Here is a 57,101-nt window from a genome sequence, read left to right on the forward strand (position 1 = left end):
GGGCCGCGGGGAAGGACGGGCCGGGCTGGCAGTCCGTGGCCTTCATCCTGGGGTTCGCCGTGCTCCACTTCGGCGTCTACCGGGTGACGCGGCCCTGGGCGATGCGGCTGTTGGATCAGCGTCGTGAAATCGTGCTCCGGGCGGTGACGCGCGAGTAACCGCCCGGAAGCGTGTGGCGTCACTCAGTACGTGACGCCGAACTTCGCGGCCTGCGTCTTCACGCTCTTCATCACGTTGGCGTCGAAGGCGTCCTCCTTGGTGGGGGCGTTCTTCGTGAGCCACTGGTCGCGCTCGGTGGCGAGCTTCGCGACCTTCTCCTCCAGCACCTTGCGCTCGTCGGCCAGCTGCTTCACCTTCGCGGCCTGCGCCTCCTTCTTGAGGCCCTTGAGCTCCTGGGGCAGCTCGTCGTCCTTGAGGGTGGCGAGCGCGGCCGGCTTCTCCAGCAGGTCCACGCCGCCCGCGACGGCCGCGGGCGCGCTGCTCACCGCCCCGGCGCTGGCGGCGCTCTTGCCCACACCCCGGCTCTCCTTCATGAAGCTGATGCGGTCCGCGACGGCCTCCGCGGCCATGCCCTTGGTCGCCTCCGCGCGGGCGCGGTTCACGGCCTGGGCCTCCGCGCGTCCGCCGTACAGCGTCTTGGACGCCAGCTCCGCGTTCACGCGAGACAGCTCCGCGTCAAAGGGCGTGGCCACCGCCACCATCCCGCCCGCCGCGTCGATGGAGTCGAAGGTGCCGTCCGTCAGCTTCGCCACGTAGCGCCAGGACTCCTCGGTGGTGGGGTCCGCGCCGCAGCGCACCGTGTTCACCACGATGTGGCGCTCCTTCGCGCGCTTGGACCAGAGCTTGAAGTCCCAGGCGGCCTCGCGCTGGGCGGGGGGCGCGTCGCCCACCAGGAAGATGACCTTCATCACCTCGCGGTCCTGGCTCCACTTGAGCAGCGACACGGCCTCGCCCAGGCCGCGCCCCACGTGCTCGGGGAAGTCCCCGCCCCCGTTCGCCTCCAGCTTGCGCAGCTCCGCGAACATGGAGTCCATGTCGTCGCTCAGGTCGAAGCGCTTCGTCACGTACGCGTCCCCCTGGTCCCGGTACGCCACGAGCGCCACCTTCAGGTGCGGCGTGGGCTTGCCCTTCGCGATGCGCGACGCGATGGAGAAGATCTTCTGCTTGGCGCCCTCCAGCAGGCCGCCCATCGACCCCGTCGTATCCAGCACGAACGCCACTTCGATTTCAGGCCGAGGGCCCTGCGGCTGGGCCTGCGCGTCCTGCCCCTGGGCCTGAGCCTGCGTGCCCTGCCCCGTGGGCGTCTGGGGGCCGGTGGCCGGCGTGTCCGTGGGCTTCGTGGGCGCCCCCTTCACGAAGGGCTTCTCCGAAGCGGCGGGCTTCTGTGTGGACGACGGCGTGCGGACGGGCGTGACGGCCCAGGCGGAGGTGGCGGACAGACCGGTGGCGAGCGCGGCCGTCAGGACGGCCCGCGAGAGGGGCTTCAGGTTCATGGGTGGGCTCCGGATGACGGGCTTGCGCGGCGGGCACATCCGCGCCGCCTGCTCCTGTAACGGACAGGCCCGCCGGAAGTTCTACGCCCCCGGTTGCACCCCTCCGGAACGGGCGTTACGCCCCGGGTCCGTGCGCGTCTTCCACATCGGCCGGTACCTGGTCCCCCTGCCCGACGGGCACCGCTTCCCCATGGAGAAGTACCGACTGCTGCGCGAAATCCTGCTCGAGCGCGGCATCCTTCCCCCCGCCGCCTTCCACGAGGCCCCTCGCGCGGAGCGCGATGAACTGGAGCGCGTCCACACCCCGCGCTACCTGGACGCCTTCTTCGGCGGCACCCTCACCGGCGCGGAGCTGCGCCGGCTGGGCTTCCCCTGGTCCCTGAGGCTCGTGGACAACGCGCGCGCGTCCGTGGGCGGAACCCTGGCCGCCGCCCGCGCCGCATTGGAGGACGGCTTCGGCGCGAACCTGGCCGGCGGCACGCACCACGCCTTCCCGGACCACGGGGAGGGCTTCTGTGTCTTCAACGACATCGCCGTGGCCATCCGCGTGCTCCAGGCCGAAGGGGCCATCCGCCGCGCGGTGGTGGTGGACCTGGACGTGCACCAGGGCAACGGCACCGCGGCCACCTTCGCGGGCGACCCGTCCGTCTTCACCTTCTCCATGCACGGCGAGCACAACTTCCCCTTCCGCAAGCACTCCTCCCACCTGGACCTGGGGCTGGAGGACGGCGTGGGGGACGCGGAGTACCTGGCCGCGCTCGACGCGCACCTGCCCCACGTCCTGGAGTCCGCCCACGCCGACCTGCTCTTCTTCCAGGCCGGCGTGGATCCGCTGGAGGAGGACACCCTGGGCCGGCTTTCGCTCACCCACGCGGGGCTGCGCGAGCGCGACCTGCGCGTCATGCGCGCGGCGAAGGAACGCGGACTCCCCGTGGTGCTCACGCTGGGCGGCGGCTACGCGCGGCCGCTGGCGCCGTCGCTGGAGGCCCACGTCGGGACTTATCTCGCCGCCTGTTCGTTGTTCCGCTGACGCCCGTCTTCCCCGGGGACGCTTGCGGGCCCGTTCGCCCCGGCCCCATGCTCAACCCCGCTTCACCACCCCTGGAGCCCTCCCATGCCGCGTTCCCTCCCCCGTCTCGCCGTCCTCGCCTGCGCGCTGGCCCTGGGCTGTGGCGGCAACACGCCCTACTACCACCTGGATTGGGGAGGCCAGGACACCGTCACCACCGCGCCCGGCGACTCCGTCCCCTATGACCTCGCCATCCAGCGCATCGCGGACAACCTGGGCGAGGTGCGCGTGCGCGCGGCGATCGCTCCCGAGGGCGTCACCTTCGGCCCGGACTTCTCCCTCCCGGAGGGAGAGACCCTCGCCAGAACCACCGCCACCATCACGGTGGCCCCCAGCGTCACGAGCTACGGCGTGAACGCGCTGCAGCTCGTCGCGGAGGACCCGGCCAACAACGTCACTGCCCGGGGCAACATCTCCCTGATCATCCTGGAGCCCCCCGAGCCCAACGAGGACTTCTCCATCGCCGTGGAGCCCCGGCAGGTGAACGTGGCGCCCGGCCAGTCCGCCCAGGTGACGGTGACGGTGACACGCGCGGAGGGCTTCACCGGCGCGCTCACCATCACGCTGGATACCCCCGGCACGACGCGGCTCGGCTCCGACCCCGTCACCCTGGCCCCGGGCGAGACGACCGCGCAGGTGCGCGTCACCACGGACCGCTCCCTCTCCGTGCTGCCCTACGTGGTGAAGTTCGTGGCCACCGACGAGACCGGGCGCACAGCCAAGACAGGCTTCACCTTCAACCTGAACTTCACCTGAGCAGGCCCCGCGCCGCCCGGTGTCAGGCGCGGGGTACCGGTGGCGTCTTCGCGGCGCTAACTTGAGGACCTCCATGACGCCGCCGACCACACCCATCGCACCCGCTCGACGCCAGGCCGCCCGGGAGGCCCTCGCCCTGGATGACGAGGCCCTGCTGAAGGTCTGCGACGTGGAGTTCTTCATCGCCTCCGGACCCGGCGGCCAGCACCGCAACACCACCGCCAGCGGCGTGCGCCTCAGCCACCCGCCCACGGAGCTGTCCGTCACCGCCACCGAGCGCCGCAGCCAGTCCCAGAACAAGGACGCCGCCATGCGCCGCCTGCGCGCCGGCCTGCAGGCCCTCACCTTCGTCCCCAAGGTCCGCAAGGCCACCCGCCCCACCCTGGGCTCCAAGCGCCGGCGCCTGGAGGACAAGAAGCGCACCTCCGAGAAGAAGGCCGGCCGGGGCGGCAAGCTCGCGGATTAGGCGACCAGGCCTCCGCCGCTACGCACGACGTGCGGACCTCGCAAGCTTTGCGTAGCCGCTGACCTCGCCCACCCACAGCCACACGGTTTCTTTCCAAAGCTCCCCTCGCACGGGAGTCCCCCACGCCGGGGCACACGGTGTGCACAAGCCGAGGGTGACCCCCGACCCCGAGGGGGTCAGTCGGTCCCCAACCCCCGGTGAACCCTTGGCCTCCATCTCCCCCAGAATTTCCGCGGCGCGGCGAATCCTGCTGGGCCTGGCGCTGCTGACGGCGCTGCCGGCGTCCGCGACGGACATCGTCACCTTCAGCCAGGGCGCGCTCATCATTCCGGAGCAGGCCACCTTCCAGCAGGGCTGTGGAAGCCTGTCGGCCTACGGCCTGGTGTGGCGCCTGCTGCAGTCCAACGAGGCGGGCGGATTCAACGCCAACCACCCGGTGACGGTGTACCTGGCCATCGACGACACGAAGCGGTCCCCCAACCGCTGCGTGCCCACCAACAAGCACCTGCCGCCCCTGCCGCACAACGGCCAGTGGAACGACCCCAGTTGGAATGACGGCTGCGACTTCCACATCTCCCGCGCGGACGCGGCGCCCGTCGTGCCGGTGCCGCCCCTGCAGGCGCTGCCCTCGAGCGGCCTGTTCCCCGAAGCGAACATCGACAACTTCACCACCAGCACGAACCAGGCGCGGCCGAACTTCACGGCCACGACGCTCAACACCGCCAGCGGCTTCCGCGACGTCCAGTACATGGGCGGCGCGTTCATCATCGACGCGAAGGACGCGAAGAACGCGCTCGACTTCCTGAACTCCTCCGCCGGGGCGGACGCGCCGAACAAGTTCCGCACGACGTGCAACTGCAACACGTTCAGCAACGGCAGCGGCTGCTTCTACGTGCGCATGCACCAGGCCACCATCGAGTTCAACGCGCCCATTGGCCGGCGGTTGAACCGCGTGCCTCCGAAGATCGCCCTGCTGGACCTGGACGACGACAACGCGACGGACAAGTCATTCGTGAAGGGCGGCATGCTGGACGACTACCTGCGCAACGCGGGCCTGGACTTCAACGGCGCGGGCGGCTGCCCGCAGGGCACCACCAGCGGCTGCAGCCTCAACGGCGGACGGCCCGGCCTCATCTACGACGCGCTCCACGCCAACGCGGACCTCATCTCCACCACGGCGTTCCCCAACGGCCTGCTCAACGCCGTGGACCCCGCCACCCAGCGCCCGCGCTACCGCGTGTTCTGGGCGCCGCACTGGCAGATTGGCGACAGCACCCGCGCCGAGTACCGCTCCAACGGCGACGGCGCCGGAAACCAGGCGGAGAACGTCCTCAACAACATCGCCTACTTCACCAACCAGCGCGGCAACGGCCTGTTCGCCGAGTGCACCAGCATCTGGTCCTACGAGCACACCGACAAGGTGGGCGGAGGGCTGGTGCCTTCCACGCGCTTCCAGGGCGAAGACCTCTTCGAGAAGAACAAGCTCGGCGGCAGCGGCAAGAACTGGGACGGCCGCAACTGCACGGACCCGGACTACATGAACGAGTCCTCGCCCCGGCCCGCCTGCATCCTCTACCCCAACCCGGGCGACCCCTTCTCCCAGTTGGGTGACTTCCGCTTCAACAACGTGGCGGGCGAGACGGAGAACTACCGGACGACCTTCAAGAACGGCGTGCGGCGGCTGGCGGTGAGCTGGGTGAACTACGCCACGGGCAACCAGTACGACAACCCCACGCACGTGGCGGCGCACACCCTTCGCGGCAACGACTTCTTCTCCTTCAACCAGAAGGACAATGATCCGCAGAAGGCGACCATCGTCTATCTGGCGGGCCATGACTTCAAGGACAGCGTCGCGGGCACGCGCATCGTGCTCAACACGCTGCTCAACCTGGGAAGCGAACCGCTGCAGAGCGAGCGCACCGTGTCCGCGCCCGTCGCGCTGGACGACACCAACGGCAGCGACACCAACGGCTCGCGCGCCCTGCTGTTCAAGACGTCCTACAACGCCGTGACGGGCTACCCGCCCGGCGCGGACACGTACACGCCCGCGCAGGGCTCGCACTGGGTGTTCCCCTACTACCCGGGCACGCTGCGCGCGCACTCGCTCATTGGCGGGGATGCGCTGTCCACGGGGGAGAACTCGCTGTCGGACGGCACCCTGTGGAACGCGGACGCGCGCATGCCCGCGCCCGGCGACCGCAACCTCTTCACCTACTTCGGCGGCGAGGTGACGGTGAACCCGTCGCTGGGCTCCGGCCGCACCGCGCCGCACGGGGTGATGCAGGTGGGCTGGCAGCCGGAGGAGGTCTCCGGCACGCGCATCAACCGCAGCTACGGCTCGGCCCCCAATACCGGCTGCGTGGACGTGCTGAAGCTCGGCCGCGCCACGACGCGTGACGGCAGCTTCCGCTACGACTTCGTGAAGGGCCCGGACGGCGTCTGCGACCTGCAGCAGGCGACGCAGTACTCACCGCAGCTGGGCGGGGCGGACTTCGGCGTCACCAACGAGCTCATCAACAAGACGCAGCTGTACGTGGACTTCAACGCGGTGGCGATGATGCTCCAGCGGGTGCGCGGCTACTGCTATGCCACGGAGTCCGGCCGCGACGGCGCCAGCGAGACGCCCATCCTCGAGCCCTCCATCACCCAGTGCAACAACGACGACGCGGACAACAAGGCGCACCTGGGCGGCTTCATCCACTCGTCGCCCGTGGTGGTGACGGCCAGCCCCCACATCCCGGACACCAATGCCGCCCGGCCCACGGTGGCCTACGCGGCGGGCCTGGACGGCCAGGTGCACGCCTTCTACGTCTCCGGCGGCGCGCGCTATGACGGCCCCGCGCAGAGCCTGAACTTCCCCAACCCGGACGCCAGCGCTCGCTTCAAGACGGACTTCGCCCAGCGCTTCCGCACCGGCACCACGCCCCCGCCGGGCACGGAGCTCTGGAGCTTCCTGCCGGCCACGCAGCTGGCGGGCCTGCGCAACAACACCGCGCGGGTGAACAGCGCGCCCGCCGTCTTCGACGTGTTCGCGGACTTCGTGGGCACCGGCCGCCGCGAGTGGCACACCGTGCTCGTCGCCAACGTGGGCCAGACGGGGCGCGACCTGTTCGCGCTGGACGTCACCAACCCGCTCAAGCCCGTGCTGCTGTGGCACCTGGTGGGCAGCCACTACGCCACCGCCAGCGCGCCGAACTCCGCGGTGACGCTGGCGGACAAGGGCCAGGGCGGCCTGGACTGGACGTACACCTGGGACGAGGACTCGAGCCTCTTCCTCCTGCCGCCGCGCGCGGACCCGGGCCGTCAGCCGAGCGGCCTCTATGACTACAGCGGCCTGGGCGGCTCGCGAGGGCTGTCCGTGGGCGTGGGCCGGCTGGGCATGGAGCCCGTGTACGCCGTCTTCGTCGCCTCCAGCAGCTCCGGCGCGCTGCCGGTGGCGGGCTCTCCCGGCTCTCCCGCCAAGGGCGTGCAGGTGTTCGCCATCGACGTGGCCACCGGCCAGAAGCTGTGGCAGTGGCAGCAGGCCTATACCAGCAGCGTGGACAACAGCGCGCCCGCCGCGCCCACCGTGTCGCAGGACTCGAGCGGCGCCGCGCGCCTCTACGTGGGTGACATGGAGGGCCGGCTCTGGGAGCTGGACGCGTCCACCGGAATGAACGTCAACGTGGCGCGCACGGGCCCCGTGTGCACGGAGGCCACGCCCTGCAAGTACTCGGCGATGAACATCGGCGGGCTGCCCGTCACCAGCCAGCCCATCAGCACCAACGTGGGCCTGGCGCGCATTCCGCTCGACGCGGCGAACACCTCCGCCTTCGGCCAGTTCAAGGGCAAGGTGGTGGCCCTGGTGGGCACCGCCGGCATGGACTGGGTGCCGGACACGGTGGGAGGCCGCTTCCACGCGCTGCTGCTGGACGCGGAGCTCCGGCTGCCCCTGGGCATGGACGGCAAGCGGCTGGACGGCTCGCTCATCAACGCGAACCTGGCCAACACGGAGGCGAACACCTACGGCGTGCTCCAGGAGCCCGCGCCCTTCCCGCTCATCTTCCCCGCGCCCGAGCACGTCTACGGCAACATCACCATCGCCGGGCGCACCGCCTACTTCAGCACCGCGGAGGAGTCCGTGAACGACCCCATGCTGCTGAGCGCGTCCGTCGGCGGCCACACCTACAGCATCGACCTGGGCAACACGGCGGCCACGCAGGCGGGCATCCAGCCCATGAGCGGCGCGACGCTGGCCAACTACGGCGGCGTGGCCGTCTACCACCGCGACAGCGGCGGCGGGTCCACGGACTACGTGGTGGGCGCGGAGGTGAGCGCCCTGCGCGTCACGCGCATCGACAACGCGACCAGCACCGGCGCCTCCAGCCCCAACGCCAAGGACTCCGTGGCCGGCAACAACGGCGTGCTCTACCAGCTGCTCAACTGGAGCCAGAGGTTCCTCGAATGAGAGCCCTTCCCTCTTCCACCGCCCGGCGCGGCAGCGGCCTGCTGGAGGTGCTCATCGCCATGTGCGTCCTGGCGCTGGCCGCCGTGGGCGCGGTGATGGGCATGGTGGCCGCCACCCGCGACGTGAAGGACGGCCAGGTGCTCCAGGGCCGGCGCATGCTGCTGGAGGCGCGCGTGCAGCGGCTGTGGCTCGCGTCCAAGATGGACCTGGCGAACCAGGCCGTCCCCCGGCCCGCCCTCTTCCCGCCGGACGTGGCCCTGGCCACGTTGCCCTGGGTGCTGGACCCCAGCGTGCCTCAGACGGGCGACATCGGCACGGGCGCGTACTTCCGCGTGCGCCCCACGGGTCAGGTGGAGCCCGCGCTGGACGTGCCCGCCGGCACGCCCTGCACCACCGCCACCCCGGACACGGTGCTGCCCCGCGACGTCTACTGCCGCGAGGTCCTGGTGACGAAGGGGCTGCCCCTGGACCTGCCGCCCGCGGCCCAGGCGATGGTGCCCGCCGGGGCGCTGCCCTTCACCTTCTGGACGCGCGCGTACCGCAAGGGCGACAGCCTGGAGCGCGCCATCGTGCACAGCGAGGTCTTCGTCCAATGAGGATCCGGTCGAGGTTCCAGACGCAGGCACGCGGCATGACGCTGTTGGAGACGATGGTGGCCGCGGCGCTCACCACCATCATCCTGGCGGCGGCCACGGCCCTGCTCCTCGCGGGCGGGCGCGTGGTGCACAACACGGAGCACGTGGCGGACAGCCACGACCACGCGCGGCTCGCGGGAGAGACGCTGCTGTCGGCGGTGCGCCAGGCCGGCGCGGGCATGTCCGAGGGCCTCTGGGTGGTCTCCAGCGGGATGCCCCAGCGCATCAACCCCGTCTTCGGCGGTGACGGCGCGGGCGCGGGCGTGCTCGCCGCCACCACGACGGGCAACGTGCCTGGCGCGGACGGCAGCGACGACCTGTGGCTGGTGGTGCCGGACCGCAACTACCTGGGCCGCGACTGCGCGCCGGGCGCGGCGATGACGGTGGTGAAGCCGGGCACCGGCGCGCTGGAGGTCAACTGCATGGGCACGTTCGCCGGCACCGCGCCCGCCAACCCCATGCTGGTGGCCAGCAACATGAAGAGCGCCGCGCTGCTCACCCAGACCTCGGTGATGAGCACCCCGCCCACGGCCACGGTGAACTACCTGGAGCTCGGCGTGCCGGGCTTCTCCAACGCGCCCCACAAGGGCGGCTTCCAGAAGGGCGACCTGGTGTACCCCGTGCGGCTGTTGCACTTCTTCATCGGGACGAACGCGAGCAACGGCCGCAAGGCGCTGATGCGCGCGGAGGGCATCCCCGACAGCGACGTGTCGGGGCGCCCCTTCGTGGACATGGCCGACCCGGTGGTGGTGCAGGACTTCGTGGAGGACTTCCAGGTGGCGTTCGGCATCGACGCCACCAACACGGGCGACCCCTCCCGCTACGACTTCCAGAACGGCCTCAAGCCCGAGTACACGCCGGGCCTGCGCTCGGTGCGCATCAGCGTGGTGGCCACCGGCCGCTCGCCCCGGCGCGACACGCAGAGCAAGTCCGTCCTGTCCGAGGACCTGCCCATCGCGGTGGAGAACCACACCCCGGCCGCGGCCCCCGCGGACGGCTACTTCCGCAGCCTCTTCTCGCGCCGGGCGGAGCTGCCCAACCTGGCCGCCGCCAGCCTGTGAATCCGTCCTCCGTGAGGCCCTCCGCCATGTCCCCACGCGCTTCGTCCCGCTCCACCCGCGGCGCCACGCTGCTGCTCGTCGTGCTGCTCGTCACCGTGCTCCTGGGCCTGGTGGCGGGCGTGATGGCCTACGCCAGCAGCGAGCGCACGCGCGCCGTGACGTCCAGCCGCGCGGGCCAGCGTCAGGGCTGCGCGGAGAGCGGCCTGCAGCTGGCGCGCGGCTACTTCGGCCGCAACTACGCCCAGTGGAACACCTTCCTGAGCACGCCGGGCGCCTACGACCCCATCGCCTCGCCCACCAACACCGCGCCCGCCAACCCGCGCACCGCCGCCGGCCGCGCGGCCATCAAGACGGTCAACCCCGCGCTGTTCGCGGACCTGGACGGCGACGGCAAGGACGACGTGTACCTCTACATCCGGGACAACGAGGACGAGTTCAAGCCGCTCGCCCCGGAGTGGAACCGCGACAATGATCAACAGGTGGTGGTGGGCGCCATCTGCATCAGCGAGACGATGATTCCGCGACGGGGTAACAGCAACCAGTTGGACCCCAACGCGCTCGCCGTGGAGGGCATCCTCCAGTACAACGGCGGCGGCCACGCCTACACGGCGCAGACGGCGGGCGGCACGGGCTCCGGCAACCTCAACCGTTGAGCCGTCCGCCGGGCGTGAGAAGCTTCCGCCCATGCCCACGCTCGAAGACGCCATCGCCCTGGCGGTGGCCGCGCACCAGGGTCAGCGCGACAAGGCAGGACAGCCCTACATCCTCCACCCCATGCGGGTGATGCTGCGTCTGTCATCCGACGCGGAGCGCACCGTGGCCATCCTCCACGACGTGGTGGAGGACACGCCGTACACGCTGGAGCGCCTGCGCGGCCTGGGCTACCCGGAGGACGTGCTGTCCGCGCTGGACTGCCTGACGAAGCGCGAGGGCGAAAGCTACGAGGCCTTCATCGAACGGCTGCGTCCCCACCCCCTGGCCCGCCGCGTGAAGCTGGCGGACCTGGAGGACAACATGGACGTGCGCCGGCTGAAGGACGTGACGCCCAAGGACGCCGAGCGCCTGTCGCGCTACGTGGCCGCCTGGACGCGCCTGCGCGCGGAGTAGCCCCAGGAAAGACGACGGCCCGGCGGCCCTCCCATGAAGCGAGGGCGGCCGGGCCGCGAATCCAGCGTGACGGAGCCTGCCCTTACGCCTTGGCGAGCTGGCGCAGCACGTACTGGAGGATGCCGCCGTTGCGGTAGTAGTCGAGCTCGTTGGGCGTGTCGATGCGGCACACCGCCGTGAACTCGATGGGGCCCTTCTCACCAATGGCCTTCACGGTGAGCTTCTTCTGCGGCGCGAGGCCGTCCGCGACGCCGGTGATTTCGAACGTCTCGTGGCCGGTGAGGCCCAGCGACTGCGCGTCCTGGCCCGCCTCGAACTGCAGGGGCAGCACGCCCATGCCCACGAGGTTGGAGCGGTGGATGCGCTCGAAGCTCTTGGCGATGACGGCCTTCACGCCCAACAGCTGCGTGCCCTTGGCCGCCCAGTCGCGGCTGGAGCCGGTGCCGTACTCGGCGCCCGCCAGCACCACCAGGGGCGTGCCGTCCGCCTGGTACTTCATGGACGCGTCGTAGATGCTCATCCGCTCACGCGTGGGGATGTGCACCGTGACGCCGCCCTCCACGCCGGGGACGAGCAGGTTCTTCAGGCGGATGTTGGCGAAGGTGCCGCGCACCATCACCTCGTGGTTGCCGCGGCGCGCGCCGTAGGAGTTGAAGTCCTTGGGCTCCACGCCCTCCGCCATGAGGTACTTCGCCGCGGGGCTCGTCTTGGCGATGTTGCCCGCCGGGGAGATGTGGTCCGTCGTGACGGAGTCACCCAGGAGCGCCAGCACGCGCGCGCCCTTGATGTCCTGCACCGCCTTGGGCTCCTTCGGGAGGTTCTCGAAGAAGGGCGGCTTGCGCACGTAGGTGGACTTGTCATCCCACTTGAACGTGGAGCCCTTGCTCACCTGGAGCTGCTGCCAGAGCGTGTCGCCCTCCATGGCGTTCGCGTACTGGCTGCGGAACTGCTCCGGCTTCACGGCCGTGCGGATGGTCTCCTTGATCTCCTCGTTGGACGGCCAGATGTCCTTGAGGAACACCGGGCGGCCGTTGGGGTCGGTGCCCAGCGGCTCGTTGTCCAGGTCGCGGCCCACTTCACCGGCCAGCGCGTACGCCACCACGAGCGGGGGGCTCGCCAGGTAGTTCATGCGCACGTGCGGGTTGATGCGGCCCTCGAAGTTGCGGTTACCGGACAGCACCGCCGCCACCACCAGGTCGCCCTCCACCACGGCGTTGGACACGGCCTCCGGCAGCGGGCCGGAGTTGCCGATGCAGGTGGTGCAGCCGTAGCCCACGACGTGGAAGCCCACGGCCTCCAGGTAGGGCAGCAGGCCCGCGTCGCGCAGGTACTCGGTCACCACGCGGCTGCCCGGGGCCAGGGACGTCTTCACCCAGGGCTGCGGCTTGAGGCCCTTCTCCACGGCCTTCCTCGCCAGGATGCCCGCGGCCACCAGCACCGCCGGGTTGGACGTGTTGGTGCAGGAGGTGATGGACGCGATGACCACCGCGCCATGGCCCACCTGGTAGCTCTGCTTGCCCGCCTTCACGGTGACGGACTGGGCCAGCCGCTCCGGGGCCACCGGGGCCGCGGGGGCCTTGGCGCCCTTGGGGCCCTCGTCGTCCTCGCCCTTGCTCTTGCCGGCGGACAGCATCTCCACGAGCGACGCCTCGTACCCGGCCTTCATGTCCTTCAGGGGCACGCGGTCCTGCGGACGCTTGGGGCCCGCCAGGCTGGGCACCACGGCGGCCAGGTCCAGCGCCAGCGTGTCGCTGAAGAGGGGCTCCTCGGCGCCGGCCTTGAACCACAGGCCCTGCTCCTTCGCGTACGCCTCCGTCAGCGCCACCACGTCATCCGGGCGGCCGGTGAAGCGCAGGTAGTTGCAGCTCTCCTCGTCCACCGGGAAGAAGCCGATGGTGGCGCCGTACTCCGGGGCCATGTTCGCGATGGTGGCGCGGTCCGGCAGCGACAGGTTCTTCAGACCCTCGCCGTAGAACTCCACGAACTTGCCGACCACGCCCTTCTTGCGAAGCATCTGCGTGACGGTGAGCACCAGGTCCGTGGCCGTGGCGCCCGCGGGCAGCTTGCCGGTGAGCTTGAAGCCCACCACCTGCGGGATCAGCATCGTGATGGGCTGGCCCAGCAGCGCCGCCTCCGCCTCGATGCCGCCCACGCCCCAGCCCACCACGCCCAGGCCGTTGATCATCGTGGTGTGGCTGTCCGTGCCCACCAGCGTGTCCGGGTACACGGTGCTGCCCTGACGGAACGTCACCTGCGCCAGGAACTCCAGGTTCACCTGGTGGCAGATGCCGATGTCCGGCGGCACCACGCCAAAGCCCTTGAACGCGCTCTGGCCCCAGCGCAGGAAGGCGTAGCGCTCGCGGTTGCGCTCGAACTCCAGCTCCGCGTTCTCCTTGAAGGCCGCGGTGGTGGCGAACGAATCAATCTGCACCGAGTGGTCGATGACCAGGTCCGCCGGGTTGCGCGGGTTGATCTTCGCCGGGTCACCGCCCATGGCGGCGAGCGCCTCGCGCATGGCGGCCATGTCCACGACGGCGGGCACGCCGGTGAAGTCCTGGAGCAGCACGCGCGCGGGGTGGAAGGAGATTTCGGTCTCCGGGGCCGCCTTGGGGTCCCAGGCGAGCATCTTCTCGATGTGCTCGCGCTTGACGACGCGGCCGTCCTCGTTGCGCAGCAGGTTCTCCAGCAGGACCTTCAGCGAGAACGGGAGGCGGTTGACCGCCGGGTGCGCCTTCGCCAGCGTGGCCAGGCTGAAATAGTCGTAGGTCGCCGAGCCCACCTTGAGCTGGGCCTTGGTGCCGAAACTGTCCGTCATGTGCGTTGCCGTCCTTCCGTGCCGGAATGACGCAACTTCTAGGCGTGTCCCCCCCGGCATGCAAAGGGTTCCTGCACTGCGTTGAAGACGGTGGACGGTTGGTTGGGACCCCGGGCTTACAGACCCGCTCAGAGCACCTTGCGGAAGAAGTACAGCACCCGCTCCACGGCCTTCTGCCAGAGGGGACGGCGGCGGAAGACGGCCAGGTCCACCTCGCGGCAGTTGCCACAATCCAGACGGAAGGAGTCCTCCAGGTCGCGCCCCAGCCGGGGGTCCGCGAAGACGGCATTGACCTCGTGGTTGAAGGCCAGCGACAGCCGCTCCAGGTTGAACGATCCGATGGTGCCCCACACCCCGTCCACCACGGCGGTCTTGGCGTGCAACACGCCCCGGCGCCACTCGAAGATGCGGATGCCGGCGTCCATCAGCGGCTCGTAGAAGGCGCGCGTCGCATGCTCGAGGAACGGGTGGTCGCTCTTGCCCCCATTGAGCAGCAGGCTCACCTCCACGCCCCGCTTCGCCGCGTCCTTGAGCGCGGCCACCATGCGCCGGTCCGGCACGAAGTAGCCCGCGGCGATGAGCACGCTCTGCCGCGCGCGCTGGATGGCGTGCAGGTACGCGCGGTGGATGCTGCGGCGGCTGGACAACACCGCCAGCCCCACGTCGCCCTTCCGGGGCCGGGCCTCCAGCGCGTGGGCCCCGCCGCGGATCCGCCGTCGCAGCCGGCTCAGGCGGTCGCGGAACATCATCCGCCACGTGGCCAGGAAGCGCCGCTCCAGCTCATGCACCGCGGGGCCTTCAATGCGCAGCACGTCGTCGCGCCAGGCCACGCCCTGCCCCTCCGGGGCCCAGTGCGCCGCGATGTTCACCCCGCCCGTGAAGGCCACCGTGCCGTCCACCACGAGAATCTTCCGGTGGTCCCGGCGCAGCAGGTGGCGCAGCCCACGCTGGAGGCTGAAGGGTTTGAAGGCCCGCACGTCCACGCCGCGCTGGCGCAGGCCTTCGAAGAAGCTCCTGCGGCTGGTCCATGAGCCCACCGCGTCGTAGAGGACCTTCACGTGCACGCCGCGCTCGGCGGCCTCCGCCAGCGCCTGGCCGAAGAGCTCGCCCACCGCGTCGGTGACGAACATGTACGTCTCCAGGCGGATGGAGCGGCGCGCCCGGCGGATGGCCTCCAGCATCTCCGGATAGGCCTCCACGCCGTCGCGCAGGAGCCGGCACGCATTGCCCTGGAGGGTGGTGTGGTGCTGCGGCAGGTAGTACCGGGCGAGCAGGCGCCGGGACACCCCGGCGCTCCACACCGGGCCGTGCTCCGGCACCGGTCCCGGCGAGCGCGTCGCTGGAACCAACCCTTCCGTTCGCCCGTCCTCCCCCGCCAGCTCACGCATCACCCCATTCAGGGTGGGAACGGAGGGAGGGACCGGCAACCCGGACGGGCCCCGCCCGCCTTCCTGGCGGGGTTGCACCGTCCGTTAGACGACGGCTTTAGCTACAGGCCGAACTCGACGCGCTTGTTCTCCGCGCGCGTGGCGCACGGCTGGTCGTACTCGGGGAAGTACTCGCGCATGTGATCCAACGTGAAGGCGGCCTGCTTGAAGTGGCCCTGGTTGTAGTAGCCCTCCACCTCCAGCAGCAGCTTGGAGCAGGTGCGGTCCAGCTCCAGCTGGGCGCGCCTCATGGCTTCCTGGGCCTCGTCGTACAGGTCCGGCTTCGGGTCCGGGTGGGCCTCCAGCATCAGCCACGCCTCGCGGAAGGACTTCCAGGCCTCGTAGCGGTTGCGCGCGCCGATGTCCGGCGTCTGGAAGTTCTTTTCGCCCTTCTTGAAGAGATCCCTGGCGTTCGCGATGAGCTGCTGCGTGGTCAGCTGCTCCGGCAGCAGCGCGCGCTCCACCCAGACGTTCCACACGCGCCAGGTGTCCTCGCCCGGCGGGTTGCGGGTGTTGTCGAAGATGATGCGGTTGGGCTCGCCCTTACGCAGCTGCTGAGGCGGGATCATCATCTCCAGCGAGCGCTCCTGGCTGGCCAGCGTGTCCGGGGGCACCTTGCCCACGTCCACGCCGTTGACGCTCACCACCACCTCGTCCTTGGAGATGCCCTGGGCCTGGTAGTGGAGGATGACCACCGCGCGCGTCGCGGCGACGAACTCCCACTCGAAGACCTTCATGTCCGGCCGGTTCCAGGTGACGCCGTCACCCAGGCCGAACGAGTCGTTGATGGGCTGGTTGGACAGGCGCACGGGCTCCTCGCCCTTCGGCATCTTGTCGTCCACGCCATTCGCCAGCCAGACGACGAGGGCGAAGAGGCCCAGCACCACCACGCCGCCACCGGCCATCACGCCCGCGCGGACCTTGGAGTTCGCCTCCGCCCAGAACAGGCGCAGGTTGGCCATCAGACCCGGCGTCTCACGCCGGATGCGGGCGCGCTCGGCCGCGGACAGGCCACCACCGCCGCCGCTGGCGCCACCGGCGCGGGGCGTGCGGGCCACCGCGCGGGAGGACTGGGAGCCGGTGCGGCGCGCGGGCGGGGGCGCGGGAGCGGGCTTTTCAATGGCCGCCGGAGCGTCCTCTTCCGGAGGCGGCTCCTGCGGGATGGCGCGCTGGGCGTTGGAGGTGGGCCGGCGGATGGCGCGCATGTTCATGCGCGTGGACTCCGCGCGGATGCCCTGCAGGTCCTCCTCGTCCGCGCCTTCCGGCACGAGCGCCGCGCCCTTCTTGTTGCGCGACTTGCGCACGGAGTCGATGGAGACGATGCGCGTGCTGTTGGCGCCGTCCTCCGCGGGCTTCTCGTCCTCGCCGGTGGGCGCGTCCTCCGCGGCGATCGCGAAGAGGAACGTCACCGGGCCCAGCGTCAGCGTGTCGCCGTCCGCCAGGGTCCGCTTCTGCACTGCGGCGCCGTTGACGACCGTGCCGTTGGCGCTCTTCTGGTCCTCCACGGCGTAGCCGTCACTGTCCTTGAAGATGCGGCAGTGGCGGCGGGAGATACCAGGGTCGTACAGCACCACGTCGCACTCGGAGGTGCGCCCGATGAGCACGGAGTCCTGGTCGAAGACGAACTCCTTGCCGGCGTCTTTTCCCTCGGAGATCGTCAGTTGGAAGGCCATGTCGTCCTAGGAGCCTATCGAGGCATGTACGGCTCGGGCAACGGCGGCGCGCGCGCTCGCCGGCTCCAGCACTTCCGCCTCTCCACCGAAGGATAGCACCCACTGCGTGAGCCAGCGCTCACTGTCTCCGGCCACCCGCACCTCCACCCCTCCGTCAGCGAGCGGGCGAGCGTCCTGGCCGAAGCGCTCCTTCACGTAGGGTGCCGCCGTGGGGGTGAAGCGCACCCGGACGGAGGCCTCGCTGGCGCCGCGCGCCGGGTTGGGCACGTCCGCGCGGGCGTCCGGCGGGGGCTGGAAGGCGGTGGTGGTGACGGCCAGGTCCTCCATGCGATCCAACCGGAACAGGCGCGCGTCCTGACGGGTGTGGCAGAAGCCTTGGAGGTACCACTGGCCCCGGTGGCTGAGCAGCTCGTAGGGGCGCACCCGGCGCGGCTCCGGCGGGCGGCCGGGGCTGGCGTAGCCGAACGTCACCTCCAGCCGCTCCAGGATGGCCCGGGTGAGCGGCCCCAGCGCTGGGGGCGCGTCCGCGGAGGCGTCGATCTTCCGGTACATGTCCCGGAAGCGCTCGCGGGCGGCGGGCGGGATGATGCCCTCCAGCTTGGTGAGGGCGCTCTGGAGCGCGTCGCCGGTGGCCGGTCGCAGCAGCTCCGCCGCGGCGGCCAGGGCCGCGGCCTCGCCCGCGGTCAGCCGGGGCGGCGCGAACAGGCGCTGATCCAGGTCCACGTAGACGCGGTCGTTGTCCACGTAGATGTCGATGTAGTCGTCCGGGTTGAAGGGCGGCCGGCCCACGCAGGTGAGCAGGTCCAGCTCCTCCAGCAGATCCTCGCGGCTGATGTTGAGGGCCTTGGCCAGGGCCTCCACCGTGACGCCGGGGTGCTTGGAGACGTAGGGGACGAGGAACAGCAGGCGGCGCAGCCGCTCGTGGACGTTGCTCATGCGCTCACCCGCTGACCTTCCACCGGCGCGTGCTTCGCCAGGATGTTCGCGGCCATCCGCTCCAGGCGCTCGCGCGCCTCCGGAGGCCCCTCCACGCGGCAGTCCTGCCCCAGCGACAGGACGAAGCGCGTCAGCCCGTCCAGGAACGTCACCGGGAAGCGGGCCCGCACCACGCCCTCCGACACCGGCTCCAGCGCCGCGCCCGGGAACAGCGAGCCCGCGCGCGAGGCCTGCGGCCCGGTGAGCTGGAGCGTCACCTCCAGCGGTTCATGGAAGCGGTACTGCCAGGGGAAGTACGCCACGTGGGCGTCCAGCGAGAAGTCCGCCGGCACCTCGAAGTCCGGCGTGCGCGGCCGGGCGGTGTTCACCTTCAGCTCGCGGATGCGGTGGACATGGAAGGTGCGCAGGCCCTGGCGCAGGTGGCAGTAGCCCACCAGCGTCCACACGCCGCGCCTGAGCGCCAGGCCGTACGGGTCCACGCGCCGCTCCGTGACGCCGTCCTTGCGGGGGCTGCCGTAGGTCAGCTGCACCCACTTGTGGGTGGAGCACGCATCCCAGAGCTGCTCCAGGCGGGCGGAGACCTCCTTCTCCTGGCCCTGCTGGCCGGTGCCCAGCTCCATGCGCACGCGCGGGGTGGGCAGGGATTCGCCAGCGAAGAAGCCGATTTTTCGCAGCGCGTGCGCCAGGTCGTCGCGGCCGGGGAACGCGCCGGACGCCAGCGCGGCGGAACCGGCGGCGTAGAGCACGGCCAGCTCCTCCTTCGTGAGGTCCGCCTCCGGCAGGTAGTAGACGTTGCGGTCGACGAGGTAGCCGTCGCGCCGCTCGTCGTCGCCCTGCACGTAGCTCAGCGGGAAGCCCAGCTCGACGAGCTCCGCCTTGTCGCGTTCGAATTTGCGCTCCGCGGCGTCATCCGAACCGCCGTAGTCCGCGGGGAAGTGCTCACGCAGCTCGGCCCACGAGATGGGTTCCCGCGCGTCGAGCAGCAGTGCCACGAGATCAAGGATGCGTTCCGTGCGGTCCATTCAGGTGATCGGTGACCATGGCGGACAGGACCCGGGAGATCAAGAGACCGGGGACTTCCGGGGTGGGAGAAGGGGGCAGGACGTGAAACGAACAGAAAAGGAACAGCGGAGGGGGCTGGCTCCGTCCAAGGGGGGATAGCCGCCCCAACCTGAACAGGCAAGCAGGTACTGCCATGTACCCCTCGTTTCGTCCGCAAGCCAGCAGACAACCCCGGGCGTGGGGCTCGCACTCGGGGCGCGTCTGGGTTATTCCTTGGATATTGTCGATTTGGGTGAGAAGCGACAGCGGGCCTCCTGGAGGCTTTGCTGGCTGCCGTGGGGCCGACGCGGCGGACCGAAGCTTTGACGAGGGCTCGACCATGGACCGCACCTCCCTGCTGAAGAAGTGGCTTCCCGGGCTGGCGCTGGTGCTGCTGGCCTTCGTCTCCACGCCGGCGCACGCCCGCAACGAACCGCTCTACTTCGCGCTGGAGGTCCGGCGCGACGGCCGGCTGATCGCCCAGCCCAAGCTGCTGGGCGAGGCGGGCCGCACCCTTCGCGCCGAGCGCCGCCGTCCGGGCGCGACGGTGGCGGACTACCGGCTGGTGCTCACGCCCAAGGGCGAGGGCGACTCGTTCCAGCTCCAGGTGGACCTGTCCCTGCCGGAAGGGGAAGGCCACTCGCAGCTCGCTCTGCTGCACGGCCAGGAGCGCAAGCTCCAGCTGGGCCGGGTGCCGGGGGAGCTGGAGGTGTCGCTGCTCCTGATGAAGGTGGACTCCCCTGAGTTCCGCGCGCTGATGCGGCTGACGGAGCCGGCGACCGGCACGGTGAAGTCCGTCTCCAGCTCCATCTAGGCGCACGTTGCGCGGACCGCGGCTACAGCACCGCCAGGTCGTCGCGGTGCACCGCCTCATCCAGGTAGCGGTAGCCCAGCACCGCCTCGATGTCCGCGCTGCGCCGCCCGGCGATGCGCCTGAGCTCGTTGGCGTCGTAGGTGGACAGGCCCCGGGCGAACACCGTCCCGGCCGCGTCCGTCAGGTCCACCGGGTCTCCCCGGCCGAAGTCCCCCTCCACGTCCGTCACGCCGCTGGGCAGCAGGCTGCGCTTGCCGGTGAGGATGGCCTCCTTCGCGCCCGCGTCCACCACCAGCCGGCCCCGGGGCCTCAGGGCGTGGGCGATCCACGCGGTGCGCGCGCTGCGGCGTCCGGCGGGCTCGAAGAGCGTGCCCACGGCCTCGCCCTGGAGCACGCCGCGCAGGCGGCCCGGCACCGCGCCGGAGGTGATGACGCAGGGGATGCCCAGCTCCGCGGCGCGGGCGGCGGCGCGCACCTTGGACGCCATGCCGCCGGTGCCCACCGCGCTGGTGGCGTCGCCGGCCAGGGCCAGCACGTCCGCGGTGACGCGCGGCACGGCGGGCATCAGGCGGGCTTCGGCGTCCCTGCGCGGGTCGGCGGTGTAGAGCCCCTCCACGTCCGACAGGAGGACCAGCGCGTCCGCCTCCACCACGCCGGCCACCAGGCTCGCCAGCGTGTCGTTGTCGCCGAACTTCAGCTCGTCCACGGACACGGTGTCATTCTCGTTGATGACCGGCACCACGCCCGCGGCCAGCAGGCGATCCAGCGTGTGCTTCACGTTGAGGTAGCGGCGGCGCTCCTGCACGTCCTCGTGGGTGAGCAGCACCTGGGCCACCGTCCGGGCCGCGTGGCCGAAGGCCTCCTCGTACGCCTGCATCAGGCGGCTCTGCCCCACCGCCGCGCACGCCTGCTTGCCGGGGATGTCCCGGGGGCGAGCGGGCAGCCCCAGCCGCTCCATGCCCAGCGCGATGGCGCCGCTGGACACCACCACCAGCTCCCGGCCCCCGGCGGCCCACAGCAGGTCCTGCCCCAGCGCGTCGAAGTGGGCACGGTTGAAGCGGCCCGTGGCGCTCGTCAGCGCGTTGGTCCCAATCTTCACCACCACGCGGCGGGCCCCGCGCAAGGCGTTGCGTGCGGAATCAGTCACGGGAGGCAGCGTAGGCTGGAACGGGAAAGGACGCGCGTGGCCGGTTGTTCACCAGGCGGCGCGGCACACCGGCTGAGGGCCTTTGTCATGAAACGCGGGTGGCCCCAGTCCATCCAATGCCTTGAATGCGGCGCGGGTCGTTCGATGTCCGCGCCAGGAGAAACGGTTTGAAGGAAATCTACGGCAACACCCTGGGCCTGAAGTCGAGCGAGCAGCAGCGGCTGCGCAACACCTTCCGCCGCCGTGTGGATCCGCGCGAAATCGTGTCCGCGGAGCTTGCCCGCCACCTCACCGAGCTGTCGCACGAGCTCAACCGTCAGGTGGGCGTCCTCATCAACCGCAAGGGCGACATCGAGCACGTCGTGGTGGGCAACGCGCACAAGCTGGAGCTGCCGGACATCGGCCGTGCGCGCGCGGGCCAGATTCGTCTGCGTGGCCTGCGGCTGGTGCACACGCACCTGAAGAGCGAGCCCCTGACGAAGGACGACCTCACGGACCTGGCGCTCTTGCGCCTGGACTGCGTGGCGGCCGTGGGCGTGGGCAACGAAGGCCTGCCCGGCGTGCTGCACTGGGCCTACCTGGTGCCGGAGAACGGCGCGGGTGAGTTCTGGCACGTGTCCACCCTGCCCTCCGTGCACGTTGAACAGCCGGACCTGCTGTCCACGCTGGACGCGCTGGAGGAGGAGTTCAACCGCAAGGCGGCCGCGCGCACGGTGTCCGGGAAGGAGCGCGCCATCCTGGTGGCGGTGTGCCTGGACGGCAACCGCGCGCGTGCGGAGTCGTCCCTGGCGGAGCTGAAGGAGCTGGCGCGCACCGCGGGCGTGGAGGTGGTGGACAGCGTGCTCCAGATGAAGCGCGAAGCGGATCCGCGTTACCTCATCGGCCGGGGCAAGCTGGAGGACCTGAACCTGCGCTCCATGCAGTCCATGGTGGACCTGCTCATCCTCGACAAGGACCTCACCCCGTCGCAGGGCCGCCACATCGGGGACGCGACGAGCCTGAAAATCCTGGACCGCACGCAGCTCATCCTGGACATCTTCGCGCAGCGCGCGCAGACGGCCGAGGGCAAGCTGCAGGTGGAGCTGGCGCAGCTGAAGTACCGGCTGCCCCGGCTGGTGCAGGGGGATGACTCGCTCAGCCGCCTCATGGGCGGTGGCGTGGGCGGCCGCGGTCCGGGTGAGACGAAGCTCGAAATCGACCGTCGCCGCGTGCGCGAGCGGATCACCAACCTGGAGCGCCGCATCGACGTCATCAGCCGCGAGCGCAGCGTCCGCCGGGCGCAGCGCAACCGGCGCGAGGTGCCGGTCATCTCCATCGTGGGCTACACCAACGCGGGCAAGTCCACGCTGCTCAACGCCATCACCAACGCGGAGGTGCTGGCGGAGGACAAGCTGTTCGCCACGCTGGACCCCACGAGCCGGCGCTTGCGCTTCCCGCAGGAGCGCGAGGTCATCATCACCGACACGGTGGGCTTCATCCGGGACCTGCCCAAGGACCTGGTGGCGGCCTTCCGCGCCACGCTGGAGGAGCTGTACGACGCAAGCCTCCTCTTGCACGTGGTGGACGCGAGCGACCCGGCGCGCGACGACCAGGTGGAGGCGGTGGAGAAGATCCTCGCCTCGCTGGGCCTGATGGAGAAGCCGCGCCTGATGGTGTGGAACAAGGCGGACCAGCTGTCCGAGGACGAGGTGGAGTCGCTCTTGCGCTCCCGGGGCGGCGTGGCCATCAGCGCGGTGAAGCGCGAGGGCCTGGCGACGCTCCTGGCCAAGGCGGACACCACCCTGTTCGCCGAGGGTGCGTCCGAGTCCATCGGCGTCGTCTGACGGTGGGCGGGTTGTCGGCGCGGGGGCCCTCCCCGTAGAGTCGGGGGGCCTTGGCTCCCGCGCTGAAACTGCTCATCCCTCTGTTGACGGCCCAAATCGAAGGCCTGCCCGGACAGGACTCCGGGCCGGGCTACGACCGGCCCGTCTCGTCCATCTCCACCGGCTACATCGAGCTGCTGGAGAAGAACAGCCACATCGTCTACCCGGTGCTCGCCGTGGTGACGCTGCTGCTCATCGGCTGGGGCATCCTGTCCTCGTGGCGGTCGCAGGACATCGACGGCCTGCAGAAGAACGAGTTCAAGCGCGCCATCATCAACGAGCTGCGCTCCAACCTGAGCGGCATGCCCGGCGACCTGCTGGGCCGCACCATCGGGCTGGACCGGCTCAAGACGAACCGCCTGCTGGAGGAGATGCAGACGGAGGGACTCGTCCTGAGCCACACCAACTCCGAGCGGCTCACCGTGTGGCGCGTGCGCGGCGCCAGCCCCGAAGCGAAGCCGCGCCGCTACTAGCGCCTTGCGGCGTCTTCAGACGCCGGACAGCTCCGACTTCGGCTGGCGCGTCATCAGGTCCACCACCGCCATCTTGGCGTTCTTGCCCTCGTAGGCGATGAGGTAGACCTGCTCGCAGATGGGCAGCTCCACGCCCGTCTTGAGGGACAGGTCGCGCGCGCTCTTGGCGGTCTTCACGCCCTCGGCGACCTCCTTCATCTCCGCGAGGATGTCCGGCAGCTTGCGGCCCTTGCCCAGCTCCATGCCCACGTGGCGGTTGCGGCTGAGCTCGCCCGTGCAGGTGAGCACCAGGTCGCCCATGCCGGACAGGCCGGAGAGCGTCAGCGGGTTGGCGCCCTTGCGCACCGCGAGCCGCGTAATCTCCGCCAGGCCGCGCGTGATGATGGCGGCCCGCGCGTTGTGGCCCATGCCCAGGCCGTCCGCCATGCCCGCGGCGATGGCGATGACGTTCTTCAGCGCGCCGCCGTACTGCACGCCCACCACGTCCGTGGACGTGTACGAGCGGAAGGTGTCCGTCTGGAGCGCCTTCTGACAGCGCTGGGCTACCTTGTCCCAGTGCGACGCGATGGTCACCACCGTGGGCATGCGACGCGCCAGCTCCTTGGCGAAGCTGGGGCCGGAGAGCACCGCGACGTACGGGTGGAACTCCTCCGGCAGACAGTCCTCCAAGAGCTCCGTCATGGTGAGCAGCGTGCCGTTCTCGATGCCCTTGGACACCGTGACGAGCGGCACGCTCTTGGGCAGGAAGTCCTTGGCGCGCGCGAGCACTTCCCGCGTGGCGTGGCTGGGCGTGGCGAGCACCACCATCTCCGACCCGGCCAGCGCCTCCTCCAGGTCCGTGGTCGCGCGCACGCGCTCGGAGAGGGGGATGCCCTTCAAGTAGGTGTCGTTCTCGTGGCGGGTGTTGATGGCCTCCACGGTGGAGGGCTCACGGCCCCACAGGCGGACTTCGTCGCAATTCACCGCGAGCACGTTGGCGAGCGCCGTTCCGAACGAACCTGCACCGATGACACTGCCGCGCATGTGATGACCTCGGGTCTAGCGGGGGGAGGGGGGATTTTCAGAACAGCGTGGACACCACGCCCACGGACAGCGTGGGCATGAACTCCGCGTCCGAGGACCGGCTGCGGAAGTCGCCACCGAGCGAGACAGCGTAGGACGTCTTCTCTCCGACGGGAAACTCCGCGCCCAGCCGCACAAGGACGGAGGCATCCAGCTTCCACGCGGGCGGCATGCCGGACAGCGGATCCTTCTGGACGGGGTCCATGTCGAAGGCCATCAGGGCGCGGACGTCCAGGTACGGCCGCCACGCGCGCGGGCTGTCGCCCTGGAAGGACGCCACCAGCCCCGGGGCCACGTTCCAGTCGCGCCGGCCGCTCAGGTAGCGCGCGCCCTTGTCCTCCGTGTCCGGGGGACGAAGGAAGAACGCATGGCCGCCGTCCACCACGAAGGCGAGGCTGACGTTGTCGCTGTCCAGGACGGTAAGGCGGGCGCTGGCGCGCAGCTCGGTCATCAGGCCGTGGACGGTGTCCACGCCCAGCCCCAGGTCCAGGTGCTCCAGCACCCCGTACACGCCGCGCGCGGACACGAAGGGAAAGCCCAGCTCCATGCCCACGCCCGCGTGTCCGGAGCCCAGCGACCGGCCACCGTAGAGGCCGTAGCGGTTGGGGGCCTGGGGTGGCGGCGGCGGACGGGGAGCCTTGACGCGGCGGCCCGCGGGTGGCGGCTCGGCGAGCGGCGGCGGAGCGGCCTGGGGCGGCGGAGGCGGAGGTGGCGCGGGGACGGGGGCGGAGGCGCCGGGGAAGGACTCCCAGCCCTCGGCTTCGGTCGGCGGCTCGACGCGGGAGGGTTCTTCCTCGCCAGGCGCGGCCTGGGGACGCGCGGGTGGGGCTTCGGAAGCGGTCTTGCCGGGTTCGCTCCAGGACTCGTCGGGGGTCGCGCTCCGGGGAGGCGGACTGGACGTCTGGGCCCGGGCGGAGAGGGCCGGCGCCAGGGCCAGGAGCGACAGGCTGAGGAGACCGGGGAAGCGCATGGTGGAGGAAGGCAGGCAGCCTAGCCCACGCTCCGGCCGTGAACGAGGTCGGCCTGCCCGGCCTCTCCCCCGCCATCCGGTCGCGTCCGGAAAGAGGCAGCCGCGCCACAATGCTGATGACGGGGGCCGGGCACGGTCTACCATCCGCGCCGCGCGCATGGCGTCGGTGAGGAGAGCCAACGGGATGAGGGTCGGACGGGGTGCACTGCTGATGGCGCTCGCCCTGGGCGCGTGCAGCAGGCCCGGTGCGGGCACGGACGCGTCGGACGCGGGGCCCATCGGGCTGCCGGGACGGCCGTCCACGCTGACGGTGCCCTCGTGCGAGGAGCTGCTGCCGGCGGACCTGCGCGACCTGACCCTGAATGGCTTCACGATGAAGGAGGAGCGCGCGTGTCCCACGTGCGGGCCCGTGTGTTCGCTGCGTTCGGCGGCGCTGGCGGACCTGTCCGTGTCGGTGGCGTATGACTGCCAGCCGACCTACGCGAACGCGGATGTGCGCGCACTGCTCGCGCCCACGTTGAACGCGGGCGGTGAGGAGATTCCGGCGCTGGGCCGCGCCGCCGCGCGCCGCAACCCCGTGCAGGGCATGACGCAGGTGGTGGCGTGGGATGACGACGCGCCGTGTGTCGTGGTCGTGACCTGGCTGGGCGACGACCCCGACCGTGCGATGGACGTGGCCCGGCTCGCGGTGACGTCGAATCACGGCGTGGTGGATTCGACGGCGGACGCGGGCACGGAGCTTCCGGCCGACGCAGGGGGCAGCCTCCTCCTGGATGCGCCGCTGGAGCCGCTGGACAGCCTCACCGCGCCGCGCGCGGGCTCACCGGACCGGCTCTCCGCGCCTCCGGGCTCCGTGACTCCGGCTCCGCCAAAGCCCGCGGCGCGGTGAACGGCCCCACTCAGTAAGGCCACTTCGCGATGGCATAGGCATGAGTGGCCTTGTGATTGAGCCACACGAGCAGCAGCGCCACCGTCCAGCGCAACGCCTTGGGACGCGTGGCCAGCCAGTCGCCCGCGACGAACATGACCGGGAAGAGCACCGCGCCAAAGCGGAAGGCATTTCCCAGGTCACCTTGGGGCAGCATCACCAGGAGCGACAACAGGACATAGAGGCCCAGGGCCCGGTCGCGGCGCCACAACATCACCCCGAACACCAGCCACGCCGCCCCGAAGACGTTCCGCAGCACCAGCCAGCCGTTGAACCCCTTGTGCCAGGGGTTGCCGAACCACAGTCCCCGGACGGCGCCCCAGAGGGAGTCCACGTGGTTCCACTCCCGCTGGGCCTTCAAGAACATGAAGGGGTCACCGGAGCGGCTCCACTCGAAGACGAGCAACCCTCCGAACGCCACCAGCGCCATGCACCCCATGAAGCCGAAGCGCACGATGCGCTCGCGCCACGACGGCTCGCGCATGGCGGCCAGGAGCGCGGCGGCGATCGCCACGAAGCAACCCTGGTTCCGGGTGAAGATGCAGAGTGAAACCAGCACGGCGGAGGGCAGGAGCTGCCCACGCGAGGCACACACCAGGGCCCCGAACGACAGGAGCAGGAAGAGCCCCTCCGTGTGGTGCGAGTGGAGCGCGAAGCTGGCGGGACCGTAGAGGAAGACGAACCACCCCCAAGGCGTCCGGGCCGTCATCCCTTCGCGCTGCGGCCCCTGCCGCGACTGGTGGGTGTTCCACGCGACGAAGCCCAGCAGGCAGGCCGTGGACAGGGCCGCGCCGACGACCTGGGGCGGCAGCGTGCCCCCCAGCCCCTGCCGCACCAGCCAGACCAGGCCCGGGTACAGCGGCAGGAAGGCCCAGAGAGGCCATGAGTAGCCCTCCAGGACCAGCGTGCTGTAGTGGTGCGAGTCCCAGCGATCCAACACCAGGAGCAGTGGGAGGTCCCGGCGCCAGGCCGTCCAGGCCCAGAGCCCGAAGTGGTGGACCAGCAGCACCACCACGAGCCCCCAGGGCGACGGCGCGAACTTGAGACGGAGCTGACCCGCCGCCTGCGAGGAGGGACCCATGAACGAGGGTCTTCATGCCCGCGCGGCAGTGCTCAAGCAAGAACCCTGCGCGGCGCGGCCATCTCCAGAGGCAATGGCCGCGCTGGTGCGGTTCGCTTCTTCCGCTACAGCGTCTCCAGGTACGCCACCAGGTCGTCCACGTCCGCGTCGGACAGCCCCGCCGTCGTGCCGTGCAGGTTCGACTCGCGGCCGTTCAGCAGGCGGGCCTTGAGCGTGGGCGCGCTGCCGTCATGCAGGTACGGCGCGGTGCGGCCCACGCCCAGCAGCGACGGCGTGTTGAGCCCCGCCTCGATGACCGCCGCCGCGTCCCGCAGCACGCCCGAGAGCACGAACGTGCCCACGTCCACGTTGCGGTTGTCCGTGAGCGCCGCGCCCGTGTGGCACGTGTCGCACTTCGCCTGAGTGAAGAGGGCAGCCCCGCGCGCCTGGGACTCGGTCAGCGGCTCGCCCCGGGACACGTTGTCCGGCGCGGGGATGGCGTCGATGAACGCTCCCAGCTTCGCCACCGTGTCCTCGTTCAGCACCTGGCCGCCCATGCGGTCCTTCACCGTGGCGTTCATGAAGTCCCCCAGCGCGGAGAACTCACCGCTCCAGTGGAACGGCGCCGTCGCCGTGGTCATGCGCCCCGCCAGACTGGGCGTCTGGCGCGGCCCGTCCGGGAAGCCCCAAACGTGGCCGTCCTCGCGGCCCTCCAGGTGGCACGACGCGCAGGACACCGCCACGGCCGGGCTGGTCATCCGCGCATCCACCGCGCTGAAGAACAACCGCCGGCCCTCCGCCGCCATCGGAGACAGCGTGTCGCCCGCGATGACCAGACGCTCGCCCTCCTCGTTGATGTCGCCCCATTCATTGCCGCTGGAGCCCAGCGTGCTGACCGTGTGGTCGAACGCGTTGTAGACGTACGCCTTGCGCCCGTCCCGCGTGAGCGCGATGCCGTTGGGCCCCGCGCCCACGGCCACCAGCTGCCGCACCGGGCTCGTCTCATTCACCAGGTCCGAACCGGAGCGGCGCCACGAGGGCAGGATGGCCACGTTGTTCGAATCCTGGTTCACCAGGAACAGCCACGCGCCCGTGGGGTCCACCACCGCCGCCACCGGCCCCTGCAAGGGCGTTTCGAACAAGGGGCTCGCGATGAGCGACGTGGGGTAGTCCGGCTTCTCCTCCGGCGGCGGCTTGCACTCGTCCAGGTCGTCCACCACCGGCCGGGGCGCTTCGTCCTCCGCGTCGAAGGTGATGAGGCCCGCGGCCACCACGCCGCCACCGGCCGCCGCGCCGCAGGGCGTCCCGCCGCCGTACATGGACTCCCCCGGATTGGGCCCGCGGCCGTCCACGGGCCCGCCCAAGGGGTCTTCGCGCGACCACAGCACCGGCGCGAAGAGGCGCCGCCCATCCGGAGCGCTCAACAGGTCCACCATGCCGCGCGACCGGAAGGAGCGCGGGCCCTGCTGGGGGTTCATGGGCAGCGGCTCGAACTCCGAGGGGGCAGCAGAGGGCGACGGCCGGTTCGCCTTCGCGAGCAGGTCCGTGCCGCCGCGCAGCACCCGGGGCTGGGTCGCGTCAGACAGGTCCACCGTCATCACGTCGCCCTGCCGGAACAGCGACACCGCCGCCTTGCGGCCGTCCTCCAGCAGCGCGATGCCTCGCGGCTCCTCGCCCAGCGGCAGCTCCCAGCGCGCAGTGAGCGTGCCCGTGTCGATGGCGGTGAGGCTGCCCCGCGCGGCGGACTCGCGCATGGCGCTGTTCACCACGTACAGCGTGCTGCCGTCCGGAGACACCGCCATCCCCGTGGGCTCCACACCCACCGGGACGCGCGCGGCCTCCACCGCGTCACCCTTGCGGATGACGGACACGCTCCTGCCGCCCCGGTTCGTCACGTACACGGTGTCGTCCGGGCCCACCGTCACGCGCTCCGGACGCGGGCCCACCCGCACCTCGGACACCTTCTCCCGGCGGGCCGTGTCCACCACGGCGAGGATGCCGTTGTCCGCGTCCACCACGTAGAGCAGCGAGTCGTCCCGGCTGAGCGCCACGGACCCGGAGGCATTGCTCCAGGTGCCCGAGACCTCGCGCTCCTTGCAACCCGACAGCACCAGCGTCGTCACCGCGCACAGCGCGGCCCATCCCTGCCGTCGCATCGGAAATGCCATCCCCTCCCGCGAAGGCTTTCGCGCGCCCCTCCAGCCCCACCCTGCGCGCATGCCCCACGGCCTGTCTGGAAGCGTGCCGGCCCTGCTCACACGCCTTCCCGAGAGCCGCATGCTCGCTCAGCCGCCCACCCGAAGTCGACGCCCTCCCCACCCGCCGTATGCCTCCGGACAATGTCGGGAAGACTCCCCCCTCCCCCAAAAGCCGCGAGCACCCGGCCGCCGTCGCGTGTAGACACAGGGAGCCGTGTCTCGTCCCGCGCCCGTCATCCTCAGCTTCCGGCGCACGTTCGCGCTGCTCATCCTGCTGGTCGTGCTGCCCTCGGCCGGCCTGTCCGGATTCGGCGTCGTGGCCATCATCAACGAGCGCGCCGCGGTGGAGAAACGCCTGGAGGCCGCGTGGCGGGGGACGCTGGCGGACCTGTCCGCGGAGGTGCCCCGCGCGCTCAGCAGCGGACGGTTGGAGCGCGTGGGCACCGAGCGGCTGGCCTTCCTCCTGCCGGATGACCAGGAGCTGTCCGACCCGGACGGCACCTTCCACGTGGAGAACGGGCTCATCCACACGAAGGACCCGCAGCTGGCGGAGGCCCTGGCGGCGCTGGTGCCGGAGGCCGCCTCGCTGCCCACGGTGCCCACCGTCTTCTCGCTCGCCACGGGAGGCCGCGCGGTGATGGTGGCCGCCGAGCGCCAGGGCGCCACCGTGCGGGGCGTGCGGCTGTCGGGCGTGGCGCTGGACTCGCTCCTGTCGGACAAGGCGCAGGGGCGGGCCACGTCGGAGCCGGTGCGCTTCACGCTGCTGCCCGTGCCGCGCGACACGTCCAGCGAGGGCGGGCTCGTCAACCGGCTGATGTCGGAGGTGGCCCAGGCGCGACAGAACGCGATGGGGCCGCCGGTGCTCGCGGAGCGCGTGCTGTCCGCGCCGTTGCAGGACTTCCGCCTGGTGGTGCTGCCCATGGGCGAGGACCCGGTGGCGAGCGCGTCCACGCGCAACCGCGCCGTGTACGGCGTGCTCCTGGGCCTGTTCTATCTGACGCTCACCTTCGGCGTGGGCTACACCGCCCGCGTGCTCTACCGCGAGGCGCGCCTGTCGCGCATGAAGACGGACTTCGTGTCGCTGGTGAGCCATGAGCTGCGCACACCGCTCACCTCCATCCGGATGTTCATCGAGACGCTGGCCCTGGGCCGGCTGAAGGACCCGGCGCAGCAGCAGGAGGTGCTGGACCTGCTCACGAAGGAGACCGAGCGCCTGTCGGACCTCATCGAGCGGGTGCTGGACTGGGCGCGCATCGAGAGCGGCCGCAAGGTGTACCAGCGCGAGTCCCTGCCGGTGACGGACGTGGTGGACGCGGCGGTGGTGGCCTTCCGCACGCAGCGGCACGGCGACGGCATGGAGTTCACCGTGAAGGTGGAGGACGGGCTCCCCCATGTCGACGTGGACCGGGTCGCGGTGGCGGGCGCGCTGCTCAACCTGTTGCAGAATGCCTACAAGTACAGTGGGCCCACCCACCGCAAAATCGCCCTCCGGGCACAGAGAGACGGCGGACACGTGAACCTGTCGGTGGAGGACAACGGAGTGGGCATCGCCAAGAAGGACCGCAAGCGCATCTTCGAGCGCTTCTACCGGGTGGACAACCTGCTCACGCGCAAGACGGAGGGCAGCGGTCTGGGGCTCGCCATCAGCAAGCGCATCGTGGACGCGCACGGCGGCCGCATCACCGTGAAGAGCGAGCCCGGCCAGGGCAGCTGCTTCACCCTCCAGCTCCCGGTCAGCCGCGCATGAGCACGTCCGTTCCCCAAGAGGAGAAGCCCCAGCGCATCCTGGTGGTGGAGGACGACCTGTCCATCCTCACCGGAGTGTCCATGAACCTGCGCTTCGAAGGCTACGAAGTGCTCCAGGCCCAGGACGGCCGCACGGGCCTGGCCAAGGCGCTGGACGAGGCGCCGGACCTGCTGGTGCTGGACCTGATGCTGCCGGAGCTGAACGGCTACGAAGTCATCCGCGAGCTGCGCCAGCGCGGCCGGGACACGCCCGTGGTGGTGCTGTCCGCGCGGGGCCAGGAGTCGGATAAAATCCTGGGCCTCAACCTGGGCGCGGACGACTACGTGGTGAAGCCCTTCGGCCTCCAGGAATTGCTCGCGCGCATCAAGGCGGTGCTGCGCCGCCGGTTCGGTGCCACGGGCATCACGCCGCCGCCGGTGACGTTCGGGGACGTGAAGGTGGACCTGTCCCAGCGCACGGTGGCGCGCGACGGGCAGCCGGTGGAGCTGACGGCGCAGGAGTTCAAGCTGCTGGCGCATTTCCTGGCGCACCCGGGCCGCACCTTCACCCGCGAGGAGCTCCTGTCCGGCGCGTGGGGCTACCACTACGAAGGCAGCGCGCGCACGGTGGACAACTTCATGCGCCAGCTGCGGCTGAAGTTCGAGTCGGACCCCGAAGCGCCCCGGCACTTCCTCACCGTGCGCGGCCTGGGCTACCGCTTCGAGCGCTGAAGCGGGCGTTTCAAGTCCCGGCGACGCCAATCTGGCGCAGGTCCTCCAGGTCGAAGGGCTTGCCGTCGAAGCGACCGTAGCGCTCGCGCAGGGTGAGGCCGCTGGCGATGAGGGCGTTCTCCAGCTCCTCCGGCAGGAAGTGCTTCAGCTTGAGGCGGCGAATGGGGCTCTGGCCACCCGCCGGACGCCGCTCGCGCAGGTGCAGGGCGAAGAGGGGGCGGCGGGGCTCCACGGCGGAGCCGGGCTCGTCGTCGTCGCGAGGCAGCACGGGTTCGCGCGGGGCGTTGAGCACGTCGTAGATGAAGGTCCCGCCGGGGGCCAGGTGGTGGCGCACGGTGGCGAGGAACGCCTCCAGGTCGTCGCGGCCGGGCATCAGGCCCAGCGCGTGCTGCGGAGCGAGCACCAGGGGGAACTGCTCTGGCAGCCGCAGCGCGCGGGGGTCCGTGGCGATGAGGCGCGTGCGCGCGGAGACGTCCGGGGATTCGGAGGCGCGGCGCTCCTCGGCGGAGCGGATCATCGCCTCGGAGGGGTCCACACCGACGGTGGAGAAGCCGTGGCCCGCGAGCGCCCAGGGCACCCGGCCGTTGGCGGCGCCCAGCACCAGCACGGGCCCGCCGTGTTCGGCGGCCTGCCGTGTGTAGAAGACGAGGTCCGGCTCCTGTCCCACGAGGGACAGCGGGGTGCGACCGCGTGCGTCGTTGCCTGCCATTGCCCAGGCCCTAGCACGGTTGGGGGGCGCTCCGGGACCCCGGCGTTCACACATTGGGTACAGGGTTGCCCACCCGGTGTCGCTCAACCGACGCACACTGCCAGTGCCCCGACGGTTACCGGCCCCCGGGGGCTGGCACCCTCCTTGCCTTGATGGCCGCGAACAATGGTTTCGCGCCGGGGGACCTTCCCCCGGACCAGCGTGAGGTGGGCGGCATATGAAGCACGGGTGGCGGTGGACGGGGGCGCTCCTGCTGGCGGGAGCGCTGGGGTGGACGGGCTGCGGCGGGGACGACGGCGACACGACCCAGGTGGAGGTGCCGGTCACGCCCGTGGACGAGGACCCGCGGCTGCCGGACGCGGGCACGGGTGAGGTGGACGCGGGCACGCAGGTTCCCGACGCGGGCACGCAGGTTCCCGACGCGGGCACCGGGACGGATGCGGGCACAGGCACCGACGCCGGCACGGGGACGGATGCGGGCACCGGCACGGATGCAGGTACCGACGCGGGCACGACGGATCCCGGTGAAACGGAGTACGAGCTGCCGTCCGCGCCGGGCTGGACCTTCTACGGCCGCGAGCAGGGCGGGCCCCGCTTCGTCTACGGCGTGACCGCGGATGAAGGAGGCAACGTCTGGGTCGCGGGCGGCGAAGAGGGGCTGTTCCTCCTGAAGAAGGGAGAGAGCACCTTCCGGAAGTTCACGATCGCCGACGGCCTGCGTCCCTACGGCTACATGCCGGACGGCAGCGCGCCGACGGGCACGCCCTATCTCAAGGTCATCTCCGTCGCGGGCGCCTGGGACGGCGCGGTCTTCGTGGGCTACGCGGGCAAGCCGGCACCCGTGGACTGCGAAAGTGAATGGGACACCGCTGTTCAGGCCAGGCGGCCTGCGGACGCCAGCGTCTACAAGAGCGGTGACGCCGACCGCGTGGAGCTGCGTGCCGACGGCACCCTGAAGGTCGTGCACTACGACATCTCTTCCGGTCCGGGCGTGGTTTCAGGCTACGAGCGGCGGGAGAAGCTCTGCCACGTCTACCGGATCGCCTACGACAAGGACTCCAACCCCGATAACAGCAGCGTCTGGTTTGGCGGAAACCACGGCTTCGCCCGTGGAGATGCGCACTACGCGGGCGACCCGACGTGCAACGGGAAGCTGGAGTGCTCGGGCCTGGAAGAGCACAGCCACCCGGCCTACAGCGCGTTCATCTACAGCAACTACGCGAGCGATAAACTCCAGTACGGCACCGACTTCAGCAAGTACCAGGTCCGGGATGCGCTCCTGACGGACGCCTACTACGGCATCGCGCCCCTGCCCAACCACGACGTCTGGATTGGCGGCGCCAACCGCTCCACCAAGTACTACTACGGCACGACGGGCCTCAACTTCTGGAGGGCCCAGGAGATGACTGAGAATCGGGAGTACAAGTGGAACCGCCGGGACCTCTGGACGGATGCGGTGGGTGAGCAGGAATGGCCCTACGCCCGCCCCGAGGAGCGGACGGAGGACCTCGTCTCCGCGATGGCAGTCGTCCCCGACGGTACCAATCGCGTCTGGGTCAGCTCCTTCGCCAACGGGCTCCTGCAGCTCGACGCTGAGGGAAATGTCCTGCGCAGCTTGAAGAACGACCTCATCGCTCCGCACGTGGCCAGCGTCGCGGTGGATCCCCTGGACAACAGCGCGTGGGCAGGAGCTGCCTGGGGCGGCGGAATCAGCCGCGTGGGAGGGGGCGTCACGAAGTACAGCTACTCGCTCTTCGGCCAGCCTCTCTCCGGGCTGCGCATCCCGGACATCCAGGTGGACCGCTCCGGAGCCCGCCGCCGCATGCTCGTGGCCTTCACGCCCATTGAACCGGTCAAGGGTCCTGTCACCCCGGGCGCCATCGGCATCTACGAAGGCGACTGACGCCGCATCCACACCGAAGTCCTGACACGGCCGTCCTTCCCGTCATGGGGAGGGCGGCCGTTGTCTTGGAGCCCACCTGGGCCACCGCGATGCTTTCACCCTGAAGCATCCCAACCCGCGGGCACCGCCCCCCCCTCTCGCACCGCGAGAAAACAAACCGGCACACACGCTTTTGACGCGCCGTGCCCGGCTGCCCACCTGCCGGGCACGGCCTGCACCGACAGACAGCCCGCGCGAGCCCGAAGCCGTCTAGAATCCCCGCCCGCTCATGCCCTCCGTTCCTCCCGCCCCCATCCCCCTGCACACCGTCGTCGCCGAGCGGGCGCAGGAGGAGCGGTTGTCCGCGCAGCGCTTCCACCTGGTGCTGCTGGACACCGAGCGCGCGGGCACCGTGTACCCGCTCGCCACGGAGGACCTGCGCGTCGGCAAGTCCACCGACAACGACGTCGTCATCGACCACCCCACGGTCAGCCGCAACCACCTGGTGGTGCGCCGCCAGGGTGACCGCTTCCTCGTGCAGGACCTGGGCTCCACCAACGGCACCTTCCTGGACGGCGCCCAGGTGCGCGAGGCCTTCCTGCGCCCCGGCGCCCTGCTGGAAGTGGGCGACGTGCGCCTGCGCTTCAGCCCGCAGATGGCGCCCGTGCAGGTGGAGCCCACCGCCGAGGACCGGCTGGGCGACCTCGTGGGCCGCAGCCTGCCCATGCGGCAGATTTTCGCGCTGCTCCAGCGCATCGCCCCCACGGACTCCACCGTGCTGCTCGTGGGTGAGACGGGCTCCGGCAAGGGCGCGGGCGCCAAGGCCATCCACAAGTTGAGCCCCCGCGCGGCCGGGCCGCTCGTCGTGTTCGACTGCGCCAGCGTGTCCGACTCGCTCATCGAGTCCGAGCTGTTCGGCCATGAGAAGGGCGCCTTCACCGGCGCGGTGGGCCAGCGCATCGGGTGCCTGGAGCGCGCCCACGGAGGCACCCTCTTCCTGGACGAAATCGACGACCTCGCCCTGGACCTGCAGCCCAAGCTGCTGCGCGCCATCGAGGACCGCGAGTTCCGCCGCCTGGGCTCCTCGACCCCCATCTCCTTCGACGCGCGCATCGTCGTGGCCAGCAAGAAGGACCTGTGGGCGGAGACGCAGGCGGGCCGCTTCCGCGAGGACCTCTACTTCCGCCTGTCTGTCTTCACCTTCAGCCTGCCGCCCCTGCGCGACCGCAAGGAGGACATCCCGCTGCTCGTGGAGGCCTTCGCGGGCGAGGGCCTGTGGCCCCGGCTGCCGGAGAAGATTCAGGAGCAGTTCCTGGGGCACACCTGGCCGGGCAACGTGCGCGAATTGCGCAACGCCCTGGAGCGCGCCCGGCACATGGTGGACATCCCGGGCCTGGCCGGGGAGAACCTCCTGCGCGAGTTCACCCGCGACGTGCCCGCCCCCGCCGGGGACTTCCTGCCGGTGGAGTTCACCGGGCCGTTCAAGGTGTGCAAGGACGAGCTCGTCCGCGCCTTCGAGCGCGAGTACCTCACGCGCCTGCTGGGCCGCGCCCGGGGCAACATCGCCCGCGCCGCCCGCGAGGCGGAGCTGGACCGCAAGCACCTCTATTCACTGCTGCACAAGTACGGGCTCGTTCAGAGTGAGCCGGACTGAGCCCTTCGTGGCATGGTGGCGGCCGCGTTCACGCGGTCCCCCATCCCCCAGGAGGGCTTCATGAAGTTGCGTCCGTCCCGCTGGCTCGGTGTGCTGTGCGCGAGTGTCCTGATGATGCACGCGACAGGCTGCTTCGGCTCGTTCAAGCTCACGACGAAGATCTGGCAGTTCAACAAGGGCATCTCCGGCAACAAGTTCGTCCAGTGGCTGGTGTTCCTCGTGTTCATCGTGGTGCCCGTCTATGAAATCGGCACGCTGGTGGACGCGCTCGTCGTCAACAGCATCGAGTTCTGGACCGGCGGCAACCCGGTGAGCAGCGTGGAGGGCGAAGACTCCAACACGCGCATCGTGAAGCTCGGCCCCACCGACACGCTGAAGATGTCCCGCGACGTAGAGTCCGGCGTCATGCGCCTGGAACTCCAGCGCGAGGGCCAGGAGCCCGTGGTGCGCTACTTCGAACCGCTGGAGGACGGCATGGTCGCGCGCGACGAGGCGGGCGCCCTGCTCATCCGCGCGCAGGGCCAGACGGACGGCGCGGTGAAGGTGACGGACGCCACCGGCTCCACCGTGACGGTGCACGCGCGGGACGCGGTGGACGCCGCGCGCCAGCTCTTCCTGGACGGCGGCGCTCCGGCGCTCGCGCAGTTCGCCACGCACCAGGGACAGCTCTCACAGGGAATGGCCGCGCTCGACACCTGCACGCCATAAGAGAAGACCCAGGGCTTCCGGCGTGAAGTCACCGGAAGCCCCGGAGTGATTCAGGGCGCGGGCTCGTCGACCACCACGTCGCCCAGGTCCGGGCCGAAGCCCGCGTCGAGCGCCAGGGAGTTGAACGTCCCCTCCATGCTGCGCCCCGCGCCGTAGCCGTCGCCCTTCTTGAACGACAGGGAGAAGTCCCCGCGCGTGGCCTCGCCCACGTTGCCGCCTTCGTCCAGCACCAGGTCGCCGCGCTCCACCCGGGTGAAGACGCGCGCGGGCTCACCCGCGGCCACGTGCACCACCGACGCGCGTTCGCGGCCGGAGGGCGTGGTGCCGCCGAGCTGCACCTTCGTGCCCGGCTTCAGGTCCACGCCTTCCGTGTCCACCGTGAGCCGCGCGACCAGGTCCACGTCCAGGCCGTTGTTGCGGAAGTAGCTCACCTGGAGCGCCTCCGGGTTGCGGCGGATCTCCACCCGCGACACGTCGGTGACGGGGAACAGCTCCGACACGCTGCCGGACAGCTCGTTGTCTCCGCGGCACGCGACGGCGCCCGCGCCGCTCAGCACGGCCGCGAGCCCCAACGCCGCCACGGCGCGTCCCGCGAGGCTCACCGCTCCACCGCCAGGTGCAGCGCGGTGGTCGCCGGGTTGCGGTAGAGCACCACGCGCTGTCCCGTGGACAGGAACGCCAGCTTCGGCGACCAGCCTCCGTCGAAGTCCACCGTCGTCTCACGCCACTGGCCCTCCACGCGCGTGGCGATGACGAGCGCGTCGTCCGACGGCGAGCAGCCGCCCTCGTTGCGTCCGGGCTCCAGCGAGCAGACGTGGAACGCGATGGACGGATCATGCGTCGCCGGGTCGAACGCCAGCGACGGGTACCAGCCCCCCGTGCCCGTCTGGTAGACGGGATCCGGCACCGTCCAGTCTCCCGACAACGCGCACTTCGACCCGGTCTTGCCGTCACAGGAGATGAAGGTGAGCTTGTTGTCCGAGCGATCCACCACCGCGATGCCGAAGCCCACCACGGGGTCGTACGCCAGCGACGCGCCCAACTGGGTGTTGCCCACCGACTGGATCATCCTCGCGGGCGTCCAGCTCTGTCCGTCCGAGCCCCGGCGCTGGAAGTACACGTTCGTTCCCGGCGCGTCCGCGGCCCCGATGGCCAGGTCGAACACCAGCGCCGGCTGCCCATCCGCCATCACCACCTGGGAATGGCCGCCATACGCGGGCTTCTCCTCGCCTCCATTGCCTCCCGCGGCCGCCATCTGGTGCTGCCATGACGTCGGCCCACCGATGGCCAGCTCCATGTCACTGGCGTTCCAGTCCTGCTGCGGGAACTGCCCGTTGTGCACGTCCCGGTAGGAGACGATGGCCTGGTTCCCGTTGAACACCATGGACGGACTGATGCCCACCACGTGGCCCGTGTCGCTGACGGAGTTGGCCGGGGCCTCGTTGCTCATCCGCACGGCGACCTGTTCGGTCCACGTCCCGTTCGCGTTGCGGTAGGCCACCGCCAGGTCGCTCTGGAACCAGAAGATGGACTCCGGCGAGGTGCCGTCGTTGACGCCGCCCAGGTAGCTCACCGCGGGCTGCCCGTTCGCGGCGAAGGCCAGCGACACGCCGTATACGCGCTGCACGGTCCGGATGACTTCCGGGGTCTGCTGCACCTGACCGTCCTTCACCTCGCGGTAGCGCAGCTCGTAGTCCAGCTCCTTGCCGGCCACCTTCACGAAGTACGCGATGCCGATGCGGTCATCGGGGCCCACCGCCATCGCGATGGAGGAGATGCGGTGCAATTCACTCGCGCCGGTGTCCACCACCAGCCGCACGAAGGGCGTTTCCGTCGTGCCCGCATCCGTTCCAGGCTTCGGTCCCGCGTCGGGATTGGCCGGCTTGCCGCCGCCACATCCCAGCGCGAGCGCCGCTCCCAGTAGCCACGCGTGCCGTTTCATGCGGTTCTTCTCCTTGGTTCAGTCGGCCTGGTTGAGTGCGCCATCCTATGTCAGCCGCGCGCGTTGTCCGTCACGCCTCGCGGTGCGCCCATACGTCACGCACGCGGTGGGCGGCCAACCGACCCCGGCCCCTTCTCAGGTGCCGTGAAACACAGGCACCTGGGTTAGGCTCGCGCGCCATGGCTCGCGCGCGTTCGCTCCCCCCGAAGCTGTCCCGGCGCACCTTCATCCAGCGGCTCACCTTCTTCGGCGGCGGCGTGGTGCTGCTGGGTGGCGTTGCGTGTAAACGTTCGAAGGAGGCGGAAGCGAAGAAGGCTCCGGAGCCCACCGGCACCACCACCGCCGGGCAGACGCTGCGCACCTTCTCCGCCTTCGAGTACGCCGTCGTCGCCGCGGCCACGGAGCGGCTGCTCCCCCGCGACGAGGACCCGGGCGCCCAGGACGCGGACGTGGCGCTCTACATCGACCGCATCCTGGAGACGCAGGGGCTGGAGTCCATGCACCGCGACTTCCTCCAGGGCCTGTCCGCGCTGGAGCGCCGCGCGCAGCGCATGTTCCAGAAGGGCTTCGCGCAGGCCACGCCCGCCCAGCAGGACGAGCTGCTCGCCATCTTCAAGGACAGCCCGGCCGGCAGCGGCGAGGCCCACTTCTTCGAGCTGTTGATGACGCTCAGCCTGGAGGGCTTCCTGGGCGACCCGTCCTACGGCGGCAACAAGGGCCGCGTGGGCTGGCGCCTGATGGGCTTCGACACCGTGGGCACGCTCGCCATGGCGCCCCCGGAGGGCTACGACGGGCCCAAGTGCCTGCGCGAGTGCGGAGGTCACCACCCGTGAGCCTGCCTTCCGTGGACGTGTGCATCGTGGGCAGCGGCGCGGGTGGAGCGCCGCTCGCGCTGGAGCTGGGGAGAGCGGGCTTCAAGGTCGTGGTGCTGGAGAAGGGCCGCCACTACCAGCCCAAGGACTTCGTCCACGACGAGATCCTCAACAGCCGCCGCAACTTCTTCATGCCGCTGCCCTGGGAGGAGCCGCACCTGGTGCGCCAGGGGACCAAGGGCCGCTACGAGCGCAGCAACGCCGCGTGGACCGCCAACTGCGTGGGCGGCGGCACCGTGCACATGAGCGGCTTCTTCTACCGCCTCAAGCCGGTGGACTTCCGCCTGCGCTCCACACTGGGCGCCGTGCCCGGCACCACCGTGGCGGACTGGCCCATCTCCTACGAGGAGCTGGCCCCCTTCTACGACAAGGCGGAAGCCGAGCTGGGCGTGTCCGGTCAGGCCGTCCCCCACCCCTTCGCGGAACCCCGCAGCGGCCCCTATCCGCTGCCGCCCCTGGACGTGCACCCGGTGGCGTCCGAAATCGACAAGGTGTGCTCGGCCATGGGCTGGCACGCGCTGCCCACCGCGCGCGGCATCATCAGCAAGGCCTACAAGGGCCGCTCGCCGTGCGCGTACTGCGCGCTGTGCGGCAGCTACGGCTGTGAGACGGGCGCCAAGAGCAGCACGCTCGCGAGCCTCATCCCCAACGCCATCGCCACCGGCAACGTGGAGGTGCGCCCGGGCTGCATGGCGCGCTCCATCGAAGTGGACAAACAGGGCCGCGCGAAGAGCGTGGTGTACCTGGACAAGGACGGCGTCGCGCAGGAGCAGCCCGCGAAGGTCATCATCGCCTCCGCCACCGCCGTGGAGAGCGCGCGCCTCTTGCTCAACTCCACCTCCAGCCGCTTCCCCAATGGCCTGGCCAACGGAAGCGGGCTCGTGGGTAGGAACCTCCTCTTCAGCTCCTTCGGCGGCTCGCGGGCGCACTTCCGCGTGTCGAAGCAGAAGGCCGCGCGGCCGTGGCTCACGGACCCGGCGCCCTTCGTCAACCGAAGCCTCCAGGACTTCTACGTGATGCCGGACGCGCGCCACGGCTTCCGCAAGGGCGGCACGCTGGGCTTCATGTGGGCGCACCCCAACCCCATCTACGCGGCGGTGGGACTGGCGGGCACCGGCAAGTCGGGCGTGTTCGGCAAGGAGCTGAAGGACCGCATGCGCGCGTACCGCGACTCGCGCATCCTCGAGTTCGAGGTCTACGCGGAGTTCCTCCCCACGCCCGGCACCTCCGTCACGGTGGAGCCCGAGGTGAAGGACAAGTACGGCATCCCCGTGGCCGCCATCACCCTGGACCGGCACCCGGCCGACTTCGCCGCCACGCGCTTCCTCGTGGAGCGCGGAGAAGAAGTGCTGATGCGCCTGGACCCGGACAGCGTGGAGCGCGTGGGCACGCAGGGAGAGACGACCATCCTCCAGCACGGCACCTGCCGCTTCGGCGATGACGCGGCGGCCTCCGTGCTGGACAAGCACTGCCGCGCGCACGAAGTGCCCAACCTCTACGTCGTGGACGGCAGCTTCATGCCCACCGGTGGCAGCGTGCCCTCCACGCTCACCATCGTGGCCAACAGCTTCCGCGTGGCGGACCACCTGGTGCGCACGCTCAAGGGCTGAAGCGGCGCACTACTGGAGGCGCAGCGGCGTCACGTCCACCTTCACCACGTAGCGCGCCTGCATGTCGGAGTCGAACTCCACCAGGTGGTCACCCACGCCGGTGACGTCCGCCTGCTGGGTGAAGACGCCGAACTTCTCCATCTGGTCCAGCGCCGCGCGGCCCGTGGATGCCTTGCGCTGCCGTGCGCGGCAGCCCTCTTCGTGCACGCTGATGGCCGTCTCCTCGCCCGCCGCCGTCACCTCCTCCAGGTAGAAGCTCACCTTGATGGTGGACGCCTCCGGCACGCGCACCAGCACCTGCCCGCGGCCGGGGAAGCGGCCCTCGGAGTAGCTCTCCGGCCCGAGGATGCAGCCCGCGTACTCACTGCACACGGGCCAGGACGCCTTGCAGACATCCAGCACGCGCGCGCCGATGAAGTCATCCCGCGAGCCACCGCATGCGACGAGCATCAATCCCATCACCGCGCCCGCCAGTCGCGAGACATTCCGTGTTACAACACCAGACATTCTTTCAAACCTCACCGAGGAGTGGATGTCCATGCGCATGCGCAACCTGTGGCTGCCCCTCACCATCATCGCCCTGGCGGGCTGCGGAGACGAGTCCGAGGACCTGCCGAACACGCCGCAGTTGCTCATCGACCGTACGGAGCTGAGCTTCGACACGGAGTTCTCCGCTGGGACCTACGTGGGGGCGACGACCTTCAACACGCTCTACATCGAGAACCGCGGCCTCCAGACGTTGGAGCTCAACGAGGCCTCTATCTCCGGCCCCAGCGTCTTCACCATGAAGAAGCCGGAGACCTGGCCGGAGAACGGCCCCCTGAAGCTGGAGACCTACCAGCGCGCCTTCATCGAGGTCGCCTTCAAGCCCAACGCCGCGAAGGAGTTCACCGGCACGCTCACCCTCAAGTCCAACGCCGCCAACGGCGAAACGCGCGAGCTGGCGCTCAAGGGCAAGGGCATCGCGCCGTAGTCCCGGCGGTGCCCCCGGAGGCGGCGGAGGCGTGAAGCCCCGCCGCCCGCCCGGGCCCGCTAGCGGGTGAACTGGCAACCGCCCACCCACGTGCCACCGTCCTGCGTGGGCGCCGGGCACGACGTGGGCGAGCCGCCATCCGCCGCATTGTAGCTGCGCGGGTAGTCGCCGTAGCCGGTGCGCAGCGTGTAGCCCACGGGCGTGTAGTCCGTGCGCTCGGTGGCGCTCACCGCCACCTTGAGCGTGCCGCCCTGGATGAAGCGCCGCTCCAGGCAGGAGCACGTGTAGGGCGACACCGTGACGCGCGTCGTGGTGGCCGTCTTCTCCAACTGGTACAGCGCCTGGTAGCTGCTGAGCGGCGCGCTCACGGAGGTGTGCCACGCGCGCATCGCCGTCGGGTTGTAGGCCAGCGTCAGCGCGCCGCCCGTGCTGGTGGTCGTCACCGGCATGCACCCGGTGGTGCCGCCGTCCGTGGCGGAGCCGTCGCAGAAGGTCAAATCCAGCGCCAGCCCGTGCGGCGTGCCGCCATCCGGCAGGTTGTCCACGTCCCACTGCACCAGCCACGCCGCGTCCTCGGGCGCGCTCAGCGCGGGGAGCTGGTACTCGAAGGTGTCCGTGTCGGAGGGCACCGCGTCGTAGTCCGTGGGGCCGCGCACGCCCAGGCCCGTGGCGCGGTCGTTGTTCCGCAGCCGTCCGTGGCCGTGCGTCAGCTGGCCCTTCGCCTCGAAGGTGGCGTTGCCCACCGGCAGGTTGCCCGTGCCCACGCCGCCGAGCGTCTTGGAGCGCGGCTGCTCCACGCCCCCGCTGTAGGCGTTCTCCTCATCCGTGTCCTCCGCCGCCCAGGACACCTCCAGCCGGTAGTCGCGGTCATCCGCCCAGTTGTTGCCGTCGTCCTGCACCGCGAAGTGGTACGTCACCTCCGTGCCGTGCGCGGGCACCGGCAGCGCGCCCTGGAAGTTGCTCAGGCCGGGGAAGCGCGCCGGGTCGCTCTCCTCGCGCAGCGACTGGATGCACAGCACGGCCTCCGCGTTGTTGCAGTAGGCCTGCACCAGCCCCGGCGCGTCGGGGTGCTCGCGCGTGTCGCGAGGGCACACGGTGGCGTCGCTGGTGCAGGTGGCGCGCTGCTCCGCGGTGACGGACGTGCTCACCGTGGTGAACACCAGCACCTGCCGGTCCGCCAGCTGGCCCAGCGGCAGGGGCAGCGGGTCGAAGCGCGTGGTGGTGGGCCGCTCCGTCAGCCGGTAGCGCAGCACGCTGGGCTTCGTCAGGCTCGACAGCTTCACCGCGAACCAGTCGCGGTCGCCCACGTAGCCCAGCCGGCCCTCGAAGGTCGTGGACGCGCCCGGCGCCCCCAGGTTGTTCGAGTACGCGCGCGCGTAGGCGTCGTTGTCCCCGGACTGGTCGCGCGGGTCCTCCTCGTCCACCACGCGAATCTCCACCTCGTAGGGCTGGCGCAGGTCGCCCGAGGGCACGGGCTCGTTGTTGCCCCGGTAGCCCTTCACCACCAGCACCCAGGTGCCCGCCAGCTTCACCTTGCGCGCGGTGGCCATCACGCCCGGGTGCACCTTGGGCAGCACGTTGCCCTCCGACTCCTTGTCGGTGCTGCCGGGGCGCAGGAGCTCATAGGACAGGCGGTAGTTGGGCGCGAAGCCCTGGTCCGGCGCGGTGATGCGCACGTAGGCGATCTTCCCCGCCGTCAGCGGGAAGCTGAAGCGGTCCACGTCGTTGTCCGTGGCCAGGTAGCCCTGCGCGGTGCCCACCTGCACGGCCCCCTGCGCCGCGAGCGCGATGGGCGTGGGCGTGACGTCGTTGGGCTCGTTCGCGTCCGGGTTCTCCAACAGCTCCACGGTGAGCCGGTAGGGGTTGCGCGCGTCGTAGTTGGGGCGCGCGGGGTTCGTGGGCGCGTCGCGCACCACGATGATGAGCTGCGTGTCCGGCGTGCCGTACGGCAGCACGATGTCCACCGGCTTCGGGGCGCCCGCGCCGTGCTGGTCCGACTTCGCCACCAGCGAGGTGCTCTTGTCCTTCTCCAGCACGGAGACGGACAGGTTCACCGGCGTGCTGGACGCCAGGTACGTGCCGGTGACGTGCACCAGCGTGCGCGCGTTGGCGGTGGCGGGGATGCGGACGCTGTACCAGTCCTCGTCACCGGCCTTCACGTCGCCCGTGAGCGCCAGGAAGCGCTCCATGGGCACGCCGGGCTTCAGCTCGCAGTCCGCGTTCGTCAGCGCCTCCTCGCGGTTGTTGCAGAGGTCCTCCACCACGCCCGTGCCAGCGTCCGGCGTGTCGTCCCCCTCGGAGGAACAGGCGGCCAACAGGAGGAGCGCGAGCGGGAGCAGTCGGGTGCGGAGGCGCATGGGGGAATCCGGAGGCGAAGAAATCAGGGGACGGGCGAGAGGGTCGGGGCGGCGCCGGGGCAGCCGTCCACGAAGTCCTCGGGGTTCACGCGGATGACACCATCCGGAGGCGACTTGATGCCGCCCACCGGGTAGCGCACGGAGTCCACGCGGAAGGTGCGCACCAGCGTGCGCGCGGTGGGGTCGTCCGCGGGCAGCATGGACACGGAGAGGTAGATGTCGTTGTAGCCCGCGCCGCGCTGCACGGTGCCGGCGTCCACGCCCCCGTCCTCGCCGCCGTCGGCGATCATGGCGATGGTGGGCGCCAGCAGCACGTTGTCCACGCGGAAGCGGTAGCACTGGCGGCCCTGGTCATCCACCGGGCCGTCCGCCTCCATGCTGTAGCGGTACGCGTCCGAGGCCAGGTTGGCGGTGTCCACCTGCAGGGGGCGCATGTGCATGCGCGCCTCGCTGCGGTTGGTGAGCCCGTCCGTGTCCGGGTCCTCATCCATGTCGCTGCTGGAGCCCTGCGTGCCGCCCCGCCACTCCATGCCGTCCGGCACGCCGTCGCCGTCGCTGTCCTGGAGCGTGGCGTTGGTGCCGATGAACTGCTCGTCGCAGTCCAGCAGGCCGTCGCAGTCGGTGTCCACGCCGCGCAGCGCGGGCGGACAGCCCTTGTCCAGACCGCCGCCGTCCGGCTGCACTTCCTGGGTGGGGTCGAACTGCACGCCGCGGTCGCGGAAGTACACCTCCACGCCGTCGCTGAAGCCGTCGCCGTCCGTGTCGCGCAGGTTGGGGTTCGTGCCCAGCTCGTACTCGCGCGCGTCGGTGAGGCCGTCACCGTCCGTGTCCGCCTCGTCCAGCGGGCTGCCCGGGGGCGCGGAGAAGTTGGAGGCCACGAAGTCCTTCACGATGAAGGCGCGGCGCACCTGGCCGAACTGAAAGTTGAGGAAGTTGATGGGCTCGTTGTTGCGGAAGTCGCGGAAGTTGCCGCCGCCCAGCGTGGCCATCTTCTCCAGGCGGTCCGCGTTCTGGTTGATGATGAGCAGCGGGCAGCCGCCGTCGCCAAAGCCGCCGTCCTCCGCCACCAGGTCGCACACGGACGGCACGGGCTGGACGGGGTTGAAGACGTGCACGGTGTTGAAGCGCACGTCCTCCACCAGGTCGCGCAGTTGGCGGATGCGCACCACCGCGTCGCCGCGGATGAGCTCGTCGTCCTGGTTGTTGGTGGGCTTGCCGTCCGACAGGAAGATGACCGAGTAGCGCGCCTGCGCCAGCGCGTCGCCCCCAGTGGGCTGCTGCCGCGCCCGCGCGATGTCCGTGTTGATGAGCGAGTAGATGTCCGACAGCGGCTTGACGAAGTCCGTCGAGTCCCGGTTCGGCGACGTGTCCGTGTTGCGGAAGGTGAGCAGCTTCTCCGTGAGGATGGCCTTCGCGGTGGCGTCCAGCCGCGACACTTGCACGAAGCCGTCCTCCGCCGGCGGCCCGGGGTCCTGCGTGAGGAACGCCGTGGTGCTGCCCGCGAAGAGCATCACCGCGATGGAGACCTCGTCGTCCTGCGGGAGGTTCTCGATGAGGTCCACCAGCGCCGTGGCGCGCACACCGTCCGGGTCGCTCACGCGCATGGACTGGCTGGCGTCCATGGCGACGATGATCTTGATGGGCCGGATGACCTCATTGGCGCCCAGCGTGCAGAAGCGCCCGTCCAGCGCCACGGCCCGGTCCGCGGGCACCTCCGTGTCGCGGCGTGGGTCGTAGAGGTACGAGTCCGAACAGGCCACCACCACGGCGAACCCCACCAGGGTGAGCGCCAACCAACGTCCCGCGTGGCTCACGGCGACGCGCCTCCCTGCGACGGCGACACGCCGACGCAACTGCCCTGGGTCCTCCAGGGGTCCACCAATTGATCCGGCCGGCGGAAGTCACTGTCCTCCATGGCCAGGTCCGGCCCCAGCGGCACGCGCACGCTGGGCGGCGCGTACTGCGCCCACGCGCACGCGGTGCGCCAGACGCCGTAGTCCGTGGACACGCCGCTCTCCGGCGCCTCCGCGAACCACACCTTGAACAGGTTGTAGCCCTGCTTCACACCGGAGCGGTCCGGAGGTGTCACCAGCTGGAGGTTGGACACGGTGAAGTCGTAGCAGACGCCGTCCGTGTCGGTGCCGCCCGGGACCTTCTTCACCTCGTACTGGATGCCGTACTTGTCGTGGAAGGGCCGGTCGCGCCGGGTGGGGTCGCTGCCGGCCTTCAACTCCTCGTCGTCCGGGATGCCGTCGCCGTCCGTGTCCAGGCCGGACACGCTCGACTGGAGCGGGTTGAGGCCGTACTTCGCCTCCAGCCCGTCCGGCGCGCCGTCGCCGTCGCTGTCCACGATGCCCTGGCGCGTCTTGAGGTAGTCCTCTGCGAACTGCGACAGCCCGTCACCGTCCGTGTCCCGGCAGGTGCAGCCGGGCGTCAGCGGGGACTGCGGGTTGCAGCCGCGCGCGTCCAGGTCGTTGCCCGCCTTGAAGCCCTGGTCCTGGCGCCGGTACTCGAAGCCGTCGCTCAGGCAGTCCCCGTCACTGTCGATGGTGAAGGGGTTCGTCTTGAGCGTGAAGCTGTTGTCCAACGAGTCCGGGACGCCGTCGCCGTCGCTGTCCAGCACGCGGCCGTCATCCCCTGGCGCGGAGCTCAGGGGCTCCACCATCAAGGTCTTCATCACGTTGGGCGACGCGAAGGAGGAGTAGTCCAGCGCGCCCAGGCCCAGCTCGGAGATTTCGGCCGTGTCGCTGAACTCCTGGTACACGCCGTTGCCCATCTCCGCGAAGCGCTTGAGCAGGAAGGAGGCGATCTTCTTCGCCGCGGCCGGGTACTGCGCCTCCGGGACGCCCGGGTAGGTGCCGTAGATGTCCTGGCAGATGGGGCCGCAGGCGCGCACGGCCTCCTCGTTGAAGAGCAGCACCGTGTGCATGCGCACGTCGCCCACGTTGTACTGCGTCTTCAGCTCCATCAGCCGGCGCACGTAGCTGAAGAGCTGGTAGTTCTGGTTGCGGTCCGTGCCCACCTCGAAGCCGGTGATGGCGTCGGTGGTGCTGGTGGCGTTGCAGAAGCTGGAGATGGAGTCGCGCCAGGTGAGGTCCGGCGTGTCCGGCCCCGCGTAGACGGACAGGGCGTCGTTGGCGGAGCAGCGCGGGTACGGCGTGCCGTCCGTGAGGAACACGACGACGTAGCGCGTGCGCGGCAACAGCTCCGGCGTGGACTGGGACACCGCCTCGATGTCGCTGGCGATGAGGCTGTACGCGTAGCTGAGCGCGCCCTGGTAGTCCGTGCCCTTGCCCAGCTGCGACTGCAGGCCCTCGATGTAGCCGTTGATGTTGCCCGGCGGCGCGAAGCGGTCCCCCGTGGAGGCCGGCGGCCAGGTGTTCTTCACGTTCGTTTCGAACGGGGCAATGGCGATGCTGATGTTGCCCTGGCCCGCGGCGTTGATGCGCCGGAAGCCATTCACCACGTTCTTCAGGGCGCGCACGCGCGCGGGCTCCGTCACGCCCGGCGGGATGATGGCCTGCACCTCCGCGCGCTCGCAGAAGCCGCTGCCCTCCTGCGAGCCCGGCGGATCCGACACACACATGCTGCCGGACTCGTCCACGACGAGCACCACCTTCACCGGGAAGCCGGTGGGGTTCGCCGGGCGCGTGCACACCCGGCCGGTGAGCGTCAGCCGGTCATCCAGCTGGGACTGCTCCTGGGCGCGCGGCTCCAGGAGCGTGTCTGAACAGGACAGCACACCCAGGACCAGGAGGCCGGTCGCAAGAAACGGAACGACGAGCAGACGGCGCATGCGATGCGGACCTCCTGGCACGGGGAACATCCTTGGTTACGCCTTCTTGCGGCGGCGCAGGAGCAGGCCGAGCACGCCGGCACCCAGGGCCGCGGCGCTGCCGCCCGCGGGCAGCGAGGTGCAGCCACCGCCGTCGGAGTCCTGCTCGCCCACCTTCACGAAGAGGCTGGACACGGAGGCGCGCTCATTGGGGAACACGCGGTCCGCGAAGGCCAGGCGCGTGGACACCTGCAGCTCGTACTCACCTTCCTTGTCCGGGTTGAAGTTGGGCACGCTGCCGTCCACGTACTGGTACTCCCAGTGGCGGCTGTAGGTGACGGCGCCCTTGGGGTTCTCCACCACCGCGGTGGAGCCGGAGGGACGCTTCACCACCGTCCACGTGTACTCGATGGCCGCGCCGTTGCGGTTGGCGAACAGGGGCGGGCGCACCGCCATGCCCGTCTTCTCCACGCTGATGCTGCCGCCGGTGCCCACGCTGAAGGGCGACTTCGGGTCGAGGCAGTCGTTGGGGTTGTCCTTGTTGAGCACCACGCAGTAGCGCGTGTCGCACGCGTCACCCAGGCCGTCGCCGTCGTCATCCGCCTGGTCGCGGTTGGCCACCGCGGGGCAGTTGTCCACGGTGTTGAGCACGGAGTCGTTGTCGATGTCCGGATCGCACTTGTCGCCGATGCCGTCCGCGTCCGTGTCCTTCTGGTCCGGGTTGGACAGGCCAGGGCAGTTGTCCAGGTTGTCGGAGACGTTGTCGCCGTCCGCGTCCACGCGGCACAGGCTCACGTCCGCCGGCAGCGCCTGGTCGTCGTTCGCGATGAGCGGGCAGTTGTCCTCGCCGTCCGGCCAGAGGTCGTTGTCATCGTTGTCGTCACAGACGTCGCCGATGCCATCCTTGTCGTTGTCCGCCTGGTTGGCGTTGGGGATGGTGGGGCAGTTGTCGACGGTATCCAGGACCTTGTCGCCGTCGTCGTCGTCGTCACACGCGTCGCCAATGCCGTCGCCGTCGCCGTCCAGCTGGTTGGCGTTGGACACCGCGGGGCAGTTGTCACAGGCGGTGCCGACGCCGTCCCTGTCCGCCGTGTCGTCCTGGTCGCGGTTGGACGAGAACGGGCAGTTGTCCTTGTCGTCCGCCTTGCCGTCGCCGTCCGCGTCGTCCGTGTACGACAGCGTCTTGCCGTCGTCCGTGTACGCCACCCAGACGGAACAGCCGCAGCCGCAACCGCAGCCGCCGCCCTCCTCCTTGGGCCTGCCGCACTCATCTCCGAGGCACTCCGGGTTGTCCGGGTTCTGCTCCTGGGCCTGCACGGTGCGGGGGCTCAGCACCAGGAAGGCTCCGAGCGCCAACATGGGGGCAATGCGACCGATAGTCATGGTGACTCCTTTCACAACCCCTGCCCCTAGCAAGAGGCGATCCCGCGTCTGTAGGAGTTTCAGGGTGAGGAACTTCAAGGGGTTGCGCGTTCGAAAGAGCCTGCTACAGGAAGGGTGTGGGGGGGACACCCCATTCAGACTGTGGGGAACACCCCACGCCAGCGGGCCGGCTCAGTTGCTCACGATGAAGTCGTCGGAGACGAGGGGAACCATCCCGGCGGGGGTGCGGCCCGTGTCGGGGTCGTACTGGATTTCCTGGATGAAGAGCGAACCCACACCGGCGCCGCGCGGATCATTGTCCCGGCCCACCTGGAGGTAGAGGTAGACCTCGTTGGTGCCGGCGGAGATCACCTCGCCGGGAATCAGCGGGTGGGGGCGCTCCAGGGTGGGGACCAGGGAGACGTTCTCCACGCGGGTGCGGTAGCAGGCGCGGTCGTTGGTGGCGGTGGGGGGCAGCGGGACGATGGAGTAGCCGTAGCCGCGCTCACGGTGGAAGTCGAGGTCGGCGCTGAGCGGGTCGCCGTGGGCCTCCACCTCCGCCACGTTGGAGATGCCGTCGCGGTCGGTGTCGAGCAGGTCCTCGGCGATGAGCGGGTTCGTCTGGGACAGGGCCTCCACCAGGTCCGGCAGGCCGTCACCGTCGGTGTCGCCCACGCAGGGGTCGCTGCCCAGCACGCGCTCCTCGCAGTCGTTGAGCCGGTCGCCGTCCGTGTCCTGCACCACGCTGCAGCCGTTGATGATGTCCACGGCGAGCGGGTCCAGGCCCATGCGCAGCTCCACGCCGTCCATGAGCCCGTCCTGGTCGGTGTCGGGGACGGTGGGGTCCAGGCCCATGGCGCGCTCGTCGTCGTCCGCCACGCCGTCACCGTCGCTGTCGATGAGCATCTGGCCGTTGCGCACCTGCACGTTGCGGTTGAAGGCGAGGAAGCGCTTGAGCTTGAGCGAGTTGTCCAGCGCGCCGTAGTCCAGCCGCGCGAGCGCGTTGGGCAGGCCCTGCCAGTCGGTCTCCACGGGCGCGCTGCCGCCCGCGTTGGCGATGGCGGCCACCTGCAACCGCGTGACGGGGTCGGGCGTGGCATCGCGGACGTAGATGGGCTGGACGCTGACGTCGCCCGCGCCCAGCTGCTCCACCAGGCCCTTGAGCTCGCCCACCACGGCGGTCAGTTCGCACTGGCTGCACGAAGCGTTGCACCGGGCCTGGTCTTCCGGGGTCGCGTTGCAGCCGGCGGCCTGGGCCAGCGCGGTGCAGCGGCTGTCGATGCCGATGTTGAAGGCCGGGTTGTCACAGCTCACGTCGGAGCTGCGGATGACGGGCGCGACCACGTAGCGCGAGCGCGCGACCTCCCCCTTGCAGGAGGACTGCATCTCGCCGGACATCAGGCTCTTGGACAGCCGCAGCGCGGAGCGGATGCTGATGGGGCCATCCTGCTGGTAGCTGGCGTAGCGCGGCAGGACGGTCTGGAAGGAGGCGGCGTCCGTGAAGCTGCCTTGCAGGCCGGTGGCCACCGAGTGGAAGGCCACGAGCCCGAAGCGCACCTGCGGGCCGGTGAAGCGCGAGGTGAGCGTGGTGAGCCCGTCCACCGCGGAGCCCACCACCTCCGGCTCCACGCCCGTGCCGCCCTGGAGCGCGAAGACGACCTTCACGGGGAACGCGTCGCCGGTGGCCTCGGGGACGCAGAGGTCGCCCTCGAAGTTGGCGCGGTCCCGTGTGCCGCCCGCGCGGTCATCAATCGAATAGAGCCCCGCGTCGGTGCACGACAGCCACAACGTTGGAAGCAGGAGCCAGGCGACCCGGGGGGAGGAACGCATTCGTTGGATTGTAGACCTCAGCCCCCCCTTCCAACGCAAGCGACCCGCGTGCCGGATCCACGTGAAGCCCCCGACACCACTCCCGCCTTTTCGCGCCGGCGGAGAAAAGCTCGCCGCCAACCAGGCTGGAATGTCCACATCCCGCCTGGAATCAGCCCTCAACAGAATCCTGGTCTTACCGGGATGGTTCCGATTTCGGGGAGGGGAAAGACATTGCCCGTGCTGTCCAATCCCCAAGGAGCAAGACCATGAAGAAGACGCACATGAAGCTGGGCGGGACCGTGGCGATGTTCGTGCTGGCGCTGGGTGCGACGGGCGCGATGGCTCACAACCGCGAGGTGAAGAGCCACGACCCGCGCATGGCGGTGTCGATGGAGGAGGTCGTGCTGGTGTCGAAGACGGGCCCCCTGGCCGGTGGCTCGGGCAGCGGCAACGGCAACTGCGGCATCCTCAGCAACATCCTGGGTGGCGGCAACATCCTGGGCAACACCACGGGCAACCTGCTGGGCATCTTCATCGGTGGCGGCAGCATCTCCGGCAACTGCAACTGACGCCGGCTGACGTCACAACCCCCTGAAACGAAGTAGCGGTTCATTCAAGACGGACCCGACGCCGGAGGTGCCCCCTCCGGCGCTCGGTCTGGAGCCCCCATGCGACACACGTTGACTCCCCGGCACGGGTTGTTGACCGGCCTGGCCGTGCTGCACCTGTTGATGGTGGCCCGTGGCGCGCTGCACGTGCCCTTGCTCCCGCTGACGGACACCACGAGGCCCTGGGCCCAGGCCTATGGACATTGGACGGGGTCGAGCAGTGGCTTCAGCTTCTTCGCCCCCGGGGTGAGCCCGGCGGTGCGTGTCTCCTTCGACCTGGAAGGTGCGTCCGGCGAACCGCTGCATGACGACTTCCGGTCCGACAATGGCGCCGTGAACGTGCGCATCCATTCCATGAACCTGCGCTTCAACCTGGAGGAGAGCCGGGACGCGCTGGCCCGCGCGTGGGCGGCGGCGATGTTCGGCCGGCACCCGGACGCGCGCTCCGTCACGGTGCGCGTGGAGTCGCTCCAGCTGCCCGGCATGGAGGCGCACCTCCAGGGGGCACGCCCCCTCTGGACGGAGGCCTACCGCGCGGAGTTCCAGCGGCGCGTGCCCGCGGCCGTGTCCACGGGGGAGGTGACGCCATGAGCGCCCAGACCTGGAGGTCCGCGGTGGGGGCCAGGCTGGCGGCGTTCGTCGGCGAGCCTTCTTCTCCGCAGCCGTTGGGCGTGTTCCGCATCGGCGTGGCGGCGCTGCTGCTCATCCAGGCGTGGAGCCTGTCGGAGAGCCTGCCGGAGCTGTTGGGCAACCGGGGCTGGGTGCCCTGGAGCGTCTCCGAGGTGATGGCGTCCCCGTCCGTGCCCCGGGTGGGCGCGGTGGTGGCCGCGCTGGCGCCGCTGGGCTTCTCGCAGGCGGCCATCATCCAGGGCCTGACGTTCGTCTATGTGGTGGCGCTGCTGGGGCTCCTGCTGGGCCTGCACACGCGGCTGTCGGCGGTGGTGGCCTGGATCCTCCACACGGTGCTGCTCAACAGCATCAGCTTCTTCTCCTACGGCGTGGAGACCTTCGCGCACATCAGTCTGTTCTATTGCGCGGTGATGCCGGTGGGCACGGCGTACTCCCTGGACGTGCGGGCGGGGAGGCTGTCCGGCGCGCCGTCCGCGCTGGCGACGCTGTCGCTGCGCGTGTTGCAGGTGCACCTGTGTCTCATCTACCTGACCACGGGCCTGGAGAAGCTGCTGGGGCCCGTGTGGCGGAACGGAACTGCGCTCTGGGAGGTGCTGATGCAGCCGCAGTACGGCCAGTTCGACTTCGCGTGGCTCGCGGTGGTGCCGTGGCTGGTGAAGCTGGCCACGTGGGGCACGCTGGTGGTGGAGGTGGGCTACGCGTTCTGCGTCTGGCCCCGGCGCACGCGGGGGCTCTGGGTGGCGCTGACGCTGGGCCTGCACCTGGGCATCGCGGTGATGATGGGGCTGTGGATGTTCAGCGGGATGATGGCCGTGCTCACGTTCGCGGCGTTCGGGTGGCCGCTGCTCTCCGAGGCGCTGGCCACCCGGGTCCGCGCCGCGGTGCTGATGCCCTTCCACTCCAATCCCGCGCGTTAGGGCGTGGGTGACGGCTCCCGAGCAGTGCCGTCAGCGGGAGGAGCTTCTGACTCGGGAGCCGGGACACGCGTCACGCGCAGCCTCGGCTTCGCGATGTTGGCGGCATCCAGTGCGTGGACGGACAGTTCCACGTCGACACAATCAGGTCCGGGCTGCCCGGTCGCGGACTGGGGGAAGAGCGGGACGACTACATCCCGCCCGTACCATTGGCCTGGCTCGAGGAGGAGAATGTCCTCTTCCCGGCGCGGTGGCGTCCGGACGTCGACGACGAGGAACGGCAGGGGCTGCCCGCTGGCACAGTCCAGGACCCGCTCCACGGTCAGCGTGTGGCTCTCAATGAGACGCCGGTCCAGACACAGGCTTCCACTTGAGGTCCCCAGCAACAGGCGCCCTGACAGGGTCTGTCCGTCGAAGCCTGCGTGCTGGAACTCCACCCGCGCGGACGCCGGTTCATGTTTCGGGCAGGTGGCGGCCTGAGCGTCGGCACCGGGCCTCGGTGTGCCAGGAGCTTGAGCCGCGGCACACGCCCAATGCAGAGCTAGCGCGCTGATGAAGACTGCCAGTGATAGCAATCGCGGCACGCGCCAACTCTACTCACAGCGTGAGCAGGTATGCGAGCAGGTCGTCGCGCTCCTCGGCGGTGAGTTCCTGCGCGGCGCCGTGGTTCAGGCCTGGAGTCTCCAGCAGCGTGCGCAGCGGGAAGCGCGAGCCCACCACGAGCCGGTCCTCCTGCACCGCGTAGCCCGCCGTGGCGCTCGTCAGGAGGGGCCACACGTCCCAGGTGCCCACCAGTGAGGGCGGCGCCGCTCCCGTCACCAGTTGCTGCTGATCCAGCCGCAGCGGTAGCGCGATGGGCGTGCCGACGTCCTGGTACTGGCCCCGCGTCGAGGGGTCCTGGTCCAGCGTGAAGAGGGGCGCGGGATGGCAGGCCAGACACCGGGCCTTCCCTTCGAACAATGCCAGGCCCTTCACCGGATGGCCGGTCCTGCCGTCCGGCAGCGTGACGGTCTCCAGCGGCGCGCCGTCCTCTCCTCGGTAGGGGTTGGGCGCGGTGGGCAGCAGCGAGGTGTAGAGCGCCAGCGCCTCCACCTCCGACGGCGACGGATCCGGGTTGTGGTAGCGGTTACGCCCACCCACCGTCTCCGCCGTCTCCGCGAGGCTGCGCGTGCTCGCGGGCGTGAAGTAGGGCGGCGTGTCCCGGCTGCCCAGGGCCGTCGTGGACCGGTAGATGCGCATGGGGCGCGTCTTTTCGAAGAAAACGCCGCCGGTGTGCCCTTCGATGTGGCACGCGTCGCAGCTCATGCCCGTGCGCCCCACGTCGGCGAAGTAGAGCACCTGCCCCAGCCGGCGCTGCTCGCGCGAGCGCACGTCCACCACCGGCCACTGCCGCGTCACGCGCGCTTTTCCCGCGCGCGCCTCGCTCACGTCCACCACCGCCACCGTGCCCGTGAAGCGGTTGAGCACGTAGAGCGTGCGTCCGTCCGGGGACAGCGCCAGCGAGCGCGGCCCGGAGTGCAGCTCCAGCCCCGCCCTGCCCTTCGTGCCCAGGTCCTCCACGGGGCGGATCCACGGCGTGCCCTCTGGCGCAAGCACCGGCAGCGTCTGGAGCACCGCCTCGCGCGCGGCCGCGTCGCCCTTCACCAGCGCCTTCGCGTCCAGCACCCGCACCTGGCCCAGACCCACATCCGCCGCGTAGAGCAGCCCGGCGCGGTCATCCAGCGCCAGCCCCTCCGTCACGCCCGCGCCGAAGCCCCGGTGCCGCACCACCTCTTGCCGGTCCAGGTCCAGCACCGCGACGCCGCTGTTCGCGCTCACCTCCATGCGCTGGGCGTTGGGCCCCACGTTCGGCCCCAGGCTCGACATGAAGAGGCGCTTCAGGCGGTCGCTCGCGACCAGGGCTCGCGGCGCCTTGCCACCCATCACCTGCGCGGAGAAGGCCTCCGTGGTGCCTCCAATGATGGGGACGCCGGGCTTCGGCACCACCGGCGCCAGCTCCCGGCCGTCGTCCTGGCGAAGCAGCACCACCTGCCCCGTCTGGAGGCTGCCCACCGCGAGCAGTCCGTTCCACCGCGCCATCGCGCGCGGGTTCGGATCCACGGCCGCGCTCCACTTCTCCCGGCCATCCTCCAGCGCGAGCGCGTGCACCGTGTCGCGGTGGTGCTCGGCGACGAAGGCCACGCCCTTCGCCCCGTCCACCTCCAGGCCCCACACACCCGGGGGCGCGGGGACGACCCGGGCCTTCCGCTCCGGCGCGTCCAGCGCGTACAGCCAGAGCTCCGCGCCGTACTGGTGGGCCACGCCCAACCAGGGATGGCCGCTGGCGTCCTTCCAGGTCGCCAGCGCGGACGGCCCGTCCCCCACCGCCATCGCCTCCACGCGGCCGGACTCCACGTCCAGCGCGAACACCGTGTCCGTGGGCGGCGACGCGACGAAGAGCGTGCGCCCGTCCGGGGACAGCGCCATCGCCATCAGGTCCGGGAAGGCCGCGTCGTTGACCAGGGTGAGCCGCGCGGTGCCCGTGGGCCGGGGACCGGTCGCGGCGAGCGACAGCTGCACGTCCGTCTGGAAGGTGCCCTCGGGGAGCTTGAGGTCGGGGGGGAGCCTCGCGTAGCCATGGCGCGCGTCCACCACCGTGAGCGGCACCTCCCGCGACAGGGGCGCGCCGAGCACCAGCCGCAGGCCCGGCACCAGGTTCTCTCCGTACAGGGCGAGCGGCTGCGAGGTCTGGTTGCTGGTCAGCTTCGGGCCCACCGCCTGGAGGATGGGGCGCGGTTCAGCGGGAGCGGCGGACGGCGCCGGCGCGGGCGTTGGCGCGGGGCTGCTCGGGGGCTTCAATACGAAGACCCCGAGGCCCAGGAGCACCAAGGCTCCGAGCACGGCCGCGATCCATCCCCGATTGCGAGTGACACCTATCACGCGTGGGCATGCCTCCCGCGCGCGAGCATCCTCCATCCGCCCACCGTGTCACGATGACTTCGTGCCACGTCTGCTCGCATGCTGGGGAGGCGCCGCTCGGAGGGAACCCCACGGGACGTTTCCAGCGTACCGGCACGAAGAAGGACGAGTCGTGGAGAGTCCGCCCCAGGTGAGGTGGACTGCCCCCCACACCTGATCGCCACAGGCCATGCCATGGGGCTGGAGTGTGCGTTGACAGGTCGGGGCTCGCATCGCTTAACCTGTTGATGATGCGACGTTTCCTCCTCTTCTGTGCCGTCGCCAGCGTGCTCGGCTTCGGTCCCCTCTCCCCCGCGAACGATGCCTGGGCCCAGGGGCGTGCACGCGCCTCCAAGACGAAGGCCGCGAAGGCACCCAAGGCCAAGAAGGGCTCGAGCAAGGCGCCCCCGCGCATCGAGACGAAGTCGAGCACCGCCGTCACGGACCCTGTGACGGGGG

General features: G+C 70.4%; 46 protein-coding genes (2 of these 46 cut by a window edge). 25 read left to right on the plus strand and 21 right to left on the minus strand.

Annotated elements, in window-relative coordinates; genetic code table 11:
* Window positions 1–158, plus strand: partial view of a hypothetical protein gene (locus tag D7X30_RS05490; RefSeq protein ID WP_120561803.1) — the end only. 1,507 nt of this gene lie to the left of the window's left edge; only the last 158 of its 1,665 coding nucleotides appear in the window; its start codon lies beyond the left edge, outside the window; it ends in the stop codon at window positions 156–158.
* A gap of 24 nt (window positions 159–182) precedes the next feature.
* Here the strand turns inward: D7X30_RS05490 and D7X30_RS05495 are convergent, their stop codons facing one another.
* Complete coding sequence (locus D7X30_RS05495; RefSeq protein ID WP_120562560.1) at window positions 183–1,493, minus strand: VWA domain-containing protein; 1,311 nt, start codon at window positions 1,491–1,493, stop codon at window positions 183–185.
* 130 nt (window positions 1,494–1,623) lie between these two features.
* Here D7X30_RS05495 and D7X30_RS05500 point away from each other — a divergent pair, with 130 nt between their 5' ends.
* The 8 genes from D7X30_RS05500 (at window position 1,624) to D7X30_RS05535 (ending at window position 11,034) form a co-directional block, all read left to right on the plus strand.
* The gene (locus tag D7X30_RS05500; RefSeq protein WP_120561804.1) at window positions 1,624–2,523 is read left to right on the plus strand and encodes a histone deacetylase; all 900 of its coding nucleotides are present in this window, start codon (window positions 1,624–1,626) and stop codon (window positions 2,521–2,523) included.
* Window positions 2,524–2,607: 84 nt separating this feature from the next.
* A complete protein-coding gene (locus D7X30_RS05505) occupies window positions 2,608–3,318 on the plus strand; it encodes a hypothetical protein (RefSeq protein ID WP_120561805.1) in 711 nt (236 codons plus the stop codon).
* 73 nt (window positions 3,319–3,391) lie between these two features.
* Window positions 3,392–3,784, plus strand: a complete 393-nt coding sequence (locus D7X30_RS05510) for a peptide chain release factor-like protein (RefSeq protein ID WP_120561806.1) — start codon at window positions 3,392–3,394, stop codon at window positions 3,782–3,784.
* Between the two features lie 205 nt (window positions 3,785–3,989).
* A complete protein-coding gene (locus tag D7X30_RS05515; protein ID WP_120561807.1) occupies window positions 3,990–8,231 on the plus strand; it encodes a hypothetical protein in 4,242 nt (1,413 codons plus the stop codon).
* Window positions 8,228–8,827 carry a type II secretion system protein gene (locus D7X30_RS05520; protein ID WP_120561808.1) on the plus strand — a complete coding sequence of 200 codons (600 nt, stop codon included), beginning with the start codon at window positions 8,228–8,230 and terminating at the stop codon, window positions 8,825–8,827. The genes D7X30_RS05515 and D7X30_RS05520 overlap by 4 nt, the downstream gene beginning before the upstream one ends.
* Window positions 8,828–8,862: 35 nt before the next feature.
* Window positions 8,863–9,927 carry a PilW family protein gene (locus D7X30_RS05525; RefSeq protein ID WP_233591413.1) on the plus strand — a complete coding sequence of 355 codons (1,065 nt, stop codon included), beginning with the start codon at window positions 8,863–8,865 and terminating at the stop codon, window positions 9,925–9,927.
* Between the two features lie 26 nt (window positions 9,928–9,953).
* Complete coding sequence (locus D7X30_RS05530; RefSeq protein ID WP_120561810.1) at window positions 9,954–10,580, plus strand: hypothetical protein; 627 nt, start codon at window positions 9,954–9,956, stop codon at window positions 10,578–10,580.
* A 31-nt stretch (window positions 10,581–10,611) separates the two neighbouring features.
* Window positions 10,612–11,034, plus strand: a complete 423-nt coding sequence (locus D7X30_RS05535) for an HD domain-containing protein (protein WP_120561811.1) — start codon at window positions 10,612–10,614, stop codon at window positions 11,032–11,034.
* 82 nt (window positions 11,035–11,116) lie between these two features.
* Here D7X30_RS05535 and acnA read toward each other — a convergent pair whose 3' ends face one another.
* From acnA to D7X30_RS05560, 5 genes are all read right to left on the minus strand, one after another.
* Complete coding sequence (acnA, locus tag D7X30_RS05540; protein WP_120561812.1) at window positions 11,117–13,849, minus strand: aconitate hydratase AcnA; 2,733 nt, start codon at window positions 13,847–13,849, stop codon at window positions 11,117–11,119.
* Window positions 13,850–13,977: 128 nt separating this feature from the next.
* Window positions 13,978–15,237 carry a phosphatidylserine/phosphatidylglycerophosphate/cardiolipin synthase family protein gene (locus D7X30_RS05545; protein WP_120561813.1) on the minus strand — a complete coding sequence of 420 codons (1,260 nt, stop codon included), beginning with the start codon at window positions 15,235–15,237 and terminating at the stop codon, window positions 13,978–13,980.
* 101 nt (window positions 15,238–15,338) lie between these two features.
* Window positions 15,339–16,949, minus strand: a complete 1,611-nt coding sequence (locus tag D7X30_RS05550) for an FHA domain-containing protein (protein ID WP_120561814.1) — start codon at window positions 16,947–16,949, stop codon at window positions 15,339–15,341.
* Between the two features lie 6 nt (window positions 16,950–16,955).
* The gene (locus tag D7X30_RS05555) at window positions 16,956–17,885 is read right to left on the minus strand and encodes a YafY family protein (RefSeq protein WP_014394101.1); all 930 of its coding nucleotides are present in this window, start codon (window positions 17,883–17,885) and stop codon (window positions 16,956–16,958) included.
* Window positions 17,882–18,907 carry a YafY family protein gene (locus tag D7X30_RS05560; protein ID WP_120561815.1) on the minus strand — a complete coding sequence of 342 codons (1,026 nt, stop codon included), beginning with the start codon at window positions 18,905–18,907 and terminating at the stop codon, window positions 17,882–17,884. Before D7X30_RS05560 ends, D7X30_RS05555 begins: the two co-directional genes overlap by 4 nt.
* Before the next feature lie 359 nt (window positions 18,908–19,266).
* Between D7X30_RS05560 and D7X30_RS05565 the strand changes: the two genes are divergently transcribed.
* On the plus strand, window positions 19,267–19,740 hold the full coding sequence (locus D7X30_RS05565; RefSeq protein ID WP_120561816.1) for a hypothetical protein: 474 nt from the start codon (window positions 19,267–19,269) through the stop codon (window positions 19,738–19,740).
* Between the two features lie 22 nt (window positions 19,741–19,762).
* On the opposite strand, the gene proB is transcribed toward D7X30_RS05565, so the two are convergent.
* Window positions 19,763–20,887 carry a glutamate 5-kinase gene (gene proB / locus D7X30_RS05570; RefSeq protein WP_120561817.1) on the minus strand — a complete coding sequence of 375 codons (1,125 nt, stop codon included), beginning with the start codon at window positions 20,885–20,887 and terminating at the stop codon, window positions 19,763–19,765.
* A gap of 167 nt (window positions 20,888–21,054) precedes the next feature.
* On the opposite strand from proB, the gene hflX reads away from it, so the two are divergent.
* Window positions 21,055–22,710, plus strand: coding sequence for a GTPase HflX (gene hflX / locus D7X30_RS05575; RefSeq protein WP_199724181.1), 1,656 nt, complete (start codon window positions 21,055–21,057; stop codon window positions 22,708–22,710).
* A 50-nt stretch (window positions 22,711–22,760) separates the two neighbouring features.
* Window positions 22,761–23,222, plus strand: coding sequence for a hypothetical protein (locus D7X30_RS05580; protein WP_233591414.1), 462 nt, complete (start codon window positions 22,761–22,763; stop codon window positions 23,220–23,222).
* Window positions 23,223–23,237: 15 nt separating this feature from the next.
* On the opposite strand, the gene D7X30_RS05585 is transcribed toward D7X30_RS05580, so the two are convergent.
* Complete coding sequence (locus D7X30_RS05585; RefSeq protein WP_120561819.1) at window positions 23,238–24,245, minus strand: NAD(P)H-dependent glycerol-3-phosphate dehydrogenase; 1,008 nt, start codon at window positions 24,243–24,245, stop codon at window positions 23,238–23,240.
* Between the two features lie 37 nt (window positions 24,246–24,282).
* Window positions 24,283–25,254, minus strand: a complete 972-nt coding sequence (locus tag D7X30_RS05590) for a hypothetical protein (RefSeq protein WP_120561820.1) — start codon at window positions 25,252–25,254, stop codon at window positions 24,283–24,285.
* A 184-nt stretch (window positions 25,255–25,438) separates the two neighbouring features.
* On the opposite strand from D7X30_RS05590, the gene D7X30_RS05595 reads away from it, so the two are divergent.
* Window positions 25,439–26,143, plus strand: a complete 705-nt coding sequence (locus D7X30_RS05595; protein WP_199724182.1) for a hypothetical protein — start codon at window positions 25,439–25,441, stop codon at window positions 26,141–26,143.
* Window positions 26,144–26,153: 10 nt separating this feature from the next.
* Here D7X30_RS05595 and D7X30_RS05600 read toward each other — a convergent pair whose 3' ends face one another.
* Complete coding sequence (locus D7X30_RS05600) at window positions 26,154–27,263, minus strand: hypothetical protein (protein ID WP_120561821.1); 1,110 nt, start codon at window positions 27,261–27,263, stop codon at window positions 26,154–26,156.
* Window positions 27,264–27,367: 104 nt separating this feature from the next.
* On the minus strand, window positions 27,368–29,398 hold the full coding sequence (locus tag D7X30_RS05605; protein WP_120561822.1) for a c-type cytochrome: 2,031 nt from the start codon (window positions 29,396–29,398) through the stop codon (window positions 27,368–27,370).
* Between the two features lie 256 nt (window positions 29,399–29,654).
* Between D7X30_RS05605 and D7X30_RS05610 the strand changes: the two genes are divergently transcribed.
* Together D7X30_RS05610 and D7X30_RS05615 are read left to right on the plus strand one after the other, a co-directional pair.
* Window positions 29,655–31,187, plus strand: coding sequence for a cell wall metabolism sensor histidine kinase WalK (locus D7X30_RS05610; RefSeq protein WP_120561823.1), 1,533 nt, complete (start codon window positions 29,655–29,657; stop codon window positions 31,185–31,187).
* On the plus strand, window positions 31,184–31,897 hold the full coding sequence (locus tag D7X30_RS05615; protein WP_120561824.1) for a response regulator transcription factor: 714 nt from the start codon (window positions 31,184–31,186) through the stop codon (window positions 31,895–31,897). The genes D7X30_RS05610 and D7X30_RS05615 overlap by 4 nt, the downstream gene beginning before the upstream one ends.
* A gap of 10 nt (window positions 31,898–31,907) precedes the next feature.
* Here D7X30_RS05615 and D7X30_RS05620 read toward each other — a convergent pair whose 3' ends face one another.
* Window positions 31,908–32,606, minus strand: a complete 699-nt coding sequence (locus tag D7X30_RS05620) for a bifunctional 2-polyprenyl-6-hydroxyphenol methylase/3-demethylubiquinol 3-O-methyltransferase UbiG (RefSeq protein WP_120561825.1) — start codon at window positions 32,604–32,606, stop codon at window positions 31,908–31,910.
* Window positions 32,607–32,823: 217 nt separating this feature from the next.
* On the opposite strand from D7X30_RS05620, the gene D7X30_RS05625 reads away from it, so the two are divergent.
* From D7X30_RS05625 to D7X30_RS05635, 3 genes are all read left to right on the plus strand, one after another.
* Window positions 32,824–34,509, plus strand: a complete 1,686-nt coding sequence (locus D7X30_RS05625) for a hypothetical protein (protein ID WP_120561826.1) — start codon at window positions 32,824–32,826, stop codon at window positions 34,507–34,509.
* A 268-nt stretch (window positions 34,510–34,777) separates the two neighbouring features.
* Complete coding sequence (locus D7X30_RS05630) at window positions 34,778–36,142, plus strand: sigma 54-interacting transcriptional regulator (RefSeq protein WP_120561827.1); 1,365 nt, start codon at window positions 34,778–34,780, stop codon at window positions 36,140–36,142.
* A 60-nt stretch (window positions 36,143–36,202) separates the two neighbouring features.
* The gene (locus D7X30_RS05635; protein ID WP_120562562.1) at window positions 36,203–36,850 is read left to right on the plus strand and encodes a DUF3332 domain-containing protein; all 648 of its coding nucleotides are present in this window, start codon (window positions 36,203–36,205) and stop codon (window positions 36,848–36,850) included.
* Between the two features lie 50 nt (window positions 36,851–36,900).
* On the opposite strand, the gene D7X30_RS05640 is transcribed toward D7X30_RS05635, so the two are convergent.
* Together D7X30_RS05640 and D7X30_RS05645 are read right to left on the minus strand one after the other, a co-directional pair.
* Window positions 36,901–37,452 carry a hypothetical protein gene (locus D7X30_RS05640; RefSeq protein WP_120561828.1) on the minus strand — a complete coding sequence of 184 codons (552 nt, stop codon included), beginning with the start codon at window positions 37,450–37,452 and terminating at the stop codon, window positions 36,901–36,903.
* Window positions 37,449–38,792, minus strand: coding sequence for a hypothetical protein (locus tag D7X30_RS05645; protein WP_120561829.1), 1,344 nt, complete (start codon window positions 38,790–38,792; stop codon window positions 37,449–37,451). Before D7X30_RS05645 ends, D7X30_RS05640 begins: the two co-directional genes overlap by 4 nt.
* Before the next feature lie 179 nt (window positions 38,793–38,971).
* On the opposite strand from D7X30_RS05645, the gene D7X30_RS05650 reads away from it, so the two are divergent.
* Both D7X30_RS05650 and D7X30_RS05655 read left to right on the plus strand, forming a co-directional pair.
* Window positions 38,972–39,625, plus strand: a complete 654-nt coding sequence (locus D7X30_RS05650; RefSeq protein ID WP_120561830.1) for a gluconate 2-dehydrogenase subunit 3 family protein — start codon at window positions 38,972–38,974, stop codon at window positions 39,623–39,625.
* A complete protein-coding gene (locus tag D7X30_RS05655; RefSeq protein ID WP_120561831.1) occupies window positions 39,622–41,274 on the plus strand; it encodes a GMC family oxidoreductase in 1,653 nt (550 codons plus the stop codon). Before D7X30_RS05650 ends, D7X30_RS05655 begins: the two co-directional genes overlap by 4 nt.
* 9 nt (window positions 41,275–41,283) lie before the next feature.
* Here the strand turns inward: D7X30_RS05655 and D7X30_RS05660 are convergent, their stop codons facing one another.
* Complete coding sequence (locus D7X30_RS05660) at window positions 41,284–41,724, minus strand: hypothetical protein (protein ID WP_233591415.1); 441 nt, start codon at window positions 41,722–41,724, stop codon at window positions 41,284–41,286.
* Between the two features lie 88 nt (window positions 41,725–41,812).
* Between D7X30_RS05660 and D7X30_RS05665 the strand changes: the two genes are divergently transcribed.
* The gene (locus D7X30_RS05665; protein ID WP_199724183.1) at window positions 41,813–42,247 is read left to right on the plus strand and encodes a hypothetical protein; all 435 of its coding nucleotides are present in this window, start codon (window positions 41,813–41,815) and stop codon (window positions 42,245–42,247) included.
* Window positions 42,248–42,306: 59 nt separating this feature from the next.
* Here the strand turns inward: D7X30_RS05665 and D7X30_RS05670 are convergent, their stop codons facing one another.
* The 5 genes from D7X30_RS05670 to D7X30_RS05690 all read right to left on the minus strand — a co-directional run bounded on the left by D7X30_RS05670 (window position 42,307) and on the right by D7X30_RS05690 (window position 51,571).
* Window positions 42,307–44,604, minus strand: a complete 2,298-nt coding sequence (locus D7X30_RS05670; protein WP_120561834.1) for a hypothetical protein — start codon at window positions 44,602–44,604, stop codon at window positions 42,307–42,309.
* 23 nt (window positions 44,605–44,627) lie between these two features.
* A complete protein-coding gene (locus D7X30_RS05675; protein ID WP_120561835.1) occupies window positions 44,628–46,418 on the minus strand; it encodes a vWA domain-containing protein in 1,791 nt (596 codons plus the stop codon).
* Complete coding sequence (locus tag D7X30_RS05680; RefSeq protein WP_120561836.1) at window positions 46,415–48,400, minus strand: vWA domain-containing protein; 1,986 nt, start codon at window positions 48,398–48,400, stop codon at window positions 46,415–46,417. Before D7X30_RS05680 ends, D7X30_RS05675 begins: the two co-directional genes overlap by 4 nt.
* Window positions 48,401–48,436: 36 nt before the next feature.
* Window positions 48,437–49,762: a thrombospondin type 3 repeat-containing protein gene (locus D7X30_RS05685; RefSeq protein ID WP_120561837.1), complete on the minus strand. Its 1,326-nt coding sequence runs from the start codon at window positions 49,760–49,762 to the stop codon at window positions 48,437–48,439.
* A gap of 171 nt (window positions 49,763–49,933) precedes the next feature.
* Window positions 49,934–51,571: a calcium-binding protein gene (locus D7X30_RS05690; protein WP_120561838.1), complete on the minus strand. Its 1,638-nt coding sequence runs from the start codon at window positions 51,569–51,571 to the stop codon at window positions 49,934–49,936.
* A gap of 248 nt (window positions 51,572–51,819) precedes the next feature.
* Between D7X30_RS05690 and D7X30_RS05695 the strand changes: the two genes are divergently transcribed.
* The 3 genes from D7X30_RS05695 to D7X30_RS05705 all read left to right on the plus strand — a co-directional run bounded on the left by D7X30_RS05695 (window position 51,820) and on the right by D7X30_RS05705 (window position 53,708).
* Window positions 51,820–52,122, plus strand: coding sequence for a hypothetical protein (locus D7X30_RS05695; RefSeq protein ID WP_120561839.1), 303 nt, complete (start codon window positions 51,820–51,822; stop codon window positions 52,120–52,122).
* Window positions 52,123–52,221: 99 nt separating this feature from the next.
* Window positions 52,222–52,752, plus strand: coding sequence for a hypothetical protein (locus D7X30_RS05700; protein WP_147443121.1), 531 nt, complete (start codon window positions 52,222–52,224; stop codon window positions 52,750–52,752).
* Window positions 52,749–53,708 carry a hypothetical protein gene (locus D7X30_RS05705; protein ID WP_120561841.1) on the plus strand — a complete coding sequence of 320 codons (960 nt, stop codon included), beginning with the start codon at window positions 52,749–52,751 and terminating at the stop codon, window positions 53,706–53,708. The genes D7X30_RS05700 and D7X30_RS05705 overlap by 4 nt, the downstream gene beginning before the upstream one ends.
* Window positions 53,709–54,302: 594 nt before the next feature.
* Here D7X30_RS05705 and D7X30_RS05715 read toward each other — a convergent pair.
* The gene (locus D7X30_RS05715) at window positions 54,303–56,660 is read right to left on the minus strand and encodes an MtsA protein (RefSeq protein WP_120561843.1); all 2,358 of its coding nucleotides are present in this window, start codon (window positions 56,658–56,660) and stop codon (window positions 54,303–54,305) included.
* 230 nt (window positions 56,661–56,890) lie between these two features.
* Between D7X30_RS05715 and D7X30_RS05720 the strand changes: the two genes are divergently transcribed.
* A protein-coding gene (locus D7X30_RS05720; protein ID WP_233591416.1) for a hypothetical protein crosses the window boundary here: on the plus strand, window positions 56,891–57,101 show its 5' portion. The gene runs 200 nt beyond the window's last position; only the first 211 of its 411 coding nucleotides appear in the window; its start codon is at window positions 56,891–56,893; its stop codon lies off the right edge, out of view.

It is taken from the genome of Corallococcus sp. AB011P, from assembly GCF_003611605.1.
Lineage (GTDB): Bacteria > Myxococcota > Myxococcia > Myxococcales > Myxococcaceae > Corallococcus > Corallococcus coralloides.

What these genes read in the sequence shown, in the direction of transcription:
- D7X30_RS05510 (WP_120561806.1), top strand. Translation starts at nt 3,392, where the DNA reads ATGACGCCGCCGACCACACCCATCGCACCCGCTCGACGCCAGGCCGCC.
- D7X30_RS05530 (WP_120561810.1), top strand. Translation starts at nt 9,954, where the DNA reads ATGTCCCCACGCGCTTCGTCCCGCTCCACCCGCGGCGCCACGCTGCTG.
- D7X30_RS05650 (WP_120561830.1), top strand. Translation starts at nt 38,972, where the DNA reads ATGGCTCGCGCGCGTTCGCTCCCCCCGAAGCTGTCCCGGCGCACCTTC.
- D7X30_RS05665 (WP_199724183.1), top strand. Translation starts at nt 41,813, where the DNA reads ATGCGCATGCGCAACCTGTGGCTGCCCCTCACCATCATCGCCCTGGCG.
- D7X30_RS05560 (WP_120561815.1), bottom strand. Translation starts at nt 18,907, where the DNA reads ATGGACCGCACGGAACGCATCCTTGATCTCGTGGCACTGCTGCTCGAC.
- D7X30_RS05535 (WP_120561811.1), top strand. Translation starts at nt 10,612, where the DNA reads ATGCCCACGCTCGAAGACGCCATCGCCCTGGCGGTGGCCGCGCACCAG.
- D7X30_RS05525 (WP_233591413.1), top strand. Translation starts at nt 8,863, where the DNA reads ATGACGCTGTTGGAGACGATGGTGGCCGCGGCGCTCACCACCATCATC.
- D7X30_RS05670 (WP_120561834.1), bottom strand. Translation starts at nt 44,604, where the DNA reads ATGCGCCTCCGCACCCGACTGCTCCCGCTCGCGCTCCTCCTGTTGGCC.
- D7X30_RS05620 (WP_120561825.1), bottom strand. Translation starts at nt 32,606, where the DNA reads ATGGCAGGCAACGACGCACGCGGTCGCACCCCGCTGTCCCTCGTGGGA.
- D7X30_RS05645 (WP_120561829.1), bottom strand. Translation starts at nt 38,792, where the DNA reads ATGAAACGGCACGCGTGGCTACTGGGAGCGGCGCTCGCGCTGGGATGT.
- D7X30_RS05625 (WP_120561826.1), top strand. Translation starts at nt 32,824, where the DNA reads ATGAAGCACGGGTGGCGGTGGACGGGGGCGCTCCTGCTGGCGGGAGCG.
- D7X30_RS05595 (WP_199724182.1), top strand. Translation starts at nt 25,439, where the DNA reads ATGAGGGTCGGACGGGGTGCACTGCTGATGGCGCTCGCCCTGGGCGCG.
- acnA (WP_120561812.1), bottom strand. Translation starts at nt 13,849, where the DNA reads ATGACGGACAGTTTCGGCACCAAGGCCCAGCTCAAGGTGGGCTCGGCG.
- D7X30_RS05680 (WP_120561836.1), bottom strand. Translation starts at nt 48,400, where the DNA reads ATGCGCCGTCTGCTCGTCGTTCCGTTTCTTGCGACCGGCCTCCTGGTC.
- D7X30_RS05600 (WP_120561821.1), bottom strand. Translation starts at nt 27,263, where the DNA reads ATGGGTCCCTCCTCGCAGGCGGCGGGTCAGCTCCGTCTCAAGTTCGCG.
- D7X30_RS05695 (WP_120561839.1), top strand. Translation starts at nt 51,820, where the DNA reads ATGAAGAAGACGCACATGAAGCTGGGCGGGACCGTGGCGATGTTCGTG.
- D7X30_RS05685 (WP_120561837.1), bottom strand. Translation starts at nt 49,762, where the DNA reads ATGACTATCGGTCGCATTGCCCCCATGTTGGCGCTCGGAGCCTTCCTG.
- D7X30_RS05495 (WP_120562560.1), bottom strand. Translation starts at nt 1,493, where the DNA reads ATGAACCTGAAGCCCCTCTCGCGGGCCGTCCTGACGGCCGCGCTCGCC.
- D7X30_RS05555 (WP_014394101.1), bottom strand. Translation starts at nt 17,885, where the DNA reads ATGAGCAACGTCCACGAGCGGCTGCGCCGCCTGCTGTTCCTCGTCCCC.
- D7X30_RS05715 (WP_120561843.1), bottom strand. Translation starts at nt 56,660, where the DNA reads ATGGAGGATGCTCGCGCGCGGGAGGCATGCCCACGCGTGATAGGTGTC.
- D7X30_RS05630 (WP_120561827.1), top strand. Translation starts at nt 34,778, where the DNA reads ATGCCCTCCGTTCCTCCCGCCCCCATCCCCCTGCACACCGTCGTCGCC.
- D7X30_RS05605 (WP_120561822.1), bottom strand. Translation starts at nt 29,398, where the DNA reads ATGCGACGGCAGGGATGGGCCGCGCTGTGCGCGGTGACGACGCTGGTG.
- D7X30_RS05590 (WP_120561820.1), bottom strand. Translation starts at nt 25,254, where the DNA reads ATGCGCTTCCCCGGTCTCCTCAGCCTGTCGCTCCTGGCCCTGGCGCCG.
- D7X30_RS05565 (WP_120561816.1), top strand. Translation starts at nt 19,267, where the DNA reads ATGGACCGCACCTCCCTGCTGAAGAAGTGGCTTCCCGGGCTGGCGCTG.
- D7X30_RS05660 (WP_233591415.1), bottom strand. Translation starts at nt 41,724, where the DNA reads ATGCTCGTCGCATGCGGTGGCTCGCGGGATGACTTCATCGGCGCGCGC.
- D7X30_RS05705 (WP_120561841.1), top strand. Translation starts at nt 52,749, where the DNA reads ATGAGCGCCCAGACCTGGAGGTCCGCGGTGGGGGCCAGGCTGGCGGCG.
- D7X30_RS05690 (WP_120561838.1), bottom strand. Translation starts at nt 51,571, where the DNA reads ATGCGTTCCTCCCCCCGGGTCGCCTGGCTCCTGCTTCCAACGTTGTGG.
- D7X30_RS05585 (WP_120561819.1), bottom strand. Translation starts at nt 24,245, where the DNA reads ATGCGCGGCAGTGTCATCGGTGCAGGTTCGTTCGGAACGGCGCTCGCC.
- D7X30_RS05615 (WP_120561824.1), top strand. Translation starts at nt 31,184, where the DNA reads ATGAGCACGTCCGTTCCCCAAGAGGAGAAGCCCCAGCGCATCCTGGTG.
- D7X30_RS05505 (WP_120561805.1), top strand. Translation starts at nt 2,608, where the DNA reads ATGCCGCGTTCCCTCCCCCGTCTCGCCGTCCTCGCCTGCGCGCTGGCC.
- D7X30_RS05700 (WP_147443121.1), top strand. Translation starts at nt 52,222, where the DNA reads ATGCGACACACGTTGACTCCCCGGCACGGGTTGTTGACCGGCCTGGCC.
- D7X30_RS05545 (WP_120561813.1), bottom strand. Translation starts at nt 15,237, where the DNA reads ATGCGTGAGCTGGCGGGGGAGGACGGGCGAACGGAAGGGTTGGTTCCA.
- D7X30_RS05635 (WP_120562562.1), top strand. Translation starts at nt 36,203, where the DNA reads ATGAAGTTGCGTCCGTCCCGCTGGCTCGGTGTGCTGTGCGCGAGTGTC.
- D7X30_RS05520 (WP_120561808.1), top strand. Translation starts at nt 8,228, where the DNA reads ATGAGAGCCCTTCCCTCTTCCACCGCCCGGCGCGGCAGCGGCCTGCTG.
- D7X30_RS05550 (WP_120561814.1), bottom strand. Translation starts at nt 16,949, where the DNA reads ATGGCCTTCCAACTGACGATCTCCGAGGGAAAAGACGCCGGCAAGGAG.